Genomic DNA, 41,998 nt, shown 5'->3' with positions numbered 1-41,998 from the left:
CCTTAGATTACAAAACAATAGAAGAATTCTGGAAACAGAAAAATAATTTTAAAAATGTTGCTTAACTAATACTGCGGGTTTTATTTGCATATCCATTCTTAAATAGCTAATCTAGATGATTTTTTCTAAAAATAAATTAGGTATTATATTTATTATAGCTATTGCATTTTTATTAATAGCGATGGTTGGATTTGTTATGTTTGTTTAAATAATAATAGTATTCAATTTCACTTATCCACTCAACTTAATAATATAGATCGGACATTTTAAGTTTTTAGTTAAAATAATTTCCAGCATATTTTGAAATATTAAATAATTTCTTTAAGGCATTGTTTAAATATAATTTAAGTTTAAAAAATCAGGTGATTTTATCAAAAAAACTTTAGTTAAGAAATCTTTTTTTTTGAATTTATAATTAAAGACATTAGATAATGATGAAAAAATTTAAGAGAGCGGAAGACAAAAAATTATATTCTAATTTTATATCATTATCATTTTTACATGCTGCTAATTTAATATTACCGTTAATTACATTTCCTTATATGGTTAGAACTCTTGGAATAGAAATTTACGGACTTGTTATTTTTGCACAAGCATTTATTAGCTATTTTTCTATTATAGCTGAATATGGATTTAATTTTTCCGGAACCAGAGAAATATCATTAACCAAGAATAATATCGAAGAATTAACGACAGCTTATAATTCAATTATGACAGTTCGTTTTATATTAGTAATAATCTGTTTTGTTGTAATGGCAATTATAGTTTTTAGTTTTGAAAAATTTTCAATTCACTGGGAGTTATATTTTTTAACCTTTGGTATGGTCATAGGAACAATGTTATTTCCGACGTGGTTTTTTCAAGGAATGGAAAAGATGAAATACATCACAATTCTGTCTGTAAGTTCAAAAGCTATTTTTACAATTTCGATTTTTGTATTTGTAAAATCTCCAAGTGATTATTTATTAGTCCCATTATTAAATTCTGCAGGATATATTTTTGTAGGTATCATTTCAATAATTATAATAAATGTAAATTTTAATATTCCTTTTAAAATCCAAAAAAGTATAAATGTCTGGAGACATCTGATAGACGGATATTATATTTTTATTTCTACAATCTCTACTAATTTATACACAACTACAACTACAGTTGTTTTAGGATTGGTAACTAATACAACTATGGTTGGTTATTATGCAATTGCAGAAAAAGCTTTGAGAATAATTGTAGCCATATTTTCTCCCTTTACTCAAACAATTTATCCTCATATTATTCAATTAGCAAAAAATTCATTCGAAGATACTGTAATTTTTTTGAGAAGAATTTTAAATTTTACGATTTTAATTTCAGTTTTTATATGGATAATCGGATTCATTTTTGCAGAACCATTATTTCATTTGTTGTTTAGTCAAAATGTAAATCATTCAATATTAATTTTTAGAATTTTATCCCCACTTATAATAATACTGCCCATTGCTTCAATACTATTTAATGTTGTATTGTTACCTTTTAAAATGGATAAATATTTTTCTAGAATTTACATGACGGGTGCAATTTTAAATTTGTTTGTCTTAGGAATTTTACTTTTTGTATTCAAACTCTCTACTGTTGGGGCAGCTATATCTTTACTAATTTGCGAGTTTACCATAACAATTTATGCCGCAATAGTTATTCAAAGAAACAATATAAAAGTATTTACATTTTATAAATAAATCATGAAAAGATTTCGAAAATCAAATAAAAAAGATTTGACTTTATGGTATACTGCTCTGCTATTGGTTCTTTCCCAAACAGCTTGGGACCAAGCTGTAGTTTTTTTATCAATTCCTTTATTGATTCATCTTGAACTTAATAGATCAGTAAATGCTTCGCTTGGATTAAAATATATATTTTTTTTAAAGATGATTATTTTTACAGGATTTTTAGTTGGGATAGTCCATTTAGCAGAATATGATTTGTATTATTTTTCAAGAGATATAATGTACTTTATTCAAGCTCCAATATTTATAATTATCGGATTTTACATGTCTAAAAACATAATTGATTTTAGAGAGCTAATACGAATTGTTGTAATAAGTTCACTTGTAATCACTATTTATAAATTGATAGAGTTAGTTTTAAATCCAGCATTATTGACCCAACTAGGTCTAGAAACAAGATATGAGTATAGTTTATCAAATGCAACAGCATTGTTAGCATTTACAATATTGTTTTATGCAAGAATATGTAAATTTAAATTATTTGAAAATTTTCAAGAATGGTTGATGATGGGTATTTCTCTGTTCTCAGTTGCGATATCATTTTCCAGAACAGATTATTTTTTATTATTAGTAATGATTTTAATTCCTTTAATAACCAAATCTATTTATATTTTAAAAATCTACTGGCTAACAGTATTTGTAGTAGTATTAATTATTTTTGGAGGCTTTTTCATAAAAGTTGAATCCAGTGCAGTAGAAGAAGATACATTTCAATCAAAAATAAATCATTCTTTCAATGAAATTCTTGTTCAGGATTATGAAACATCATTTGAAATAAGTCAAAATTGGCGTGGATATGAAGCATTTTTAGGGCTAACAAAATTCAGTGAAGGTAATTTTATTGAGATATTAATTGGCCAGGGCTTCGGTACTGTTGTTTATACTCCAAATTGGATTTTTAATGGTGAAATGGATTCATTAGATGTTTTACCTATGTTCCATAATGGTTTTATTACAGTATTATTAAAAACCGGATTACTTGGGTTATTTTTTTTCTTTCTTTTTTTATTTAAACTTTTAAAAGTCGCCTTAAAAGTTTCTGTACTCAGTTTTAGTAAACTAGAAAAATTAACAACCATGCTTTTACAGGCAGCTGTATTCACAGTCTTGCTTCTAACTTTTGTAGTTCATGGAATTTTTACAACAACAACGCCTGTGTTGCTACTAATTATAGTTGGCGCTACACTTAAAATGAAAACATTGAGAGGAAAAATTATAAAGTTAAATTAATATTCGCCAACAATATGAAAGAAAAACTTACAGTTGGATACCTAACCGCAAAAAATCCGAAAGATAAAAGAAGTTGGTCCGGAACGCATTTTAAGATGTATGAATCTTTATTGAAAGAAGTTGATGAAGTTTATTTAATTGCGCCTATAAAGTACAATTTAACAATAAAATTATTGCTTTTAATAAACACTGTGATAAATCAGGTTTTTTTTTTTAAAAAACATGATAGGTCCCACAGTTTGGTACTAAGTAAATTTTATGCTTCTCAAATAAAAAAAAAACTCGAAAATAAAAAAATTGATGTAATTTTTGCTCCAGTAGCAGCCACGGAAATCGCCTATTTGGAGTCATCGATACCAATATGTTATTTATCGGATAGCTCTTTTGGACAATTAAATAATTATTATGATTATTTTTCAAATATTTCCGATTTTTCTTGTAAAGAGGGTAATTTAATTGAAAAATACGCACTGAAAAAGTCTGTTACTCATGTTTATTCTTCCACTTGGGCAGCTGAATATGTAATTAATAATTATAAAGTTGATAAAAATTCTGTTTTTACAGTGAAATTTGGGGCCAATCTAGATTTTACTCCGCAAAAAGCAAGTTTAAACAAACAATTCGATAGTACCATAAATTTTCTTTTTTTGGGAGTGGATTGGCAAAGAAAAGGTGGAGAAATTGTAGTAGAAACATTCAATCTGTTAATTAGTAGAGGATATGATGTAACTTTAACAATATGTGGTTGTATTCCTATTTTATTAAAAAATGATGATAAAATTAAAATAGTGCCATTTCTTGATAAGAACAAACCGGAAGAATATGATATTTTACTAAATATTTTATACAATACACATCTTTTATTTGTTCCTACCCGTGCTGATTGTACCCCTATAGTGTTTTGCGAAGCTAATGCTTTTGGAATACCGGTTATAACTACAGATACCGGCGGAGTAAGTTCAATTATTGAAAGTGGTGTAAACGGTTATACTTTACCGTTTACAGCTACGCCACATGATTATGCAGCTACTATTCAATCGCTTTTAGATGATCGAGTGCAATTAAGTAATTTAGCTTTAAACGCCCGCAAGAAATTTGAAAATGAATTAAATTGGGACTTGTGGGGTAAGAAAATGAGAGAAATACTTATATTAACAAAGTTTTCAAATAACAAGAGTGAAAGTAATTAAGAGTTTAGCATTTAAATGATAATTATATTATTTTTAATTTATAGAACTTTTTTTTTATAACTTTTTAAGGCTAGAATTTCTTTATTGCAAGAGCTATTTTGAATTAATTTAATCCGTTGGTTATAATTTTTTTAATGATTAATTCTAGTCAATTTTAGTGATTTTCTCCCGAATCCTCGGGAAAAAAATTATGACGAGAACAAGAAAAATTTGATTAAAAACGGTTCTTAAGACATTTGGTGTTTTGCTTCACTCCACTAAAAAACACTTGAACTTACGTTTTGAATAGCTACACCCAATAAGTTAATTTATAGTGATATTAAAACAGTTTCTTAAACAAAACACTATTGAATGAAAAAAGTAAATAAATTAACCTCCATTGATGTAATAATCTTGAATTTTGAATCATATTTAGATACTATCAATTGTGTTATGTATCTCCAAAAACAAGAAAAAATAGATTTAAATATTCTAATAGTTGACAATTGCTCATCCAATAAATCATATGATATATTAAAAGATACATTTTTAGAAATTAAAAATATTGAAGTAATTCTTAGCGCAAGGAATGGAGGTTATGCATATGGCAATAATTTTGGTTTGCATTATTTAAAAAAAAAGAAGACGGATTTTATTGTAATTAGCAATAATGATATTATGATAAAAGACACATTATTATTATTTAAAATGGCTAAAGAATATAAAAAATTAAAGAAACCAGCTTTTATCGCTCCTTTAATGCATGATAATGGAAAGATATCAAAGATGTCAGCATGGAAAATCCCCAGATTTATAGATGATTTAAAAGGCTCACTATTCACATTAGATTTTTTCTTTCGTAATGAAGACTTCTACAGGGGGAGGCAAATCTATAACACTGACCATCTTTCAAAACCCAAGCCTGTTGATTGTTTAGCGGGTTCTTTTTTTATGGGTGTTAAAAAAGTATTTTTTGATATAGGACTATTAGATGAAAACACTTTTTTGTATATGGAAGAATCTATTATAGGTATCAAAGTTAAAAGATTGGGACTTAACAATTACCTTTTATGTAACTTAAATTATAATCATTTATCGTCACAAACTATTTCAAATCATTTGAGTTTTATTAATATGCACAAATATGCTTTCAAAAGTAAAATTTATTTTCATAAAGCATATCTTAAGTCTAGCAACTCAAAAATCTTTTTATTAAAATCGTTATTTGAAGTATGGAAAATTGAAAGTTATTTCGTCAGAAAAATAAAATTATATTTGAGTGAAAAGAAGTAACAGGATGCCTGTCGTAAATTTTTTAAAATAAGTATATGTATGAAAAACTATAAAATTTTTGTTGATGCACATATATTTGACGGGGAATTTCAAGGTACATTGACTTATGTTAAAGAATTGTATTTAAAGATTTTATTTTTAAACCCTAATATCACCTTGTATTTTGGTGCAAATAAAATTGAAAATATTAAGGAATATTTTGGAAATCATCCTAATGTAAGATACATTCAGTATTCTTCGACAAGAAGTTTTTGTAGGATTTTTATAGAAATACCTAAAATAATCAATGAATTAGGTTTCACTCATGCTCATTTTCAGTATGTTATTCCTTTTGTTAAAAATAGAAACTGCAAATATATCGTTACAATTCATGATATTCTTTTTAATGATTTTTCAAATGATTTTTCTTTTTTCTATCGATTGCAACGCAACATATTATTTTTTTTAAGTGCTAAACGTTGTGATTATTTATTGACTGTCTCAGATTATTCCAAACAAAAAATTGCCAAACAATTTAATATTAAAACAAATAAAATAATAATTACGCCAAATGCTGTTTCAGATGATTATTTTCATTTTAAAACCTCAAAAAATGAGTCAAAAATATATATCAGTGATCGATATGCCGTCCAAAATTTTATACTATATGTAAGCCGTATAGAACCAAGAAAAAATCAAAATTTACTAGTTACAGCTTTTGTGAAGGAAAAACTTTGGAAAAAAGGGTTTGCTCTCGTCTTAATTGGAGACAATACATTGCATAGTGGACTTTTTGACAATATAAGTAGTTTAAGAAAAGAAATTAAAAAATCTATTTTCTGGTTTGAAAAAGTTAATGATTTAGATTTGAAGAATTTTTTAAATGCAGCAGAATTTTTTGTCTATCCTTCTAAAGCTGAGGGATTTGGTATTCCTCCATTAGAAGCTGGAGCATTATGTACACCTGTTGTTTGCTCTAATACTACCGCAATGGCTGATTTTGATTTTTTTAATCCCTATTTTTTTGATCCAAATAATTACGAGGAATTTGTTAAAATCATTAATCAGATGACACAAAATAGAAAAAGTATAGATTTAAGCGCAATACAATCAACTATCAAAGGGAAATATTCTTGGGAAGAAAGCGCTAAAATAATGCTTGAAAAAGTAATTTCAGTATGATACAAAAAAAAATAGCCATCATTGGTATTGTTGGTCTTCCTGCTAAATATGGTGGCTTTGAAACTCTTGCTGAATATTTAACGAAGCACTTAACCAATTCATTTGATGTTACTGTTTATTGTAGTAGTGTTTTTTATTCTAAAAAGTTAAAAAGGTATAATAATGCCAATTTAAAATATATTCCATTAAATGCAAATGGTGTTCAAAGTATTTTGTATGATATAATTTCCATTTTCAATGCCTTATTTTATGCAGATGTACTGTTAATATTGGGAGTCTCGGGTTGTATCGTTTTGCCCTTTATTAAATTGATATCTAATAAATTAATTATTGTTAATATCGATGGGTTAGAATGGAAACGTGCAAAATGGGGGAGAGCAGCTAAAATGTTTTTAAAATATTCTGAAAAAATAGCAGTAACCTATGCTGACAGTGTTGTTGCAGACAATAAAGTAATCCAAGAGTATGTAAAATATTTTTATAATATTAATAGTGAATTAATTGCATATGGTGCTAATCACACAAAGAAAGAAGCATTAAGTTCCAATGTTGTATCTCAATATCCTTTCTTGGCTAAAAAATACGCATTTAAAGTTTGTAGAATAGAACCAGAAAATAACATCTATTTAATATTGCATTCCTTTTCAGAACATCCAAGTTTAAATATTGTTGTTATTGGGAATTGGAACAACAGTAATTATGGTAAAGAAATGAAATTGAAATTCAATAATTTTGAAAACATCTATTTATTAGATCCCATTTATGATCAAAATTTATTAAACCAAATCAGAAGTAATTGTTATGTTTATGTCCATGGTCATAGTGCAGGAGGAACTAATCCTTCATTAGTGGAAGCAATGTATCTAGAGTTGCCTATTATAACTTATGGTGTAAATTATAATGTGGAAACTACAGCAAACAAAGCCAAGTATTTTGCAAATAAAAATGAATTATTAAAAATATTATCAAATATTAATCAAGAAGAGTTAAATGTGGTTGCTAAGGATATGAAAAATGTGGCTAATAAAATATACACTTGGGAAGCAGTTTCAGCCCATTATGCTAATCTATTCCTCCAAAATTCAAAATAATTTTAGTGCAACAAATCTATGTTAAAACAGAAAGATTATTTTACTTTGCCCTTTGTGACAAAAATGAGTAAATTCACGTCAAAAGATTAACAAAAAAGTGGGTATCGAAAAAACACTATTTTATAAATTAAGAGGTTACTTATTAAGGTTATCCCATCCGAGGTCAATATTTTTAAAATGAATAAAATAGCGCCATATTGTTGAAATCAAAAACTCAAAATAAAAGCTGTAGAAAATCTTAAAATAAAAAAATAAATTAATTGTAAAAAGGATTTCGAATTATAACATGTTTGTAATAATAAAAAGCTGTCTTTATGGGACAGCTTCTGTACTCTTAGTTATATATGTTTATATTTTAGTTTCTTCTTGTAACTGAACCTTTTTGACTTCATCTTTGCGTTCTAAAAGAGCCATATAAAATCCATCGAAACCTGACTCTGAAGCCAAGATTTTTTGGTCTTTTATAAAATTGAAATGTTTGCCAATATCTGTAGTCAAAAAACGAGCAATTTGTTCTTGATTCTCGGATGGTAAAATAGAACAAGTAGCGTACACTAATTTTCCTCCCGGTTTTACAATTTTAGAATAGCTTTCTAAAACTTCCGATTGTACTTTACGGATGTTGTCAATGAATTCCGGTTTCAATTTCCATTTGGCGTCAGGATTTCTTTTCAAAACTCCTAAACCGCTACATGGTGCGTCAATCAAAACACGGTCTGCTTTTTCATGTAATTTTTTTATGATTTTTGTCGACTCAATAATGCGGTATTCAATATTGAAAGCACCGTCTCTTTTGGCTCTGATCTTTAATTGCTTTAATTTGCTTTCATACAAATCCATAGCGATTAACTGTCCTTTGTTTTCCATTAAAGAAGCAATGTGAAGCGTTTTTCCGCCAGCGCCAGCGCAGGTATCAACCACACGCATTCCTGGTTTTACATCAAGGAAAGCAGCAACTAATTGTGAGTTGGCATCCTGAACTTCAAAGAAACCTTGTTTGAAAGCATCAGTCAAGAAAACATTAGCTCTTTCTTTTAACACTAAAGCGTCAGGCTGATTCTTCAGCGTTTCTGTTTCAATGTTTAAATCCATCAAAATAGCACGCAACGCTTCTCTTGTTGTCTTAAGAGTATTTACCCTTAAGATTACTTTAGCTGGCTGGTTTTGAGCTGTGATTTCGGTAGCCCAAACTTTCTCGCCTAATTCTTTTACGCCCAATTCATCCATCCAGTCCGGAATAGATTCTTTTAAAGCTCTAACTTTTGAAAGTTCGTCAAAACGCCCTTTTATTTTTCGTTCTGGAGTTCCTTCCAGTTGACGCCAATCCGGAATAGGATAACCTCTTAATACTGCCCAAACAGAAAACATTCTCCAAAGATTGTCGCGGTCAAATGGCTCTTTTACTTCGGCTATTTCTGCGTATAATCTTTTCCAACGTACAATTTCGTAGATGGTTTCGGCAACAAACTTTCTGTCAGAACTTCCCCAACGTTTGTCTTTTTTTAAGGATCTTGCTACAACTTTATCAGCATATTCGCCTTCGTTAAAAATGGCATTTAAGGCGTCTATTGTTGTGTAAACTAAATTTCTGTGTAATCTCATTTTAGATAATTGAGGTGCAAAGGTACTATTAATTGATTGAATGTTATATTTTAAATAATGAATGTTATTTTTTTAATTTTTTTCCATAAAAAAACACTGCCTTTAAAACAGTGTTTTTCTAAATTCTGAAATGAAAAAGGTTTATTTTACCCTTGTTAATGCTATCTTCTCGGGAGCGTGAAGCACCATTGGAAACTTTTCGATTTTAACAGAACTGCTATCTAAACCAAAAGCTCTTTCTTCGGATAAACTTAGTTTTTTAATCAAGAAATAAGAGTTCATAATTATTTTTTCATGCCATCTCAAGTCACTGTCATTAGAAAGAAACTTTTCAGATAATACAAATTTGAAATCACCAATGATGTTATTTTTGTTCAAAGATTCGTAACGGCTGGTAATATCAACTTCTCCTTTTTGGACCATATCCTTAATAACTTCCTTAAACATCAGGTTGATTTTAGTAGGTTCTCTAAAGCCTAAATTGAAGTCTACACGGTACAAATCATCTTTCACTATTTCGGTTACTTTATATTCGGTTTTGTAAGGTTCGGTTAATATATTAACATGAACAAACCAATAAATATCAGCTCTTTTTGGTCTTTTTTGTAAAATGGAATACATTACTTTTTCTTCGATCTCATCCACTCTTCCTGCATTGGTCATGTAAACTAAATGCGTTGCATATTTCGGTATCGATAAATCAGTACTTAATTCACCAAGCACTTTTTTGTAATCCTCAATTTTAACAATTTTAGTGTAGCTTTTATTAATTTGCTTGGCTAAATACCAAATGGTCATTATACTAATTAAGGCGATTGCTATTAAAAGCGTTACATATCCACCTTCAGCGAACTTAGTAATATTGGCTACCAGAAAACTTAATTCAATTATTAAATAAATGGTAATTAATGGTATAATGAAATATAATTTTACTCTTTTCATTATCAGATAAAAATTTAGTAAAATAGTGGTCATAATCATGCACAAGATAATGGCCAGACCGTAAGCATGTTCCATATTACTGGATTCTTCAAAGTGCAAAACTATCCCAACACAACCGATAAACAATAACCAGTTAATCGATGGAATGTACAACTGACCTTTCAATTCGGTAGGATATTTAATTTTAACTTTTGGCCAGAAATTCAATCGCATCGCTTCATTTATCAAAGTAAAAGATCCGCTAATTAATGCTTGTGACGCAATTACAGCAGCAAGTGTAGCGATGACAATTCCGATAGGTTGAAACCAGTCTGGCATTATTAGGTAAAAAGGATTTCCGTTTTCTCCACCTAAACTTTGTAACGTTTCCCCCTCATGCTGAATTAAATAAGCTGCTTGACCAAAATAATTAAGTACTAAAGCAGTTTTTACAAAAATCCAGCTGATTCTAATGTTTTTTCTGCCACAATGTCCCATATCCGAATATAATGCTTCAGCTCCTGTTGTACAAAGAAATACAAACCCTAAAACAAAAAAGCCTTCCGGATGAATCGTCAACAAATGATAAGCATAATATGGGTTGATTGCTTTAAAAACCTCAGCATGTTGAGAAATCTGTGTGATTCCCAAAACAGCAAGCATACTAAACCAAATCAGCATCATAGGTGCAAAAAATTTACCGACTAATTTGCTTCCAAATTGCTGAATAGTAAACAACACAAATAAAATACCTATTACAATTGGGATTGTATTTATTTGTGGATAAAATGTTTTAATCCCCTCTATTGCAGACGATACGGAAATTGGAGGTGTTATAATCCCGTCAGCGAGTAAGGCACTTCCACCGATTATTGCGGGGACAATCAGCCATTTAATTTTTGTTTTTTTGACTAAAGCATATAAAGCAAAGATTCCACCCTCGCCATTATTGTCAGCACTTAAAGTAATGATGACGTACTTTATGGTGGTCTGTAAAGTTAGTGTCCAAAAAACTGCTGAAACGCCTCCTAAAACAATATCTGCATTAATGATATGATCCCCAAGTATAGCTTTCATTACGTATAAAGGCGAAGTTCCTATATCGCCATAAATTATTCCCAATGAAATTAATAAACCTCCTAATGTCAATTTGCTATGCAAGTCCTTGTGCGCTGTGCTCATGTATAATTTTTAAAAAACTGGTTCAAATTTACACTTTTATAATAAATTAGCGCTTTTTATTTCATAAAAAAAACACGGCTAAATGAGCCGTGTTTTTTTAGTTTTCTGATACCGTTTTTTAAGATCTTCCGTTGTCATTTCTGGAAGAATTGCCTCTGCTTTGTGACTCTCTTCTTTGTGATTCTCCTCTTTGTGATTCTCCTCTTTGTGGTTCAGCTTGACTAGAAGGACTGGTTCTGCCTTGTGATTCTTCTCTTTGAGAATTTCCTCTTTCTGAAGATGCCTGAGTAGAAGGACTGGTTCTGTTTTGAGAGTAATCTCTTTGATGATTTCCTCTTTGTGGCGTTCCCTGAGTAGAAGAATTAGTTCTATTTTGAGAGTAATCTCTTTGAGAATTTCCTCTTTGTGGCGTTGCCTGAGTAGAAGGATTGGTTCTGTTTTGAGAGTAATCTCTTTGATGATTTCCTCTTTGTGACGTTCCCTGAGTAGAAGAATTAGTTCTATTTTGAGAGTAATCTCTTTGAGAATTTCCTCTTTGTGGCGTTCCCTGAGTAGAAGAATTAGTTCTGTTTTGAGTATACTCTCTTTGAGAATTTCCTCTTTCTGGCGATGCTTGGGTAGAAGGATTGGTTCTGTTTTGAGAATAATCTCTTTGAGAATTTCCTCTTTGTGGCATTTCCTGAGTAGAAGAATTAGTTCTGTTTTGTGAATAATCTCTAGACGAACCTGACCTTTGTGCTGAAACTCCTCCTCTTGAAGTGTTCATTCTGTTTTGCGAATTGTCTCTTTGAGTTTCAGTTCTTCTGTTTGAGTAACCAACTTCGTTTCTGGAAGCTCTTCTCTGATCTAATTCATAACGGTTTGTTACATTAACATTTCTTCTTGAAAAGGAATAATTCGGGTTTTGTCTTTCGTAACCATTAGAACGTCTTGAATTGTGCAAAACTACAGCACGATCACTTCTTCTGTTATTAACATAATTGTAATTGTTATTGATGTTCAGACTGATATTAATGTTATTTCGATAACGGAATACAGGGAATGGATTCCATGCATAATAATAGGAAGGATAATATCCCCAATTCCAAGTAGAATAATAAGGACGATAATTAGGTGACCAGAATGAAGCATATATTGAAGGAGTAGTATAATACTCGGGTTCATAAATATAATTTTCACCATACATGAAAACATCTCCAACCACTTGAACGTGAATTTTATTGTTTCTGTCTTTTTCAACATCAATTGTAGCAACATCTTGGTAGAAATCATCATCAAGGACAGATTGAATAATGATTAAATGCGTTCTATTTTCTACGGTTTCAATAACCCGTAAATAGTCGACCTGATTGTCGTTGTTTAAATCTAAATTTGATATTTGAAGTTCAGGATCATTTAAGCGTCTTTCAAAATCCTGTAGGTCTCTAGAATCCCCAAAAATAGAAGCAACAGCTCTTAGATCAAGATTATCGCTGATTTCGGCATTCATGGCATTTACTGATGTTCTATCTTGCGCTTGTGTTTGTGTTGCGAAAACAGAGGTCAATAGACTCAATAATAGTAATTTCGTTTTCATAATTAATTGGATTAAGTTTTCCCTTTTCTTCAAGATCCAATTATTATGCCAATTAATTTTAGTCTCTATTTGTGTTTTGATTATTAATTGTAAATTAGCCCTAAAATGTATGAAAATGAAAAATATTTTTTTAATTATATTGGTTGTAATTGTTCTGGTGTCTTGTAAAACAGCTGATTATAAGTTGGGAAATTTAAATAGAATTAGTTTTCAATCTGTTATAATTGATACGCTTTTTCAAGATAAAATAAGTATCAGAGCGATTCTAATTGATAAAAATAAAATTTGGTATGCTGCAGATAAAGGAAGATATGGTTTTCATAATTTGGATACCAGTCAAAAATTGGAGAACACTATTACTAAGGACTCTTTAAAACTTGAATTCAGAAGCATTGCCCAAACAGCGAAGCATATATTTATTTTAAATGTTGCAAATCCGGCGCTGTTACACCAAATTTCAAAAGACGGAAAGGAAACAAAAGTAGTGTACCAAGAAAATCATGAGAAAGTCTTTTACGATAGCATGCAATTTTGGGATGATAAAGAAGGTATTGCCATGGGAGATCCAATCGCTGATTGTCTTAACATCATTACGACACGCGACGGAGGAAATTCATGGAATAAAATTCCGTGTAATAAATTGCCAAAAGTGATGGATGGCGAAGCCGCTTTTGCAGCAAGCAATACTAATATTGTCATCAGAGAAAATAATACATGGATTGTTTCCGGTGGAAAAAAATCGAGGGTTTTTTATTCTTCCAATAGAGGAAATAACTGGACTGTTTATAATACTCCTATTGTGCAAGGAAAAACGATGACCGGAATTTTCACGGCTGATTTTTATGATGCAAATAACGGATTTGTAGCTGGAGGTGATTACGAAAACAGAAATCAGAACTTCTCCAATAAAGCCATTACAGCAGATGGTGGAAAAACGTGGACGCTTAGAGCTGAAAATCAAGGTTTCGGATATGCTTCTTGCGTACAATATGTTCCTAAAACTAACGGTAAAGGTCTTGTTGCTGTTGGTTTTTCAGGAATTCATTATTCTTCTGACAGCGGTGTTTCATGGAAACAACTGTCAACCGATTCAACTCTGAACACAATTCGCTTTACAGATGAAAAAACCGCTATTGCAGCGGGACAAAATAAAATGATTCGCATTAATTTTAAGTAAAAAAAAACCTAAGCTCCCAATTAATAAGGTACTTAGGGTATTTTTTTAAACTAAGAAAATAAAAAAATGATTATTTGTTGTGGCCTTTATTACGGTATTGATGTAATAATTTTCTATTGAAATCTTCCTCTGCTTTTCGGAGTTTAATAATTTTTATCGAAGGCAGTATTTTTTTTAAATTTTGAGTGAATTTTTTTCGAAGTAAAAATAATTCCTCTTCGGTATCTTCCATTTGAACTAAAAAATTATTAGCTTCTTTTTCGGTTATTTTATCTAATGAACCGTCACTCATTCTTTTCATAAAAGCTCTCATTTTTTGATGTCTCAATTCAAATTGTTTATCATCAAAAGTGTTGTAGATAGCCCAGAATTTCTCTGCTTCATTTGTTGTTAAGTCTAGTTCTGTCGTAAAAAAAGCGACCTTTAACGTTTTTATTTTCTCTTTTTTTTCTTGCATACTTTCACCTTGAGCGTAAAAGCTGACTGAAACAAACAGCAATAATAGTGGTAATAATTTTTTAAAGTTCATTTTGTGTATTTTTAAAATTTTAGCTTAAAGGATATTTGTTATTTATTCTAAAATTAGATTTTCCAAATTTGAATTGGCTGATAAAACGTCTTCTATAGTTTCATCTTCTAAAACAATACTCGTATTCATGTTAGTAATATCCTTGGTTTCCAAAACACGCATCAAGTCATATTGGTTTACATTCGATTGATAATTAATGTAATTTTCCAGTGCAATTCTATCCAATGCTTGGGAACTGGCGGTTGTATAATTTAAATTTGGAATCATCAAGGCAATTACTAAAACTGCTGCAACCATCAGTATTATATTTTTTCTTTTTTGAAAAATGTAAATTATTTTTGGTTCACCCGCAGGTAATTGTTCGATCATTTTGACCGAAAAATTTTCAAAATAATCATCCGGTGTTTTAAATCCGGTTTCAATTTTAGGCTCGTTTTCTAATTTAAATGTTTTCATATTTCTTAGACATGATTATTGCAAAAAGGTTTAATTGGTCGATACATAAGTTTCTATTTTTTTTACTGCAATGTGATAGGATGCTTTTAATCCTCCCACTGAAGTTCCCAAAATTTCCGAAATTTCTTCATACTTGAGTTCTTCAAAATATTTCATTTTAAAAATCAGCTGTTGTTTTTCTGGCAACAATGCAATCGCTTTTTGTAATTTTAATTGAATTTCATTACCGTCAAAAAATACGTCGGCTTCTAGATTATCGAGTGTTTTATTTTGCAATGTTTCAGATGAAATACCACTTAATTTTGATTTTTGTTTCAAAAAAGTTAAGGCTTCATTGGTCGCGATACGGTACATCCATGAAAAGATTTTGCTGTCCCCATTGAAATTTTTCAAATGTCGAAATATTTTAATAAAAGTATTTTGCAGAACATCATCAGTATCATCGTGGTTCAAAACGATGTTACGAACGTGATTGTAAAGGGGTCTTTGATAATCCGATATCAAACGCTGAAACGCTTGGTTTTGCGTTTTAGGGTTTAACAATCGTTTTATAAATTCCTGTTCTTCTTGCAAAATTTTTATTTTAATGTTAGAATAGAATTTATAAAAAAGGTTTAATCGTCGTTATACAATTTTAAAATTCGGATTGCTCTTCTTCTTTAATGATAACCGGTTCCGGTGTTTTTACAGCTTCCACTTTCTTGATGACAGGTGGTATATAAGAATTCACAGGAATTGCTTTTGGTTTAATAGGATAGTAAATTTCAGTGACCCATTTCGAAGGATTCTTAATTTCGGATCGGCTTTTTGTAAAAATTTCTAAATGTGAAAATACAGGATCTACCGCAATTCTATTAGCGTTTATGTATTCTTTGGTTTTATCCAATGCTTTTTTAATATGGGAATAATCGCCTGTCAAAGTTGTTTTGACTCCATCAAAAGGTTCTAACTTATCCGCTAAAATATCACTTCCCGAACTCGTTAATATTTGACTTTTTATTGGTACACAAAACGATAATTTGGTCAATCCGTTTGCTAAATCGTAAGTGTGATAAATTATAAACGGTTTGCCATTTATTTCAACATTATTTTGTTTACAGAATGTAATGATTTTGTAAAATACGATTCTGGAATTTTTAGTAATACTAGAAATTTTACTGGTAAAGGTTTGTTTTAAGTAAAAAGTACCTGCTTTTTTTGCTAATCCATCCACTTTTACAGTGTGTGTATTGAGTTCAAAATCAAGAGTTTTGTCAAGATTAATCAAGCTTTTTTCATACATTTTGCCAATAATGTAGTTAATTCCACCGTTGAATGCAGTGTAGACTTTCGTAGAAAAACTCATTTTTCCGATGGTTTTCCAAGTTACTTTTGTGCCGCCAACCGTATCTTTAAATTTCCAAAAAACCGAAGATTCCGTACCGCCATAATTCATTTTCTGAGCTATACTATCGTTTTCTTTTACAAAAAGAGTTGTCATATCACCTGTTCCATCTTTTCCTTCCCATGAATACGATGCTCCGGGTCCGATTGTTTCGCCAGGATAATTTATTTTCATTTCTGGATCTTCTGTAATCCAAGAGCCAAAATCTTCCCAGTTTCTGTAATCATTGACAAAATTAAACACATTGGATTTTGGAGAATTTATGATTTGACTTCTTTCTACAATAAAATCTCCTTTTTGAGTGGCAACAAAAATAGATAAAGCCACAAAACTAAGCAGCAGTAAAAGAAATAAATATTTTAAAATCCTCATAATACACGGGTTTATTAATTTCTGTAAAGTTAAAGATTTAATTTACAAGTAGCAGAAAGTGTTAAATAAATATATTGTCATTTTTATATCAAAAATCGTAGCCAAAAAAGTTAATTTTCTGAAACGAATTTTGGTGATAAAGCGAAATGAGTATAACTAATATTTAATATAGAATTACAAAGCAGGAGTGAGGAATTTGATTTGGAATGATGAAATAGTAGAGAAATAAAAAAGTCCACTTAAGAGTGGACATCATTTCTTTATTTTAAAAAAACTAACGTTTGAAAAACACTTTTATCAAAAATAAAATTCCAATGAAAATTCCAAATCCTATCAGAATTTTGTAATTGCCTTTGTAAAACTCTTGATGTATTTTTATATCTTTTCGGTAAGAATAAATTGCAGCAATAATAAATGCAACAAAAAATAAGCCTGCAAACACTAATTGACCTTGACTAAACATAGTTTAAATTATTTTAGGCAAATTTAGTTAATAGTTTAGAAATAGTTGCTAATTTGCCTTTTCATTTAATAAAATAAAAAGATGCAAAAACAGATAAACTCAGTCAAAGAATTTCACACTGCTTTTAAAATAGGTCACAGTGAAGTTCCCACCGCTAATTTAGGAGAAAGTAAGCATGAACTCCGCTATAATTTAATGAAAGAGGAAAACGAAGAATATCTTGAAGCAGTCAAAAACAATGATTTAATAGAAATTGTGGATGCATTGGGTGACATGATGTACATTTTATGCGGAACTATTATCGAACATGGTTTACAACATAAAATAGAGGCCGTTTTCGATGAAATCCAACGGAGTAATATGAGTAAATTAGATGAAGAAGGAAAACCTATATATCGGGAAGATGGAAAAGTAATGAAAGGTCCAAATTATTTTAAACCAGATTTTTCTAAAATATTTGAGAATACTTAATTAGCGTTTTAGCAAACTAAATCCAGCCAAAATAATAGAAAACAAAAAAGCGATTTTCAGAGTGAAAATCGCTTTTTTAAAATTATGAAATATTGAATTAAACTTTAACAGTCCACCCAAAAGTATCTTCTTCCAGTTTATTTTGGATATTAGTCAACTTATCTTTTAATTGTATTGCCACAGTTTTTTCGATTTTTGGCAATTCATAATAAACATCCTGATAAGAGAAACCAGAAATTGGACTAACTACAGCAGCTGTTCCAGCACCAAAAATCTCTTTTAAAGTTCCGTTTTTTGAAGCTTCAACAAGTTCAGAAACCAATACGGGACGAATCTCTACATCAATACCTTCACTTTTAGCCAAATCGATTAGTGTTTTTCTCGTTACACCATCAAGAATTCTTTCACTTACCGGAGCCGTTAGTAATGTGTCATTTATTCTAAAAAAAACATTCATCGTTCCTGCTTCTTCCAGTTTGGTATGAGTTGCATCATCGGTCCAAATTACTTGTTGGAAACCTTCCTTATTCGCTAACTCAGTAGGGTAGAACTGTGCAGCGTAATTTCCGGCCGCTTTTGCAGCCCCAATTCCTCCATTGGCAGCTCTACTGAAATGTTCAGCTATTAATACTTTTACATCACCCGAATAATAAGAAGATACAGGAGATAAAATAATCATGAATTTATAATCATTTGATGGATTTGCAATTACGCCAGTCCCAGTTGCAATCATAAACGGTCTGATATACATGGCATTTCCTTTTCCTTTTTTGATCCACGCTTTGTCTAATTGTAAAAGTTGCTTTAGACCATTCATGAAAATTTCTTCTGGAACTTCTGGCATAGCCATTCTCACTGCTGATTTATTGAAACGATTGTAATTTTCATCAGGTCTAAAAAGCCAAATAGCATCAGTGCTGTCTCTATAGGCTTTCATCCCTTCAAAAATAGCTTGGCCATAATGAAAAACTCTTGTTGATGGGTCTAACAAAAAAGGAGCATAAGGCTTAATGACTGGTTGTTGCCATTCCCCGTTTTTAAAATCACATTCAAATAAATGATCCGTAAAAACGGAACCAAAGCTTAAGTTGTCAAAATCTACCTCGTTTATTTTTGAAGTAGAAGATTTCGTAATTTCAATTTTGTTAGTTTGAGTTGTACTCATAGTAATGTATTGTTTTTTAATTTTTTTAAAGTGATGAGTTAAAACTTAAAAGAATCTGGTTTACACAAATTGGCGTTTAATTTTTGCAAAATTAAATAAAAATCAGCAAATTACTTATCAAAATAATATTAATTATATTCTTTCAGCAAGATTTATTTACGTTTTAAAAAATCAAAAATAAATAAGTTTAATTCTCTCGATAACATAATAAATAGTGCTTTTTGAGCAGTAAGCGCAATAGTTTTCATTAATTTTGACAAACATTAGAATTTTAAATTAGTACAAATTAAGCATATAATTTTGAAAAGAGAAATAATCCAGACACTTGATGGTTCAACAACCATCCACATAGCAGAATGGGACGAATGTTATCATTCGAAACACGGGGCTATTCAGGAAGCACAACATGTTTTTATAAAAAATGGTCTTTCCTTATTTCAAAACCAAAAAGTTACTATCTTGGAAATAGGATTTGGCACTGGTTTGAACGCTTTTATTACGCTATTGGAAGCCAAAAAAATGCAGCAAACTATTGATTATGTTGGAGTAGAAGCCTATCCAATTTCAGCTGATGAAGTTTTAAAGATGAATTATGTAACCGAATTAGACGCAACTCAGGAAAGTGCGATTTTCGATAAGATGCATGAAGGCAATTGGGAAGAAAAAATTGTTTTGAATGATGATTTTTCATTGACTAAAAGGAAACAATTCTTTGAAGAAATTAATGATGAAAATAAATTTGATTTGATTTATTTCGATGCTTTTGGCTACAGAGTGCAACCTGAATTATGGAGTACGGCAATTTTTGAAAAAATGTTTAAAGCGCTCAAACAAAATGGAGTGCTGGTTACCTACGCTGCAAGAGGTGTGGTTAAACGGAGCATGATCGAAGTAGGTTTTACTGTTGAGAAGCTTGCAGGGCCACCAGGAAAAAGAGAAATGTTTCGAGCTCTGAAAAACCAACTTAAATAGTTAAAGTGTTTGTTTTCAATTATTTATTTTTCATTTACTTTTTTTTATCTAAAATAAAAAACTAAAAAGTAAGTTAAATAATTATGGTATAATTAAAATTGCTGTATTTTTACCTAACTTTATTATAAAAATCTAACTTAAAATCTTCATTTACTATGTCGAAAATCATGTATGATTATACAAAATCTGTCTTAGAAAGAGTAAGTTTTGATCCGTTGCTTTTTTGCAAAGAGTTAGAAAAAGCCATCAAAATGTTGTTGCCTTATGAAATGGAACAATTACGAGAATGGTTATTGAGTTATACCATAGGAAAACCAGAGCTGAAACAATGTTTACTTATAGTAAATTCATAAAAAAAGAAACCGTAAAAAACGGGGGCGCTGAAAAAGTCCTCATTGAAAAAATGGAAACAAAATTATGATGAAAAAATGAAATAAACGCACTTAGAATCGCTTAATTGAGATTGAAAAGGTTTAATTCAAAAATATAACAAAGAGAAAGGCTTAAACTGATTTAAAGTTTAAGCCTTTTTGTTTATTGGCAATTTTTCAGTGACCCCTCAAAAAACGGGTTCTTTTTTTTATTTTTTATGTATGGAACTTATAATTTGTACGTTCTGAAAAACAATAGCTCCTTTTATGACGCCGGCAATTGTGCTCCTAAGAGCTTCAATTATCTGGATTTTCAATTCGCTTTTAGGGAATATAAGGCTAACTTCTCTGGCCGGTTTTGGTTCCTTAAAATGTCGTAATTTTAATTTGTCAGTTTCTTTTAAATCCAAGGTGTGTAAATACGGAAGCAATGTTGTTCCTAAACCTTCGTCGGCTAATTTTATTAACGTTTCAAAACTGCCACTTTCTATTTGAAAGTGATTCGTTTCACTTTTAACAGTGTTGTTTTTACACAAATTCAATATTCCGTCACGAAAACAATGTCCGTCTTGTAACAACAGGATTTCATCTAAGTTTAGATCGGAAACTTCTATTTCTTCCTTTTGAAAATGATGGTGACTTTCCGGAATATAAGCTACAAATGGTTCAAAATATAATACGATTTCTTTGATTTTCTCTTCCAGCAAAGGAGTTGCGGCAATCGCTGCGTCAAGATGACCATTATTTAGTTTTGTTATTATTTCATCGGTATTGAGCTCTTCAATGATGAGTTTTACTTTTGGGTATTTTTTTATAAAATTATTCAAAAACATCGGCAAAAGCGTAGGCATAATCGTTGGAATTATTCCCAATCTGAATTCACCGCCAATAAATCCTTTCTGTTGCTCCACGATATCTTGGATACGATCGGCTTCATTGACAATATTTTTGGCTTGATTGACTATTTTTTGACCAATATCAGTCAGTTGAATCGGTTTTTTGGTTCTGTCAAATATCTGAATACTTAATTCTTCTTCAATTTTCTGAATTTGCATGCTTAATGTTGGTTGGGTTACAAAACATTTTTCGGCAGCAAGTGTGAAATTTTTGTGTTCGGCCACAGCCAAAACATATTTTAATTGAGTAATAGTCATCTTTTATAATAATATCTGATGCAAATATAAAAACAATCAATTTGACATATAGTGTAAAGTCGCGTTTTCTTACCTAGATTTGTATAAAATAAATATCATGAAAACAAATATTTTAGGATTACCCGTAAAAGAATCAGAATTAATAGTAAATGAATTAAATGTTCTATTGTCAAATTTCCAAGTTTATTATCAAAATTTAAGAGGAATTCATTGGAATATTAGAGGAAAACGTTTTTTTGATTTGCATGTAAAATTCGAAGAATTATACACCGATACCCAAATTAAGATTGATTTGATTGCTGAAAGGGTTCTTACAGTGGGTGGAACACCGCTTCATACTTTTGAAGATTATATAAATAATAATCAGTTAGTTGTAGGTAAAAATATTTCTAACGATGAAAAAGCAGTTCATTTAATTGTCACTTCTTTGTCCCATTTATTAAAAATAGAAAGAGAAATTCTAAAAAAATCGGGAGAAATTAATGATGAAGGAACAAATTCGATGATGAGTGATTTTATTTCAGAACAAGAAAAAACAATTTGGATGATGCAGGCATGGCTAGAAGAAAGTTTGTAATAAATTGAAAACCAGATGAAATCAATTGATTTTATACTGGTTTTTTTTTGAGCGTTAATTTTTTTTGAAATTTAGGATATTGGATGTTTTTTTTATAAACTAATATTCTATTTTTGCCATGATGAAAATGATATCTAAAATATTCTTAATTATATTTATAGCGTTTCTTGCCACACCAACAATTGTTACTGTGATTGAGAAAACCGCTGATATTTCAATTTTCTACACTGTTTCTGAAGAAGAACATGCTCATAAGGAAATTAAGACTTTTTTTTATTTGGATAATTTTTCAGATGTAATCCTTCCCCCAGAATTATTTTCAACCGCTATTTTATCGGAGAATTTATCTAAACACGGTAATGTAACGGCTTCCATATTTATTCCTCCGCCTAACGAAGTTTAATACAGAATTTTTGATTATATTTTTTTTAATCAATTTTCACAAGTAGCATGTGGACAACTGTTTATATTAAATTTTAGTTAGGTATTATGACAAAAAAAATTAATCTTTTTGCTAACCTTAAATCCGATTTCGCGTCTGGTTTAGTGGTTTTTTTGGTGGCGCTACCATTGTGTTTAGGTATCGCAATGGCTTCGGGTGCTCCTTTATTTTCAGGGATTATTTCAGGAATTATAGGAGGGATAGTAGTTGGCTATTTAAGTACTTCTCACATAAGCGTTTCTGGACCGGCCGCCGGACTTACGGCAATTGTTCTTACAGCGATTACGGATTTAGGGGCATTTGATATTTTCTTGACAGCAGTCTTTTTTGCAGGTCTGATACAGCTAATACTTGGATTCGCGAAAGCCGGAAGTATTTCTAATTATTTCCCAACGAATGTTATTGAAGGAATGCTGGCGGGCATTGGAATTATAATTATTCTGAAACAATTGCCACACGCATTTGGGTATGACAATGATTTTGAGGGAGATCAAGCCTTTTCGCAAATGGATGGCAGTAATACTTTTTCAGCGTTGTTTAATATTTTTGATTACATCCAGATAGGTTCCATCGTTATTACGGTAGTTTCTATGGTAATCTTAATTTCTTGGGATAATTTTCCTTTTTTGAAAAAATTAAAATTAGTTCCGGGAGCATTAATTGCCGTAGCTTTAGGTGTTATTTTGAATGAAATTTTTATTGGTAGCGGGAGTGCATTGGCAATAGGGAAAGAACATTTAGTTTCTTTACCGGTTCCGTCGTCTTTCGAAGAATTTAAAGCAATTATCGTAACACCTAATTTATCTGGAATTATGAATCCAAAGGTTTGGGTAGTCGCATTTACGATTGCTATTGTAGCTTCGATTGAAACACTTTTGAGTATTGAAGCAGCAGACAGGATGGATGTGCAAAAAAGATATACTGACACCAATAAAGAATTAAAAGCGCAAGGAATTGGAAATATGGTGAGTTCTTTATTAGGCGGTTTACCATTGACTTCTGTAATTGTTCGTTCTTCGGCAAACAATAATTCAGGGGCAATGTCTAAGATGTCAACCATTATTCACGGATCATTATTGTTGATTAGTGTACTTGCTATTCCGGTCGTTCTTAATAAAATTCCATTAGCAACTTTGGCAGCCATCTTGATTTTAGTGGGATATAAGCTGGCTAAACCTGCTACATTTATACGTTTTTGGGAAAAAGGAAAATATCAGTTTGTTCCTTTTATTGCTACATTATTAGCAGTTGTATTTTTGGATTTGTTGAAAGGAGTAGCTTTGGGAATCATCATCAGTGTTATTTTTGTTTTAAAAGGAAATCTTAAAAGAGCTTATTATTTTAGAAAAGAGGAATATGAAGATGGAGATGTGATTCATATCGATTTAGCTCAAGAAGTTTCTTTCCTGAACAAAGCAGCCATCAAACAAACATTAAGTCACATACCAGAAAATTCTAAGGTTATCATTGATGCAAAAGATACGGTTTACATTGCGCATGATATTTTGGATTTAATCTATGAGTTTAAAACTACCAGAGCTGTAGACAATAACATTAAAGTTAAATTAAAAGGATTTAAAAAAGAGTATCAGTTGGAAAACAGCACAGATATACAAAATTACGTAACTATTGAGCATTATTACGATGCCGCAAAGCGAGTTATGGTAAAAAAAGAAATAACATAGGAACAATTTCTTCAACAATAAAGCGAAAAATAATTAGGGATTTAAATTCAAAAAAATGTTCCTTTACACTTTATGACAAAAAATATACGTTTGTATAATTATTAATAAGAAAAAAAATTATGAGCGATTTTTATAAAAAAATATTGGAGAATAATAAAAGATGGGTTGAAACTTCGTTAGCAAGTGACCCAAATTATTTCCAAGATCTTGCAAAAGGTCAAACACCACCATTATTATGGATTGGTTGTTCGGATAGTCGCGTTCCTGCAAATGAAATCGTAGGTGCAAAACCGGGTGAAGTTTTTGTACACAGAAACATTGCAAACATGGTTGTTCACTCTGATATGAATATGTTGAGTGTACTGGATTATGCAGTAAACGTTTTGAAAGTCAAACATGTTTTAGTTTGCGGACACTACGGTTGCGGAGGTGTAAAAGCAGCAATGGGAAATGATTCTATCGGGATCATTGATAACTGGATTCGCCACATCAAAGACGTGTATCGTTTGCATAATACGTATTTAGATTCTATTGTGGATGAAACAGAACGTTTTAACACTTTCGTAGAATTGAACGTAAAAGAACAGGTTTTTGACCTTGCTAAAACATCAATTGTTCAGGCAGCTTGGAGAAATGGTCAAGATTTGACTTTGCACGGATGGGCTTATGGATTAAACTCCGGTTTTGTTACCGATTTAGAGGTTAACATCAGTTCTGAAAAAGATTTGGATGCAGTTTACCAGTTGAAATTTTAAGTAAAGAATTATATTACGAAATCCGCTCTAGATAGTACACAAAATCTTGGAAAATTTTATAATTAATTGTAATAATGATGAGCTCGATTTTGTATCGGGCTCATTCTTTTTAGATTTAGTTTAATTCTTTCTGCTATCGTATTTTAAAAAGGATTACAATTTTTACGAAGTGATAAGTATTTTTCTAAAAACATTAGGATAATATCTAAAGCTCCAATGTAGGAATGTATCAAATGTTGTTTATCTTTCTGGTATATTTCAATATTAATGCATGGCATCGGCAGGATTGATTTTGTTTTTTCCTTTTTTTATCAAAAGTATAAAAGGAATGCACAACAAAAATAATGCGCCTAAGTACAAAAAGATGTCCATATAAGATAATACGGAACTTTGTACCATTACTTTATATTCAATAGCTTTGTAGGCTTTTGCCAAGGCTTCATTTTCTGAATAGCCTTTGGACATGAATCCCATTTTTAGTTGTTGCACTATTTTTTGTACTTCATAAGAAGTTGAATTCAGATGCGAAATAAGATTCACGCGGTGTTCTTGATTGAATCTGGCAATAAAAGTGGTGATAATAGCAATTCCGAAAGAACCTCCCAGTTGTCGCATCATTCCTGTAAAAGCGGCTCCTTCGCCAATGCTTTTTCCTTTTAAAGTGGACAAGGAAAGTGTAGAAATAGGAACAAATAATAATCCCAATCCAATTCCCCTTAATATCAGCGGCCAGTACAGATGTTCTGCACTAGAATCTGGTGTGATTACCTGTTGCATCCAATATGTAAAAAAGAAAAATAATAAGAATCCTGCTGCCACCATATACGTTTGCGGTACGCCACGCTGAATCATTTTACCAATAAAAGGCATCATAATTCCGGTAGTAATGGAACTTGGAATCAACAATAAACCGGCATCTAAAGCGCTCCAGCCCAACACGGATTGTGTGTAAATAGGGATGATAAAAGTAGAGCCATACAATCCGAAACCTAGAATAAAACACATTATGGTCCCTACCCTTAGGTTGGTGTCTTTCAAAACTCTTAAATTTACTATGGGATGTTGATAGGTGAGTTCTCTCCAAATAAAGAGGAGTAAACCAAAAACAGAAATGACAGTTAACAATACAATTATGTTATTATTGAACCAATCGTCTTGCTGACCATGTTCCAGAACATATTGTAAGGAGCCAATAAAAGCGGTTAGCAGAACGATTCCCCACCAATCGACTTGACTGGCTTTTAGTTTATCTCCATATTTAGGGCTTTTTACAAAAGACAAAGTCAGTAAAGTAGCAATAATCCCGAGAGGAATGTTGATGTAAAAGATATAAGGCCATGAAAAATTATCCACAATATAACCTCCCAAAGGCGGACCAAGCGTCGGTCCTACAATAACTCCCATTCCGTAAATAGCTTGCGCCATTCCTCTTTTGGCAACAGGATAACTCTCGGTAATTATGGTTTGCGCCGTTACTAATAAAGCGCCACCACCCAATCCTTGAATAAATCTAAAAGTGACTAATTCCCAAATATTATCGGCGTTCCCACATAGAAAGGAAGCAACAGTAAATATAATTATGGAAACCGCAAAATAATTCCGACGCCCAAATTGTTGCGATAACCAACTGGTCATTGGAATAACAATTACATTAGCAATGGCATAAGCGGTAATAACCCACGCCACATCAGTAAGTGACGCACCAAGGCTGCCTCGCATATTGTTCAATGCCACATTTACAATTGTAGTATCAACAATTTCAAGCATAGCACAAAGAACGGCTGTAATGGTAATGATGACTCTTCTAAAACCATATTCTACTAAATCGTCTTCTCCCGTTTGTACCATTTTATACTAAAGTGTAAACTATCATTTTCTTAAAACTATTGCCATTTTTGACATTTTAGAACCTGCCAAAGTTTTGATTTATTTTAAATGTACATCGACATCCACATTCATTCCCGGGCGAAGTAATTTTATTTTTTCAGGATCATTTGTTGCGCTCAAACTTATTTTAACCGGTAATCTCTGGATTGTTTTTACAAAATTTCCTGTAGCATTATCAGGAGGAAGTAATGAAAAACGAGAGCCTGTAGCAGGAGAAAACGAAGTAATTGAACCTTGAAAATCATAACCCGGATACGCATCTACTTTTACGGTAACTTTTTGTCCAATGACCATTTTGTTCAATTGAGTCTCTTTGAAATTAGCAATTACCCATGCCTCCTTGTTATTGATGATGTAAAATAACGATTGTCCCGGTTGTACTAATTGTCCCGGTTGAATGTCGATTTTTGAAACCTGACCGTCAATTGCAGCAGTTACAGCAGTGTAACTTAAATTTAATTTCGCGGCATCCAATATTGCTTGAGCTCTTTTGATATTGGCAGCAGCCACTTCCGTTTGTTTGTCTGAAACTTTCGATTTAGCTACAATAACTGATTTTTGAAAAGCCGTTGCTCGCTGTTGTTGTTGTAAAACACGTACTTGGCTTTCTGCTTCAAGTTTTGCGGCTAAAGATTGCTCATATTGTTGTTTTGTAATCGAATGGCTTTTGAATAAATTCTCATATCGGTTGTAATCACTCGTAATTCGGCCCAATCGTATTTTTGCCGATTCGATATTTCCTCCGGCTGATTGTACATTGGCATCAGAAACTGAAATGTTAGCCAAAGCACTTCCAATATCCGCTTTAGAAACTTCAAAACTACCTTCAGCACCAACCATAGCGGCATTAGCTTCTTCAATTTTTAACTGATAATCTCTTTTGTCAATTGTAAAAAGCGTGTCGCCTTTCTTCACAAAATCATTGTCTTTGATGTACACTTTATCGACATATCCCGAAACTCTTGGAATAATAGGGTTCATGTTTTTTTCAATTTGCGCATCGTCTGTTTCTTCGTGAGCCAAGGAATGCCTGTATTTATAAGTTCCGTAAGTACCGCCTAACACTACCAAGGCCACAAGGATAATAATAAATTTTGAATTCTTTTTTTTCTTTTGCATGGTAGTATGATTATTTTTGAGCTAGATTGAATGATTGTGATAATTGACCAGTTACGGAGAGTAACTCGTAGTATTTTTGGATGGTATTGGCTTTCGCCAAAGCTTTACTGATTTTTGAATTTAGTTGTTCCACATCAGCTTCGAGTAGATCATTAGTGTCCGAAAGTCCATTGTCATATTTGTCTTTTACAATTCGGTAATTTTCACTCGCTTGTTCTTGTGCTTCCTCGTAAACCGTGGTTTGTTTTAAAGCTAAATCGTAATCTTCAATCGCTTTTTGAACTTGAACTTTAATATAATCAGTTAACAGAGCTTCAGAATTTTGTACTTCTAAAAAATTATTTTCTGCAAGTCGGACCAAGGTTCCATTTTTTAGAATAGCACTTAAATCATAAGAAATTCCAACACCGATATTCATCGCATTTTGAACAGTGATTACATTGCTCAGGTTTAATGCGGTATATCCTCCAATGATTGCAATTGCAGGATAATACGACCCTTTTGCTATTTTTATATTCGCTTCACTTGCTTTTCCCTGATATCGAATAGCTTCTAAATCCTTACGATTTTCTAATGCCGGCAATTCATTAATTGGGATATTTATCATTTGGAAATCAGCAAAATCATCTTCGCGAATTTCCAGTTTGGTGTCTGGATTTAATTTTAAAAGTGTAACCAAATAAAAGTTGATTACTTTTAAATTATTATTCGTTTCATCTAATGACAATTGTATTTTCGAAGCTTGTAATTTAGATTTTAACAGATCATTTCTTGGAATAATTCCGTTTTTTTCGAGTTCTACAAAATCTTTAACACGTTGCTTGGCGCTTTTTTGGTTTTCTTTCAGCAGTTCAATTGTTTTTTGTGCTTTGTATAAACTGGCATAATATTCAATCACCCGCAAAGCAATTTCCTCCTTTGTTTGAGCAGCAGTAGCCATTTCAGCTTCGTACAGATTCTGATATGCTTTGATGCTGTTTTGAATTTTAAAACCAGAAAAAACAGGAACACTAGCATTCAATTGTCCCACCATTAATTGATTGACAATAGGAAGTTGCTGGGCGCTGTTATTTTGATTCAGTTTAAAATCTACCGATGCATTTGCCAATCTTTGGTATTGTCCGGATAGTTTCAAATCAGGATACTGGTTGTTTTTCGTAGATTGCAATTCGTACTTTTTGGTTTTTACTTTCGTGTTGGCCAGCGTAACTTCATTGCTTTTGGTCCAAGCCAAATTAATGGCTTCGTTCAATGTTAAATTTGTTTTTTCTTGTGCTTCTATTGATGAAATTCCAATAAAGAAAATCCCAAAGAGCATGAATTGACTAACTTTCATATATTAGAAGTGCTTTTATAGTTTGTTGTATGTGCTTGGTCAAATTGGTTTTGATGTAATTGTTATATAAATCCTCCGTTTTCAAGTTCAATAAATTTTCGAAGAATGGTTTGTTCATGTGAAAATGAAAGAAAGTACCCAAAATGGTTGGTGTAATAAGCGGAATAATTACATCTTTTCTGAAAATGCCTTTTCTCTGACCTTCTTCAATAATGGTTTCAAGGGATTTTAGATTTCCTTTTTTTAATTCAGAAAAAGCCTGTAGATTTTGTTCTCTTTTTTTGGAAGTGAATTCGAAATGTAAAATTCTGTAGATACCTCTGTTACTGTTAATTCTATTGATGTAAAGTTCAATTAGTTTGTTGATTTTTTCAATGGGTTCCAGATCTTCCTTTAATAGATTCTCTAATTGATTTTTGAGGTCGGAAGTTCTATATATAATAAGCGATTCCAACAAACGTTCTTTGGAACCAAAGTAATATGAAACCATGGCAATATTGATTTTTGCCACTTTAGCTATGTTTCTAATGGAAGTACCATCAAATCCTTTTTCTGCAAAAAGTATTTCGGCAACTTCGAGGATTTGAATTTGTTTGTCGTTAAAAGTACTTTTCAATGGAATCAAATTTTTCAAGAAACAAAACTAAACAAGCGTTTAATTTAAACAACTGTTTAGTTTTTGTTTAACATATTTTTAACATTAAATAAAGTGTCGCATATTATGTTTTTTTTGATACTTCAAATACATAATATATATAAAAAATAAACAAGAATCTAACGGTTAATATTGACCCGTGCGGTAAAATTAAACATATTTGATTTTAACATTATTTATCAGTCTATAATAATTCTTACTATCAATTACCTAAAATCAGCAATCATATTTAATGCAAAATCCTATAAGTTAGACATTTTGTATGGCTTCCCAAATGTATTATGGGATCGACAATCAATATTCAAAGAACTTAAACCTATAAAACTCTAAAACTTTTTTCATTATATTTGACATATATAATCCATTTATTTTACTTAAAATAACTAAACACAACGGGTTAATTTAATTTTTTTACTATGAAATTTAAAAGTATAAATACCATAAAATTGACACTGTTCATTGGTTTATCGCTTCTTGTTTTAGGAAGTATCGCGTATGGTTCATCAAAAGCGGGTGGATTTTCATCTCAAAGAAGTGAAACCATTTTCAAAAACTCACTAGTAGATCCAATTGACAATAATGGCTATTTGGGAGATAAGATTGTGAATTTCGGAATGGGATTATTAGGAACACCTTATGTTACAGCTGGCTGCAGCAAGAATGGTTTTGATTGTTCCGGATTTGTTTACTTTGTCTACAATCATTTTAAAATTCAGGTTCCGCGCAGCTCTTCACAGTTTAATAATTTTGGTAAAGAAATCCCGATTGACGATGTAAAAAAAGGTGATATTCTATTGTTTTTGAGTCCTACCAGAAATGTTATTGGGCATATTGGTATCGTATCAAATCCAAAAGGAATGGAAAGTGATTTTATTCACTCCACCTCAGGTCGTGAAATGAAAGTGGTTGTTACAAGTCTAACAAAGCCCGGCTATAAGCGTAGATTTGTGAAAGCAATACGTGTTTTGTAATTTTATTATTTTAAGAAAATAGTAATCTAAAATCTATTTTATTATTATTAAAAATGATTCGATTTGCTTTCTAGTTATACTATTCGTAGAAAATACATCAATAATGGTGGCTTCATGGTTAATTAATGTAAAATGATTTCCTCTTATTAAAGTAATCAAACTATGATTGGTTATTCCAAAACGAAAATATTTCCCTTCAATTTCTAGTTGATGATATTATACAGTTTCTTTATTGTCAAATAGATTTTGTGTCAAAACAAATAATGAATTGGTAATCGATTCGAAATTTTCTATTCTTTTCTTAATATCGTTATTCTTTTCAGTAAGATATAATTCGATGAGATGTTTCTGTTTTCTTTCATAATAATTTACTACCACAATTATGAACTCGATTCAATTTGTATTTCTCAAATATTATCGAATAATTCCCGCAAAAATGCTACTTTTTAAAACTAATTTCATCCAGCCCAATCGTGTATTCCGCACGTTGGTTGTCATTGATATCCCAAATTTCCATTTTTATTTTTGGGCTTTTCTTTTTCCAGTCAATCGTTAATAAGCCAAAATGGTTTTCCATAATTGGACCTTCAATTCTGTTTTTGTTCGGTGTCGCAAAATGCCAGGTTGAGGAGAGTCCGCTGGAGGTAAAATCGTAAATAGGATACAATCCGGGTTCCGTAAGTTTAGAGATTTCAGCATAATGCACATCTCCGGTTAAAAACAAAACGCCGTTTGCTTTCGTTTTCTTGATGAGATTTAAGAATCTTTTTTGCTCCAGCGGAAAATTAGCCCAACCTTCGTAGCCGTTGTATTCAATTCCAAACTGAGACCCTGAACCAATCAGTCGGATATCAGCAGGTTTTTGTAGTTCTGCTTCCAGCCAATTCCATTGCGCAGTTCCTAAATAAGTGGAATCTGGGTTTTGTAAAGGCGTGTAATCCAATGAGTAGAAATACCGTTTATCATCCTTAACTTCTCCATTGTATTTCTTGTAATCATCCCTGAAAGTGCGGTTATCCAACAGGATTATCTGTACTTTTTTGCCTTTGTTTTCATACATATTGGATGTGTATATTCCTTCGTGTTTTCGTCTTTCGGAATCTGCAGGTTCATCAAAAAACTTCAAGAATAGTTCTTTTGATTCCTCCTTTTTTGGATAATGCCGACCCGCATCATTTTGACCGTAATCGTGATCGTCCCAGGTAGCAATGATGGGTACATTTTGTTTCAAATTTTGAAAAGTAGCTTTAGCCGCCAATCGATCGTATTTGGCTTGTAGTGTTTTCATATTGTCCGTGTCTCCGTAAATGTTGTCGCCCAGAAATACAAATAAATCCGGTTGGTGTTTTACCACAACATCAAAAATGAGTAATGGATTATTTTGGTTCGAACACGATCCAAAAGCAATTTTTGAGATGTTCTTTTGCGAGAAACCATTCCATGAGACTAGTATGACAGCTACTAAAAAGAAGGATTTTTTAACGATATTATTTTGAATCATAATTTGATTTTTAGTGTTTTAAAGTTTCTATGTAAAAGGGAAGTCGTTTCCAAAAGAATTACCAGTTTCCACAAAATTTAAATACTGACCGCAATGGATCGTATTAATTCCAAAAAAAAACGTATTTCCAAATGTAACAAAAAAAGGATTCTAATAAAATGAAGCTAAAAACAAACTGCCGTTCAAACACCCTAAAAAGTCTGGAACGTTTGTTAATTAAAAGTTAAACCAATGAATATTATATAATTTGCTTATGCTAAAATATATTTTTGATATTGATTAACCACTTAATAACCATTAAATGAAGAAATTTTTCATTTTAACAGCAATTGTTACAGCAATGCTTGTGCCTACCAACCAATTTGCACAATCCAAAAGAAAAAGAGATAAAAACGCCACTGTAGTTCCGCCACCGGAGAAGAAACCGGAAGCTACCATTAAGGAATACAGCAAAATAATCACTAAAGATGCCGTTTCAGACGAAGGCTTATTTACGGTTCATAAAGTAGATAAAAAATATTTCTTCGAAATCCCAAATAAATACTTAGATAAAGACATGCTTTTGGTAAGTCGGTTGTCTAAATTGCCTTCTAATTTAGGCGGTGGATATGTAAACGCAGGTTCCGAAACCAATGAGCAACTGATTGTTTGGCAACGTTTTCAAGATAAAATCCTTATCAAATTAAAGTCGTTCAGTGCTGTTGCCAATGACAGTTTACCCATCAGTATTTCAGTGAAATCCAATAATTATGAGCCTACTTTATTCGCTTTTGATATCGTAGCTTTCAGCAAAGATTCTGCAAATACGGTGATTGATGTAACCAAATTTTATGGCACCGATGTAAAATCAATTAGTGGTTTATCAGGTGAAATGAGAGAAACTTATAAGGTAAAAGGACTGGATGAAACCCGAAGTTTTATCAATACAATGAAAAGTTTCCCCATGAATATTGAAGTAATTCAGGATTTTACTTACAACGCTTCAAAACCGCCGGTGCAGGCAGATTCAGAAACAATCAGTATTCAAATGAATCAATCGATGATTTTATTGCCTGAAAAACTAATGCAACCCCGATTGGCCGATCCGCGAGTGGGTTGGTTTACGATGAATCAAATTGATTATGGAAGTAATGAATTAAAATCCGACAGTAAAAGCTACATCCGCCGTTGGAAATTGGAACCAAAAGATCCTATCGCTTACGCAAAAGGCGAACTCGTGGAACCCATAAAACCAATTGTTTATTATTTAGATCCTGCCACGCCTGAAAAATTGCGAAAGTACATCAAACAAGGAATTGAAGATTGGCAAAAGCCTTTTGAAACGGCTGGTTTTAAAAACGCGATTATCGCGAAAGATCCCCCAACGAAAGAACAAGATCCTGACTTTAGCCCGGAAGACATTCGGTATTCCGTGATTCGGTACGTGGCGAGTACGACACGTAATGCGGTTGGACCAAGTGTTTCTGATCCTAGAACAGGAGAAATTATCGAGAGTGATGTAATTTGGTACCATAACCATTTGCGGTCGTACCGAAACCGTTATTTGTTAGAAACTGGAGCAGCAAATCCTTCGGCAAGAACGTTAAATACAAGCGATGAAGAAATGGGTGAAATGATGCGAATGGTTATCGCTCATGAAGTGGGGCATGCTCTTGGTTTTCCGCACAATATGGGAGCAAGTTGCGCTTATGATACTGAAAATTACAGAGATGGAGCCTTTACTCAGAAAAACGGAATCGCAGCAAGTTTGATGGATTATGCCCGTTTTAATTATATCGCTCAACCCGGAGATAAAAACGTGCGTTTCATTCGCCAAATGGGACCTTACGATCATTATGCTACGAATTGGGGATACAGATTCATTCCAAATGTGACTTCTCCTGAAGCAGAAGTACCCACATTAGACAAATGGATTATGGAAAAAGCGGAAAATCCTATTTACAAATTCGGGAAACAAAGCAGTAATTTTGATCCAACGTCACAAACAGAAGATATTGGAAATAATTCGATGAAAGCTGGTACTTATGGCCTTAAAAATTTGCAATACGTAGCGGCACATTTACCGGAATGGACTAGTGATGTAACTAATAATTACGAAGATTTAGATGAGTTGTACAAAGAAATGCTGGATGTTTGGAGCAGATATGTTGGACATGTAGTGACCAATGTTGGAGGTGTTTATGAAGCTACAAAAAAGCCAATCCAAAAGGGAAGTATTTATGACATTGTACCAAAAGCAAAACAGCAAGAAGCGATGCAGTGGTTGCAAACCAATGCTTTTGCTTCTCCAAGCTGGTTGGTGAATGTAAATACATTGAAAAACATTGATTACGCGGGTTACACCGAGCGTTTCCGAAATGTACAATCCAGACATTTAAACAGTGTGTTGAGTTTTGAACGTATTGGTCGATTGATGGATGCCGAGATAATGGGAACGGCAAATTATAAAGCCTTGGATTTATTAGGTGATATGCGTAAAGGAATTTGGAAAGAGGCTAATTTGCCATCGAATGTGACTATTTACAGAAGAAATTTGCAAAGGGCGTACATCGAAAGAATGGCATATCTAATGAAAGAAGAAATCAAATCCGGTAGTGCTTCTGACTATTATAATGTTGCGCAATCAGATTTGAGAGGATTGGTTAGAGGTGAGTTGAATGCTTTAAGAAGCACTTTGTCAGTTGCTAAAACGAGAGCTGTAAATGCAGAAACAAAATACCATTATGAAGATGCCATCAAAAGAATTGAGTTAATCTTAAACCCGAAATAATGGCAATTCAGCAGATTATATTTACCCAAAAATCCGCTTTCGAGCGGATTTTTTGTTTTCATAAAGTTAATTTTGTAATAAGAATACAATTTATTTCAAAGGAAAATTAGCCTCAAAAGCTTTAAATCTCGAGTCTAAATCTTTTATTAATTGCTTTTTTACGACATTTTCTTTTATAAAACTGTAATTGATGCTATTGTACACATATTGTTTAATATCAGTATAGGAAACGATTTTGTATCTTTTGGCTAGTAAAACATATTGCTCGGTCATATTGGTTCTTAATATTCCTGCGTCATCGGTACTAATTACTATTGGTACGGCAAATTCTTTATATAACGACAATGGATGACGACTTTCTTTTACTTTTAAAATGAATTCATTACTCACTAAATTAATTTCAATAGGAATGGTTTTCTTCGCCATATAACGCAATAAATCATACGAATCTTTCTCATACGCCATATCTACTCCGTGACCGATGCGATTGGCTCCTGCAGTGTACACGGCAGCGCCTATGTGCCAAGTCAAATCTTCCGGTTGTACCAAACCAAGAGTCAGTTCGCCGGCATGCATCGTGTACTTTACATTTGGATAACGGGAATGACAGTATTTAAACATCACCATGTGCAACCAATAATCTTTCATCGAAGTTTCGCCATCTTCAGGAGAAACAATGTTAACTCCTGCCATCAACGGACTTTCATCTGCCGAAATGAATGCAATTACCAAATTTTTGAATAAGTCTACGGGTTCCATAAATCGCAACACAAAATTTTGATACCGCATCGTAAATTGCTTGTCATCAATTTTGAGGTCTTTGTGAAGCTTTGCCACAAAATTGGTATTGAATGCTGTAGCGTAGGATTTAGCATCTTTTTTTAGTAAAGAATTGTAAACAGAATCCAATGTTTTTAGAATTGCTTTTTCGTCTTTTACCAAAGCTAATTTTCGCAATCGGAAATTGAATTTCGTCAAATCATCCGTGTTCATTGCAGTTGGAATCGTAGATAATTGTGTTTCGATGTAACTGACATTTTCTGAAATAGCTCTGTTTTTAAGTTCCAATAATCCTTGTCCAAAATTCCCTTTGATGGCCGGTTCGAACTTCATAAACGATTCGAAAAACAGCTTGTCTGATGGGTAATCCACATAATTATAATCTTTTACAGACCATTTTTGCATGATTTTTTGTTTATAAACGTCTAATGTTCCGTTACTTTTTAATATTGAAAATTGAATCCAGTTACCGGCTGCTGGTTTTTCTTTTAAAACACCCATCGTTTCTGTATTGAGATAAAAATCATCAGCAATAGCGCGTTCCAATAAAGGTTCAGCGTAAATAGAACCCGAAAAATGATGATGTAAATCGCCACCTTTTGGCATTTGCGAGAAGAAAGCAGTTAGTTCTGCTTCATTGTTTCTGATCTTTTCAAAATAGTCATTCGTCGATTGAGAATAGCAAATATTTAAAAGAAGAGTGAAGAATAAAGTATAAAGTAATTTCATATTTTTTAATTGGATCGATAATATTTAAGTTCTTTTTAAAAAAAAAGTCCTAAATTATGCCAAATTTAAGCAATTTCGTTTTCTGTTTGGTTAAGCAATATAAAAGTTTTATTTTTGCAGCATATTTATGAAAAACAGTACTCATTTTATCTCCGTTACTCCGCCTTGATTTATAGTCTTTAAATCGAAGAATATCACCTAAAAATTTGCATTAAATTTTTTGAAGACGCTTTCTACAGACGAAAATGTCTGATCAATACATTTTATGAACAATGACAGTATTTATTTTAGTACCGTTACCATGGCTATTTTTTTAGATTTTTTAAATTTAAAGATAATTCCTAAAGCATTTTATTATTTTTTTTCGATATGATTTCAGCAACTGCTATTGTATCACACATCCTATTTGAATTTTTTTATGAAAAAAGTATTTAATTTATTTGATTTATCACAAAAGGTAAATTACAAAACAGAAATTTTAGCTGGTTTAACGGTTGCTATGACGATGATTCCGGAATCCCTATCATTTGCTATTCTTGCAGGTTTTCCGCCGTTAATGGGACTGTATGCTTCCTTTATAGCTGGTTTAATTACGGCAGTATTTGGAGGCAGACCCGGAATGATATCAGGAGGAGCAGGTGCAACGGTAATTGTTTTAATTGCTTTAATGAAGTCAAATGGTTTAGAATATGTTTTTGCAGCGGTTGCTTTAGCAGGTATTTTACAAATTTTAGTGGGCGTTTTTAAACTGGGCAAATTTATCCGATTAGTGCCGCATCCCGTTATGTTTGGTTTTGTCAATGGATTGGCAATCATTATATTCATGTCTCAATTGGAACAATTTAAAATGGTGGTTAATGGAGAGATCACATGGCTTAAAGGCACTCCAATGTTGATTATGGCAGGTTTAGTTGCTTTAACTATTGGAATTGTTGTATTTCTGCCGAAATTAACAAAAGCAATTCCATCATCTTTAGTAGCCATTATAGTTGTATTCCTTTTGGTTTTTTTATTAGGAATAGAAACAAAAACCGTGAAAGATATTGCCTCTGTAAGTGGTGGTTTTCCTCCATTTCACATTCCGAATATTCCACTCACTTTAGAGACTTTAAAAATAATTTTTCCTTATGCCTTAATTATGGCTGCAGTAGGATTGACCGAAGGCTTACTGACCTTGAATTTAGTCGATGAAATCACTGAGACTCGTGGTAATGGTAATAGAGAATGTATAGCACAAGGGAGTTCTAATATTTTGAACGGCTTTTTCTTCGGTATGGGAGGTTGCCCAATGATAGCGCAAACATTGGTTAACTTATCAGCAGGATCTAGAGCCCGTTTGTCTGGTATTGTCGCTTCAATAACAATTCTTATAATTATCTTATTTGGTGCTCCGGTAATTGAACTATTACCTATGGCCGCTTTGGTTGGTGTAATGATTATGGTTGCCATAGGAACTTTTGAATGGGCGAGTTTGAAAATATTTAATAAAATGCCCAAAAACGATGTTTTTCTTGTGATTTTAGTTGCTTTAATTACTGTTTTATTGCATAATCTTGCTTTGGCTGTTTTGATAGGCGTGATTATTTCAGCTTTGGTTTTTTCGTGGGAAAGTGCTAAACGCATTCGCGCAAGAAAATTTTTTGATGAAAATGGAGTGAAGCACTATGAAATATATGGACCTTTATTTTTTGCATCTACAACTGCTTTTACTGAAAAGTTTGACGTGTTAAATGATCCAAATGAAGTTATTATCGATTTTAAGGAAAGTCGAGTTTCTGATATGTCAGCAATTGAAGCATTGAATGTTATTACAAATCGTTATCACAAGCAAGGTAAAAAAGTACATTTACGCCATTTAAGTACCGATTGTATAACGTTACTTAAAAATGCAGAAGCCATCATTGATGTAAATATTATGGAAGATCCAACGTATAAATTAGTGATTGATCGACTTTAATTTCAATAAGCGAAATAAAAGTTTAGTTCTGAAACTTCTAATTGGATCAGTTCATGGACTGCATAATAATTAAAAAACTATGCCACGGATCTCACAAATCCCCGAAAATTTATTTGTGTTGATATGTGTAATCCGTGGCAAATTTGTTGAATGCTATAACTTGGCAAACTTTTATTTTAAAATAACAAACTATATTTTCATCGCTTCGGCAGCTAATCGTCCCGTTTTTAGAGCGGCATTGATAGAGCCATTCAGCAAGTTGTCTCCGCAAATAAATAACGTATCTGAAATTTTTATTTCAGAAGCAGCTATTTCATTCTGCACACTTTCCTGGGTTGGTAAAGCATATTCAATGCGATACGCCTTCAGCATTTTCCACGAATTTACTTTTTCACCATACCATTGTTTCAACTCTTCTTTCATATTTTTAACCAAAGTTGCGTCATCAACAGTTGGGATTGCATTGTAAGAAACGGAAATAAGCACTTTCCCTTTTGGCGCATACGCTTTGGAAACATTTGAGATTACAGTCAAATTATTCACCCATTTTTTCTGCGATGAAGCATTTAAAATAACAACTGCTTTTTTAGTAGGCGCTTCAATGGCTTCAAAATAAATATTGGTTACCTGATGCGATGTCATTTTTTGCTTCGGAAAGTATTTTTGGGTCAAGGCATTAGCGGTCGTAGCTAAAAGGATTTGGTTAGCTTCAAAAACGGTTCCGTCTTCAGTAGTTAAGGTATTTCCTTCAATAGCAATGACTTTTGTGTTACACTGAATACTGCCTTCTGGAAGCATGGCGACTAATTGTTTGGGTATTTCTTCCATTCCCAAAGCAGGAACCGCAACATCACCATCTGAAAACATTTTCATTACAAAATCGAACATTCTACGGGAAGTTTTCAATTCATTTTCCAAAAAGATACCGGAAAGAAAAGGAGCGTAAAAGCGTTGAATCATTTTTGGGCTAAAACCATAATCCGCCAGTTGCTTGCGAGTCGTTTGTTCAGGTTGTTCGAAAATTTCGTCAATCGTTAATTTTTGCAGTTTATTTTTTAACCAAAGGGTATTGATTTTGTCTTTTAGAGTGCCAACGGGCGCAAAAAGTGTTGCAAGTGCAGCTAAAGGTCTTCGGAATGGATCTGCAATTTCAAAACTGCCTCCGTCATAAAGCACGGTTGCTCCGGGTAACATTTTTTTTAGTTGTAAATCATTATAATTAAGTAGAGCTTTTGTCTCAGGATACGCAGTCAAAAGGACTTGAAAACCTCTGTCGAAAAGAAAACCTTCATGAGCATCGGTTTTTATTCTTCCGCCCGCGCGATCACTAGCTTCTAAAAGGAGAACTTTTCGCCCTTGACGGTGCAAGTGAACAGCCGCAGCCAATCCCGCTAATCCAGCTCCCACAATAATTACATCCTGTTTCATAGTTTTTGATAATATTTGGTACAAAAATAAGCCAAATAGGGTTTTAGAATTGCTTCTGTCAGTTACAATTTAAAATTTAATTATTGTTTAATGTAATCGAAATTGCATCAATAAATCAGTTTGCTCGTCGTTACCCATTATAAAAACGTGTTTATCAAATACAATAAACCCATTTTTAGTATAAAATCGTAGTGCTCTGTGATTTTCTTCCCACACACCGAGCCAAACAGAATCAACGCCAGAACTTTTTGCGATTTTTTTTACCTCGTCAAGCAAAAGCTGTCCGATATTTTTTCCATGAAAATTTTGCAGAACATAAATCCGTTGCACTTCTAAAGCATTTTCGTTGATAGATTCAGTTTGGGCATCGCCAAAGTTTATTTTCAGATATCCCACTGCTTCTGAATCAGAATACGCAATATAAAACTGAGAATTAGCATTGTTTAATTCAGTTTCTAATTGTTTCAAATTGAAACTTTCTCTTAGATAATTGGCAATGTTTTCGGGCGTATTTACAGCGGCAAAAGTCTCTTCAAAAGTTTGGCTACTTATATTTTGAATTGTTTCCAAATCTGATACCGTTGCCTTTCTAATTTCGATCGTGTTCATAATTATTTATTGGTGTTTTACAACTCAAAAATAATTAAATTGGTGAACAATTTTCATTATCTATTGCACTATTAAACAAATCAATTTAAAGATTCTTGATTTCTTGATTTCAATTAGTACTTTTGGGAGAATTAATAATAAGAGCTCGAAAGAGTATTGTGTATGAAAATTGTAATATCGCCAGCCAAGTCTTTAAATTTTGACAAACAGTTACCCACTCAATTGCACACCGAACCTTTGTTCTTAAAAGAATCGAGACAGATTCACAAAGTTTTAAAAGAGAAAAAGCCCGCTGATTTATCGGATTTAATGAGTATTTCAGATAAACTGGCTGATTTGAACTGGAAGCGAAATCAAGAATGGCAAACACCATTTACGACTTTAAATGCACGTCCGGCAGTATATACTTTTGATGGGGATGTGTACATTGGATTAGACGCTTATTCGATTGCAGAAAAAAAAATAGAAGCCCTACAGGATTGTTTGAGAATACTATCTGGTTTGTATGGATTACTGAAACCGTTGGATTTGATTCAGGCGTATCGACTGGAAATGGGAACTAAATTACCTATTGGCGAAAGCAAAAACTTATATGAATTTTGGAAGCCGGCCGTTACAAAAGCTTTAAATAAAGAGCTTAAAAAAGACGAATTGTTTATCAATTTAGCCAGTAATGAATATTTTTCAGCAATAGATGTCAAGGCGTTAAAAGTTCCTGTAATCACACCAGAATTTAAAGATTACAAAAACGGAAAACTAAAAATCATCAGTTTTTTTGCCAAAAAGGCGAGGGGAATGATGGTGCGCTATATTATTGATAACGATGTTAAAACGATAGATGATTTAAAAGGTTTCAATTACGATGGTTATCAATTTGATCATAATTTATCGGAAGGCAATAATTTGGTTTTCACGAGATAATCAGCGTTTTAAATATTAATATTTTAAAATTGACACGGATCAATTTTAAAATATGCAGGATTCAAGTTATAAATGCAACTTTTTGATTAAACATAAAATTAGGTGTTTCAAAATTAAATCTTTTTCTTGGTCTATTGTTTAATTTCTCTTGTATTTCTATAATTTTCTCTGGAGTTATTTCATCAAATGATGATGATTTGGGTATGTATTGTCTTATTAATCCATTTAGATTTTCATTTGCACCACGTTCCCAAGGGCTGTAAGGGTTGGCAAAGAAAAAATCTATTTCAAGTGCCGAACTGATCTCTTGATGTTGCGCAAACTCTTTCCCATTATCAGAAGTTATTGTATTTATAAAGTGTTTCCAGTTCTGTAGT

The 41,998-nt window shown here is 32.1% G+C and carries 36 protein-coding genes; 18 read left to right on the top strand and 18 right to left on the bottom strand.

Going from position 1 to position 41,998, the window contains the following annotated elements; all coding sequences use genetic code 11:
- The first annotated feature begins 431 nt into the window (after positions 1–431).
- The 6 genes from BMZ76_RS15035 to BMZ76_RS15010 all read left to right on the top strand — a co-directional run bounded on the left by BMZ76_RS15035 (position 432) and on the right by BMZ76_RS15010 (position 7,704).
- On the top strand, positions 432–1,712 hold the full coding sequence (locus BMZ76_RS15035) for an oligosaccharide flippase family protein (RefSeq protein WP_091208898.1): 1,281 nt from the start codon (positions 432–434) through the stop codon (positions 1,710–1,712).
- Between the two features lie 3 nt (positions 1,713–1,715).
- Positions 1,716–2,990 (top strand): O-antigen ligase family protein, encoded by a 1,275-nt coding sequence (locus tag BMZ76_RS15030; RefSeq protein WP_091208894.1) that lies wholly within the window; start codon positions 1,716–1,718, stop codon positions 2,988–2,990.
- A gap of 14 nt (positions 2,991–3,004) precedes the next feature.
- Complete coding sequence (locus BMZ76_RS15025; RefSeq protein ID WP_091208891.1) at positions 3,005–4,180, top strand: glycosyltransferase family 4 protein; 1,176 nt, start codon at positions 3,005–3,007, stop codon at positions 4,178–4,180.
- 351 nt (positions 4,181–4,531) lie between these two features.
- The gene (locus tag BMZ76_RS15020) at positions 4,532–5,452 is read left to right on the top strand and encodes a glycosyltransferase (RefSeq protein ID WP_091208888.1); all 921 of its coding nucleotides are present in this window, start codon (positions 4,532–4,534) and stop codon (positions 5,450–5,452) included.
- A gap of 39 nt (positions 5,453–5,491) precedes the next feature.
- Positions 5,492–6,613, top strand: a complete 1,122-nt coding sequence (locus BMZ76_RS15015) for a glycosyltransferase family 4 protein (RefSeq protein ID WP_091208886.1) — start codon at positions 5,492–5,494, stop codon at positions 6,611–6,613.
- Positions 6,610–7,704, top strand: coding sequence for a DUF1972 domain-containing protein (locus BMZ76_RS15010; RefSeq protein ID WP_091208881.1), 1,095 nt, complete (start codon positions 6,610–6,612; stop codon positions 7,702–7,704). The genes BMZ76_RS15015 and BMZ76_RS15010 overlap by 4 nt, the downstream gene beginning before the upstream one ends.
- Positions 7,705–8,052: 348 nt before the next feature.
- On the opposite strand, the gene BMZ76_RS15005 is transcribed toward BMZ76_RS15010, so the two are convergent.
- The 3 genes from BMZ76_RS15005 to BMZ76_RS14995 all read right to left on the bottom strand — a co-directional run bounded on the left by BMZ76_RS15005 (position 8,053) and on the right by BMZ76_RS14995 (position 12,985).
- Positions 8,053–9,306: an RsmB/NOP family class I SAM-dependent RNA methyltransferase gene (locus BMZ76_RS15005; protein WP_091208877.1), complete on the bottom strand. Its 1,254-nt coding sequence runs from the start codon at positions 9,304–9,306 to the stop codon at positions 8,053–8,055.
- Between the two features lie 141 nt (positions 9,307–9,447).
- Positions 9,448–11,409 (bottom strand): KUP/HAK/KT family potassium transporter, encoded by a 1,962-nt coding sequence (locus BMZ76_RS15000; protein WP_091208874.1) that lies wholly within the window; start codon positions 11,407–11,409, stop codon positions 9,448–9,450.
- A 118-nt stretch (positions 11,410–11,527) separates the two neighbouring features.
- Positions 11,528–12,985, bottom strand: a complete 1,458-nt coding sequence (locus BMZ76_RS14995; RefSeq protein ID WP_091208870.1) for a hypothetical protein — start codon at positions 12,983–12,985, stop codon at positions 11,528–11,530.
- A 115-nt stretch (positions 12,986–13,100) separates the two neighbouring features.
- Between BMZ76_RS14995 and BMZ76_RS14990 the strand changes: the two genes are divergently transcribed.
- The gene (locus BMZ76_RS14990) at positions 13,101–14,162 is read left to right on the top strand and encodes a WD40/YVTN/BNR-like repeat-containing protein (protein ID WP_091208905.1); all 1,062 of its coding nucleotides are present in this window, start codon (positions 13,101–13,103) and stop codon (positions 14,160–14,162) included.
- 70 nt (positions 14,163–14,232) lie between these two features.
- Here BMZ76_RS14990 and BMZ76_RS14985 read toward each other — a convergent pair whose 3' ends face one another.
- From BMZ76_RS14985 to BMZ76_RS14970, 4 genes are all read right to left on the bottom strand, one after another.
- Entirely contained in the window at positions 14,233–14,691 is a 459-nt protein-coding gene (locus BMZ76_RS14985; RefSeq protein ID WP_091208866.1) for a sensor of ECF-type sigma factor, read from the bottom strand.
- A gap of 42 nt (positions 14,692–14,733) precedes the next feature.
- Positions 14,734–15,147, bottom strand: a complete 414-nt coding sequence (locus BMZ76_RS14980) for a hypothetical protein (protein WP_091208862.1) — start codon at positions 15,145–15,147, stop codon at positions 14,734–14,736.
- Between the two features lie 30 nt (positions 15,148–15,177).
- Positions 15,178–15,720 (bottom strand): RNA polymerase sigma factor, encoded by a 543-nt coding sequence (locus BMZ76_RS14975; RefSeq protein WP_091208859.1) that lies wholly within the window; start codon positions 15,718–15,720, stop codon positions 15,178–15,180.
- Between the two features lie 61 nt (positions 15,721–15,781).
- On the bottom strand, positions 15,782–16,903 hold the full coding sequence (locus tag BMZ76_RS14970; protein WP_091208854.1) for an SRPBCC family protein: 1,122 nt from the start codon (positions 16,901–16,903) through the stop codon (positions 15,782–15,784).
- 544 nt (positions 16,904–17,447) lie between these two features.
- On the opposite strand from BMZ76_RS14970, the gene BMZ76_RS14960 reads away from it, so the two are divergent.
- Complete coding sequence (locus tag BMZ76_RS14960; RefSeq protein ID WP_091208848.1) at positions 17,448–17,837, top strand: pyrophosphohydrolase domain-containing protein; 390 nt, start codon at positions 17,448–17,450, stop codon at positions 17,835–17,837.
- A gap of 97 nt (positions 17,838–17,934) precedes the next feature.
- Here the strand turns inward: BMZ76_RS14960 and BMZ76_RS14955 are convergent, their stop codons facing one another.
- Positions 17,935–19,002 carry a branched-chain amino acid aminotransferase gene (locus BMZ76_RS14955; RefSeq protein WP_091208845.1) on the bottom strand — a complete coding sequence of 356 codons (1,068 nt, stop codon included), beginning with the start codon at positions 19,000–19,002 and terminating at the stop codon, positions 17,935–17,937.
- A 300-nt stretch (positions 19,003–19,302) separates the two neighbouring features.
- On the opposite strand from BMZ76_RS14955, the gene mnmD reads away from it, so the two are divergent.
- Both mnmD and BMZ76_RS14945 read left to right on the top strand, forming a co-directional pair.
- Positions 19,303–19,974, top strand: coding sequence for a tRNA (5-methylaminomethyl-2-thiouridine)(34)-methyltransferase MnmC2 (mnmD, locus tag BMZ76_RS14950; protein WP_091208840.1), 672 nt, complete (start codon positions 19,303–19,305; stop codon positions 19,972–19,974).
- Between the two features lie 155 nt (positions 19,975–20,129).
- A complete protein-coding gene (locus BMZ76_RS14945; protein ID WP_091208837.1) occupies positions 20,130–20,327 on the top strand; it encodes a hypothetical protein in 198 nt (65 codons plus the stop codon).
- 227 nt (positions 20,328–20,554) lie between these two features.
- Here the strand turns inward: BMZ76_RS14945 and BMZ76_RS14940 are convergent, their stop codons facing one another.
- A complete protein-coding gene (locus BMZ76_RS14940) occupies positions 20,555–21,499 on the bottom strand; it encodes a LysR substrate-binding domain-containing protein (RefSeq protein ID WP_091208833.1) in 945 nt (314 codons plus the stop codon).
- Positions 21,500–21,596: 97 nt separating this feature from the next.
- On the opposite strand from BMZ76_RS14940, the gene BMZ76_RS14935 reads away from it, so the two are divergent.
- The 4 genes from BMZ76_RS14935 to can all read left to right on the top strand — a co-directional run bounded on the left by BMZ76_RS14935 (position 21,597) and on the right by can (position 24,958).
- On the top strand, positions 21,597–22,076 hold the full coding sequence (locus BMZ76_RS14935; protein ID WP_091208829.1) for a Dps family protein: 480 nt from the start codon (positions 21,597–21,599) through the stop codon (positions 22,074–22,076).
- Positions 22,077–22,203: 127 nt separating this feature from the next.
- On the top strand, positions 22,204–22,479 hold the full coding sequence (locus tag BMZ76_RS14930) for a hypothetical protein (protein ID WP_244281835.1): 276 nt from the start codon (positions 22,204–22,206) through the stop codon (positions 22,477–22,479).
- Between the two features lie 86 nt (positions 22,480–22,565).
- A complete protein-coding gene (locus BMZ76_RS14925; RefSeq protein WP_091208821.1) occupies positions 22,566–24,203 on the top strand; it encodes a SulP family inorganic anion transporter in 1,638 nt (545 codons plus the stop codon).
- Between the two features lie 119 nt (positions 24,204–24,322).
- Positions 24,323–24,958, top strand: coding sequence for a carbonate dehydratase (gene can / locus BMZ76_RS14920; RefSeq protein ID WP_091208818.1), 636 nt, complete (start codon positions 24,323–24,325; stop codon positions 24,956–24,958).
- Positions 24,959–25,222: 264 nt separating this feature from the next.
- Here the strand turns inward: can and BMZ76_RS14915 are convergent, their stop codons facing one another.
- The 4 genes from BMZ76_RS14915 to BMZ76_RS14900 form a co-directional block, all read right to left on the bottom strand.
- Positions 25,223–26,806 (bottom strand): DHA2 family efflux MFS transporter permease subunit, encoded by a 1,584-nt coding sequence (locus tag BMZ76_RS14915; protein ID WP_091208815.1) that lies wholly within the window; start codon positions 26,804–26,806, stop codon positions 25,223–25,225.
- Positions 26,807–26,884: 78 nt separating this feature from the next.
- Entirely contained in the window at positions 26,885–27,964 is a 1,080-nt protein-coding gene (locus BMZ76_RS14910; protein ID WP_091208812.1) for an HlyD family secretion protein, read from the bottom strand.
- 10 nt (positions 27,965–27,974) lie between these two features.
- Complete coding sequence (locus tag BMZ76_RS14905) at positions 27,975–29,300, bottom strand: TolC family protein (protein WP_091208809.1); 1,326 nt, start codon at positions 29,298–29,300, stop codon at positions 27,975–27,977.
- Positions 29,290–29,916: a TetR/AcrR family transcriptional regulator gene (locus tag BMZ76_RS14900; protein WP_091208901.1), complete on the bottom strand. Its 627-nt coding sequence runs from the start codon at positions 29,914–29,916 to the stop codon at positions 29,290–29,292. Before BMZ76_RS14900 ends, BMZ76_RS14905 begins: the two co-directional genes overlap by 11 nt.
- Positions 29,917–30,371: 455 nt before the next feature.
- Here BMZ76_RS14900 and BMZ76_RS14895 point away from each other — a divergent pair, with 455 nt between their 5' ends.
- Complete coding sequence (locus tag BMZ76_RS14895) at positions 30,372–30,926, top strand: C40 family peptidase (protein WP_091208806.1); 555 nt, start codon at positions 30,372–30,374, stop codon at positions 30,924–30,926.
- A gap of 439 nt (positions 30,927–31,365) precedes the next feature.
- Here BMZ76_RS14895 and BMZ76_RS14890 read toward each other — a convergent pair whose 3' ends face one another.
- A complete protein-coding gene (locus BMZ76_RS14890; RefSeq protein ID WP_091208803.1) occupies positions 31,366–32,427 on the bottom strand; it encodes an alkaline phosphatase D family protein in 1,062 nt (353 codons plus the stop codon).
- Positions 32,428–32,728: 301 nt separating this feature from the next.
- Here BMZ76_RS14890 and BMZ76_RS14885 point away from each other — a divergent pair, with 301 nt between their 5' ends.
- Positions 32,729–35,197 (top strand): zinc-dependent metalloprotease, encoded by a 2,469-nt coding sequence (locus BMZ76_RS14885; RefSeq protein WP_091208799.1) that lies wholly within the window; start codon positions 32,729–32,731, stop codon positions 35,195–35,197.
- Positions 35,198–35,287: 90 nt separating this feature from the next.
- On the opposite strand, the gene BMZ76_RS14880 is transcribed toward BMZ76_RS14885, so the two are convergent.
- Positions 35,288–36,706: an amidohydrolase family protein gene (locus tag BMZ76_RS14880; protein ID WP_091208796.1), complete on the bottom strand. Its 1,419-nt coding sequence runs from the start codon at positions 36,704–36,706 to the stop codon at positions 35,288–35,290.
- A 418-nt stretch (positions 36,707–37,124) separates the two neighbouring features.
- Between BMZ76_RS14880 and BMZ76_RS14875 the strand changes: the two genes are divergently transcribed.
- A complete protein-coding gene (locus BMZ76_RS14875; RefSeq protein WP_091208792.1) occupies positions 37,125–38,663 on the top strand; it encodes a SulP family inorganic anion transporter in 1,539 nt (512 codons plus the stop codon).
- 189 nt (positions 38,664–38,852) lie between these two features.
- Here the strand turns inward: BMZ76_RS14875 and BMZ76_RS14870 are convergent, their stop codons facing one another.
- The gene (locus BMZ76_RS14870; RefSeq protein ID WP_262987289.1) at positions 38,853–40,115 is read right to left on the bottom strand and encodes an NAD(P)/FAD-dependent oxidoreductase; all 1,263 of its coding nucleotides are present in this window, start codon (positions 40,113–40,115) and stop codon (positions 38,853–38,855) included.
- A gap of 63 nt (positions 40,116–40,178) precedes the next feature.
- On the bottom strand, positions 40,179–40,700 hold the full coding sequence (locus BMZ76_RS14865; RefSeq protein ID WP_091208786.1) for a GNAT family N-acetyltransferase: 522 nt from the start codon (positions 40,698–40,700) through the stop codon (positions 40,179–40,181).
- Between the two features lie 162 nt (positions 40,701–40,862).
- Between BMZ76_RS14865 and yaaA the strand changes: the two genes are divergently transcribed.
- Entirely contained in the window at positions 40,863–41,621 is a 759-nt protein-coding gene (gene yaaA, locus BMZ76_RS14860) for a peroxide stress protein YaaA (RefSeq protein ID WP_091208783.1), read from the top strand.
- Positions 41,622–41,682: 61 nt separating this feature from the next.
- On the opposite strand, the gene BMZ76_RS14855 is transcribed toward yaaA, so the two are convergent.
- The coding region (locus BMZ76_RS14855; protein ID WP_143071075.1) for an IS30 family transposase at positions 41,683–41,998 on the bottom strand (316 nt) is incomplete at its 5' end.

It is taken from the genome of Flavobacterium xueshanense, from assembly GCF_900112975.1.
Classification (GTDB): Bacteria; Bacteroidota; Bacteroidia; order Flavobacteriales; family Flavobacteriaceae; genus Flavobacterium; species Flavobacterium xueshanense.
Note: the sequence above shows the minus strand (reverse complement) of the source record. Positions and strands in the feature narration are given on the sequence as shown.

Bases quoted from the DNA above. Each gene is read 5' to 3' on its own strand.
- BMZ76_RS14955 (WP_091208845.1), bottom strand. From the start codon at position 19,002: ATGAGTACAACTCAAACTAACAAAATTGAAATTACGAAATCTTCTACT.
- BMZ76_RS15015 (WP_091208886.1), top strand. From the start codon at position 5,492: ATGAAAAACTATAAAATTTTTGTTGATGCACATATATTTGACGGGGAA.
- BMZ76_RS14880 (WP_091208796.1), bottom strand. From the start codon at position 36,706: ATGAAATTACTTTATACTTTATTCTTCACTCTTCTTTTAAATATTTGC.
- BMZ76_RS14960 (WP_091208848.1), top strand. From the start codon at position 17,448: ATGCAAAAACAGATAAACTCAGTCAAAGAATTTCACACTGCTTTTAAA.
- BMZ76_RS15030 (WP_091208894.1), top strand. From the start codon at position 1,716: ATGAAAAGATTTCGAAAATCAAATAAAAAAGATTTGACTTTATGGTAT.
- BMZ76_RS14890 (WP_091208803.1), bottom strand. From the start codon at position 32,427: ATGATTCAAAATAATATCGTTAAAAAATCCTTCTTTTTAGTAGCTGTC.
- BMZ76_RS15000 (WP_091208874.1), bottom strand. From the start codon at position 11,409: ATGAGCACAGCGCACAAGGACTTGCATAGCAAATTGACATTAGGAGGT.
- BMZ76_RS14910 (WP_091208812.1), bottom strand. From the start codon at position 27,964: ATGCAAAAGAAAAAAAAGAATTCAAAATTTATTATTATCCTTGTGGCC.
- BMZ76_RS15035 (WP_091208898.1), top strand. From the start codon at position 432: ATGATGAAAAAATTTAAGAGAGCGGAAGACAAAAAATTATATTCTAAT.
- BMZ76_RS15025 (WP_091208891.1), top strand. From the start codon at position 3,005: ATGAAAGAAAAACTTACAGTTGGATACCTAACCGCAAAAAATCCGAAA.
- BMZ76_RS15005 (WP_091208877.1), bottom strand. From the start codon at position 9,306: ATGAGATTACACAGAAATTTAGTTTACACAACAATAGACGCCTTAAAT.
- BMZ76_RS14875 (WP_091208792.1), top strand. From the start codon at position 37,125: ATGAAAAAAGTATTTAATTTATTTGATTTATCACAAAAGGTAAATTAC.
- BMZ76_RS14905 (WP_091208809.1), bottom strand. From the start codon at position 29,300: ATGAAAGTTAGTCAATTCATGCTCTTTGGGATTTTCTTTATTGGAATT.
- BMZ76_RS14930 (WP_244281835.1), top strand. From the start codon at position 22,204: ATGATATCTAAAATATTCTTAATTATATTTATAGCGTTTCTTGCCACA.
- BMZ76_RS14990 (WP_091208905.1), top strand. From the start codon at position 13,101: ATGAAAAATATTTTTTTAATTATATTGGTTGTAATTGTTCTGGTGTCT.
- BMZ76_RS14915 (WP_091208815.1), bottom strand. From the start codon at position 26,806: ATGGTACAAACGGGAGAAGACGATTTAGTAGAATATGGTTTTAGAAGA.
- BMZ76_RS15010 (WP_091208881.1), top strand. From the start codon at position 6,610: ATGATACAAAAAAAAATAGCCATCATTGGTATTGTTGGTCTTCCTGCT.
- BMZ76_RS14925 (WP_091208821.1), top strand. From the start codon at position 22,566: ATGACAAAAAAAATTAATCTTTTTGCTAACCTTAAATCCGATTTCGCG.
- BMZ76_RS14935 (WP_091208829.1), top strand. From the start codon at position 21,597: ATGAAAACAAATATTTTAGGATTACCCGTAAAAGAATCAGAATTAATA.
- BMZ76_RS14970 (WP_091208854.1), bottom strand. From the start codon at position 16,903: ATGAGGATTTTAAAATATTTATTTCTTTTACTGCTGCTTAGTTTTGTG.
- BMZ76_RS15020 (WP_091208888.1), top strand. From the start codon at position 4,532: ATGAAAAAAGTAAATAAATTAACCTCCATTGATGTAATAATCTTGAAT.
- can (WP_091208818.1), top strand. From the start codon at position 24,323: ATGAGCGATTTTTATAAAAAAATATTGGAGAATAATAAAAGATGGGTT.
- BMZ76_RS14985 (WP_091208866.1), bottom strand. From the start codon at position 14,691: ATGAACTTTAAAAAATTATTACCACTATTATTGCTGTTTGTTTCAGTC.
- yaaA (WP_091208783.1), top strand. From the start codon at position 40,863: ATGAAAATTGTAATATCGCCAGCCAAGTCTTTAAATTTTGACAAACAG.
- BMZ76_RS14940 (WP_091208833.1), bottom strand. From the start codon at position 21,499: ATGACTATTACTCAATTAAAATATGTTTTGGCTGTGGCCGAACACAAA.
- BMZ76_RS14995 (WP_091208870.1), bottom strand. From the start codon at position 12,985: ATGAAAACGAAATTACTATTATTGAGTCTATTGACCTCTGTTTTCGCA.
- BMZ76_RS14980 (WP_091208862.1), bottom strand. From the start codon at position 15,147: ATGAAAACATTTAAATTAGAAAACGAGCCTAAAATTGAAACCGGATTT.
- BMZ76_RS14885 (WP_091208799.1), top strand. From the start codon at position 32,729: ATGAAGAAATTTTTCATTTTAACAGCAATTGTTACAGCAATGCTTGTG.
- BMZ76_RS14945 (WP_091208837.1), top strand. From the start codon at position 20,130: ATGTCGAAAATCATGTATGATTATACAAAATCTGTCTTAGAAAGAGTA.
- BMZ76_RS14865 (WP_091208786.1), bottom strand. From the start codon at position 40,700: ATGAACACGATCGAAATTAGAAAGGCAACGGTATCAGATTTGGAAACA.
- BMZ76_RS14895 (WP_091208806.1), top strand. From the start codon at position 30,372: ATGAAATTTAAAAGTATAAATACCATAAAATTGACACTGTTCATTGGT.